This is a genomic window from Streptomyces sp. NPDC058758 (assembly GCF_042746075.1).
Taxonomy (GTDB): domain Bacteria; phylum Actinomycetota; class Actinomycetes; order Streptomycetales; family Streptomycetaceae; genus Streptomyces.
Genome location: NZ_JBHYPS010000040.1, coordinates 1 through 56,209 on the forward strand (window position 1 = coordinate 1; position 56,209 = coordinate 56,209).

The following is a 56,209-nucleotide window of genomic DNA, read 5'->3' on the forward strand; positions in this document are numbered from 1 at the left end:
ACGCCATCCCCGCAACTACCTGGCCTTTCTCGGACTCGCCGCCGCCCTCTGCTGCTACAAGCGGCTCATCCGCCTCACCACATAGGACACGGTCTAAGAGGTCCTAACAGAAGCTGTTGATCATGTGACTGTCGGCTTGGTTGCTCGTTGGTCTGTTCGTGGCGAAGAGGAACTCCCGGCCGGGGATCGTCTCGGACGAACTATGGTCGCTGGTCGAGCCGTTGTTGCCCCTCCCGGCGCCGAAGCTGGTTGCGGGGCGGCCGCGGGTGCCTGACCGGCAGGCTCTGTGCGGGATCCTGTTCGTGCTCCACACCGGCATCCAGTGGGAGTACCTGCCCCAGGAGCTCGGCTTCGGATCCGGCATGACGTGCTGGCGACGCCTGGCGACCTGGAACGAGGCCGGCGTGTGGGACCAGCTGCACCTGGTCCTGCTCAAGAAGTTGCGCTCGGCCAAGCAGCTCGACTGGTCCAGGGCGGTGATCGACGCCAGCCACGTCCGGGCCGCTCGACGCGGCCCAAAAGCGGACCCAGCCCGGTCGACCGCGCACGGCCGGGCAGCAAGCACCACGTCCTCGTAGACGGACAGGGCATCCCACTCGCCGTGTCACTGACCGGCGGAAACCGCAACGACGTCACCCAGCTGATGCCCCTGCTCGCCAAGGCCCCCTCCGTCGCCGACCTGGTCGGCCGGCCCAGGCGACGACCGGACACGCTGCTGGCCGACCGCGGCTACGACCATGACAAATACCGCCGTCTCGTCTGGGCGCAGGGCATCAAACCGGTGATCGCCCGCCGCGGCGTCCCGCACGGCTCCGGCCTCGGCGTCCACCGCTGGGTCGTCGAGCAGACCATCGCCTGGCTGCACGGCTTCCGCCGTCTACGCGTCCGCTGGGAACGACGCGACGACATCCACGAAGCCTTCCTCGGCCTCGCCACCTGCCTCATCACCCACCGACACGTCCAACGCCTTTGTTAGGACCTCTAAGGACGCGGCGACCGCAGCCGGCCCGCTACCCGAGTTCAGCGGCCGGAACTACGGGGCGGGGGTGTAGTGGACGACCTGGAGGTCACAGGGCCCGCCGGCGTAGACCTTGATGGTGTCGCTCTCGGCCTGGTCCGCGCTCAGGCCCCAGCGGAGCTTGGTGGCGACCCACTCGCCGAGGTAGCGACAGGTGGCGCTCGGAGCGGGCGGCATCCACGTCGCCGGATCCTGGTCGGCCTTCTGACGGTTCGACCGCGCCGTCACCGCCACCAGCGACGCCGCCGCCCCCTGGTCGTTCGCGTACGCCTCACGACGCTTCGCGTCCCACGCCGACGCGCCTGAGTCCCAGGCCTCGGCGAGCGGGACCATGTGGTCGATGTCGAGCTTGCCGGGGTCGGTGACCTCCTGCTCGTCGTAGTAGCTCAGCCACTCCCCCTCCGACAGCTTGCAGCCCGGCGCGACGCTCGGGGCTTCGGCCGCCTCGGCGAGGAGAACCTCGTTGCGGGTGTTACAGCCGTCGGCCGGGTCCAGGCCGCTGTTCCAGTGCCGGAACTTGTCCCGGGTGTAGCCGGTGCGGCTCTCGTCCGCCACGGGGATCTGGTCGACGGCGTAGCTCAGCGGGAACGCCTGCGCGCCGCCCGGCACCGCGGGAGCTGCGTGGGCGGATGCGGAGGCGGGAAGAGCGAGCGGGGTCAGGGCGAGGGTGAGCGCGGCGAGGCCGCGAGCCATGTTCTTGATCACGAAGCAAGCAATAGCGGCCGGGCGACGCCGACACGCGGGAACCGGTCCGCAGGTCAGCTGTCCGGGCGATCGACTTCACCGGAGAAACGCTCCTGCCCGCCACCAGCAGCGCGGTAGCCGTACGAGGGTCCGGCCGCGCTTGAACGGAGCAAGTTTACGTGCCTGGGCCATGGGGCTGGCGGGGTACACAGATCCGCCGGGTCGTACGGGGGCGATCGGTACTCTGCTCGCGCAACGGCTTCGTCAATCGGCGGGAGCGCGGCCGGAAACCTCCTGGACCGCGTGGTCGCCCGTGGCGAACATCGGACGATGGGCTTACGCATCCACTTCACGGTCGAGGATCTGGCGCGTACGCGTGTCGACTCCTCCCCCCGGCCCTTGCTGGAGTTGAGCATGGCTCTGCGGCTCCTGCAGAGCCGCGGCCATCCGGCGCGGTATGGAGCATGGCGTCGCCACGTAACCGGGCGGCTTCCCCGCGAAGCGCGAAAAGTGGTCGACCTGGTGCCCGTGACCGGCTGGACTCCCGATCTGGTCTCCCTCACCGACACCGGTGACGCGGACGTTCTGGTCGACCGGCTCCGTTCGTGGTCCCGGCGGCAGGTGCGTACCGAGCTCGCGGACATTGCCGAACGGCAGGCCTTGCCGGCCTGGACCCGCCGGCTGGTCGACGACCGGCGTGAGCTGCACCTGTTCCTCGACACTCTGCTGCGTGTGCACGAGACGGCGCTGGCTCCGTGGTGGCCCCAGCTGCATGCCCGCGTGGTCGCCGATCAGGCGGTACGCGTCCGAGCGGCCGCCGCCGGCATGGAAGCCGTTCTCGCCGGCCTCAGTCCTCAACTGCGCTGGGAGGCGCCGGTACTCGAAGTGCTGTCCCCTTGCGACGACGACGTGCACCTGCAGGGACGCGGTCTGCTCTTGGTACCGACCGCGATGGCGGGTCCCGACCCCGTCATCCATCCCACCGCCAGCCCGCAGCCGCTTCTTACCTACCCGGCTCTGATCCCCGAGCACGCAGACGGCTTGCTCACCCTCGTGCCGAAGGCGCCAGGGGCCGCGCGCTCTGCCGTCGCCGCGCTTCTCGGCCGTACTCGGGCCGCCGTACTGCACGTGATCGCAGAACGGCCCGGATGTACCACCAAGGAGCTGGCCGGTCACGTCGGTATCGCGTCTGCCAGCGCGAGCGAGCACGCCGCCACCCTGCGGGCGGCGGGGCTCGTCGTCACTTCGCGCCACCGCAACGCCGTCCTTCACACCCCCACGGCACTTGCTCTCGATCTCCTAGACGCTCCCCCACGAGCGGCCGGTCTTCCCGCCCCGCAGGCGCGTCCGGTGCCCCGACGCTGACGCCGAGGACCCGTCGTGCCATGCCGTCCCGCTGCCGGGAGCGGGACGAGAGCGCTCGGTCCCGACGAGCATGCCGTCGCTGTACTGGGCGGCGGCATGCTGCGCACATCGGGCTGGCAGGACATCAGCTGCAGACGTCGAAGTTCGCGTAGCCGTAGCCGAGCTGGTGGTGGTCGTTGCCCACGTACATGCCCCAGATCCCCTCGGACGAGCGGGTGAAGGTCACGTAGCGGTCGTTCGTGCCGTAGTAGATGTACTTGCCGTTCGACGCCCCCAGGTAGGTGGCCGCCTTCTTGAGGGTCTCCGGGCCGACCTTGCCGTCGATGCCCACACCGTAGTCGTCCTGCCACTCCCGGGTGGCGGTGTAGGTGTCGCCGCCGAACCAGCAGTCGATCCCCGAGTACGGCAGCTTCCCGTCGGCCCACAGGATGGCCTGCCACATGGCGACGACGTTGCTGTGCGAGTTGGAGGACGTCGTCAGGGGTCCCTCGTCGTACCAGTCGTCGGTCCAGGTCTCGACACCCGACACGTAACCGCTGCTGACACTCGCGGAAGCGGGTCCCGCAGTGACCACGATGCCCAGCGTGGCAACTGTCGAGAGCACGAGCGCGCCGACGCGCAGACGCAATGACATACCGATCTCCCTGTCTGGTCGTACGGGGCACGGACCTCAAGCAGGAACCCCGCCCTCGGCCGGCGCCCCGGGTGAAGCGAACACGACCAGCCTGCGCCGTGCTGCTTCCCCGCTTCGACATGATTCGGTCTCAGCCGAATAGCTGCCGCCGAGCCGAGCCCCCTCCACCCCGACCCTCAGCACGGCCCGGATGAGGCATGGAGAACCCAGCCGCCGCCTCCCGTTCGGAGGAGCGGCCTCGGCGATCTGTGCTCTCCTGGAGTACGGCGCGGGGCCTGGATTCTCCTGAGGGAGCAAACGTATGCATCGTCGTGTCGCCGAGGCTGGTGAAGGCACGCGAAGGGTCCTGAGGCTTGCCGACATCGTGCACCTGGCTGCGCGGGACCTGAATTCCATGAGCCTGGAGGAGTTCTGCGCCCATCCCCTGATCTCCCCGCTGGGCTGGCCTGTCGACGTCCTCGACCAGTTCCTCTACGAACACGGCGCTCACGAGCCCTTCCACCAGGACTACGGCCACATCGACCTCAGCCGGATCTCCTGGACAGAGCAGGTCATCACGGCCGACGAGTTCTGCCTGATGCCTACCGGCGCCTCCGAGGACGACCTCATCGACTACATCGCCGAGAACCCTGACCACCACATCGGCACCCGCACCTCAGGCGTCCATGAGGGCGTTGGTGAGTGGTGGGCCGAGCGCGGCACGTGGAAGCGCCGGCCCCTCCTCCTCGACCGCGCTCTCGTCACGCCCGGAAGCACCGGCCTGCAGGTCCTGGAGGGCCGCACCCGAGTCGGCGTGCTCAAGGGCCGCCGCCGACAGGGGGCCTACGTCGCTGCCCAGCATCTGGCCTGGGCCGGCCACCCGTCCCCCGCCCCCGAAGACCGACGGCCCGGCGAACCCTTCACGGCCGCCTGACCGCAGGCCGGCACGGGACGTGGAGCCAGAGGCGGGGCGCTGCGGGCGTGCCGGCGCGATCGGCCGTGCAGGCTGGTGGCCTCACCTTCGGGATCAGGGGTGTGGGCGGGCGCCGGGTCTCCGGCGCGCCCGTCAGGGGAGGCCAGGTTTCCCGGGGCGAGGTTGTTCTGGCGCGGCTTGTGGTGGCGGGCGTCGGGTCTCCGGTGCGCCTGCGGGCCGACGGCGCCGGTGTTGCCCTTGTCGGCCGGCCCGCCTTGGGGGGCGGTCGTGTCACCCGATGGGAGGAAGTCGGGGACGTTTTGCGGTCTCGTGGCATGTGCCTCCGTAGCGTGCCTGTTCCGGCATGGGGTAGCCGGAGGGGAAACGGCGTGTGGAGGGGCGGGGATTCGGTGAGCGGAAGCTGGATGTCGGCCGGGTTGTGCCGGGCGGCCGACGCGGACGATCTGTTCGTCGAGGGCGCGGCGCAGAACCGGGCCAAGGCGTTGTGCGGGGGGTGCCCGGTGCGGGCCGAGTGCCTGGCCTATGCGCTCGATGGGCGTATCGAGCACGGGGTGTGGGGTGGGATGACGGAGCGGGAGCGGCGGGCGTTGCTGAAGCGCCGGCCTACCGTGAGGTCGTGGGCCGGGCTGTTCGAAGCGGCTCGGCTGGAGCACGACGCGGTTGCGAGGTCGTCCGTCCGTCGTAGCGCTTGAGAGTTCGCGTCCTCGTTTCGCCTCTCGGAGTCGACGCCCTTGTTGGGGAAGGTGAGTTTCGGGGCGTCAGGGGCGGAGCCTGCGGGTTCGTGGTGAGGGGCTGGCTCGTCTGCGGGTGATGGAGCAGATCTGTCCCAGGGAGCGTCCGGTGAGGGCGGCGATGTGGTCTGGGCTGTAGCAGAGGGTGTGCAGGACGCCCAGTTCCTCTCGCAGTGCTCCGGTGGGACAGCAGGGTTCGTCATCGTCCGCGTGGACATGTTCGCTGAGCAGCTCCCACGCCGTGTGTGCCGGGCTGCAGGTCTGCTCGATTTCGAGGCTGCTGGCGCCGATCCAGCGCTGGTCGTACTGGTGGAGTTTCCGGCCTGACAGGAAAGATCGTCTGCGTTCACGGACGGAGCGTAAAAGCAGCCATCCACATGTCCACGGGCGCTGGATGACAGCCGCGCCAGCCGCGCCGCGCGCCGCCCGTTCTCCTTGCCGGGCAGGTCATACGCCGTCCCGCTCGGCCGGTGAGGGTCGTCAGTACCTCATGCCAGGATCCCGACGAGCACACGCAAGGAGACCGGCGTGGATACCGGGGAAATCTGTCCTTTCGGCCACGGCGCGGCCGCGGACTTCGCTACCCCGATCCAGAAAGCCACTGTCCAACGCCCCAGTCCGCCTCCTGTCCCGTCACCTCCGACGCCGGGCTGCTGTCGCCCGTCGACTGGGTCGACCACGTCGACACAGACCCCATCCGCGCGGAGGAACAACGTACGCCAGAAATACGGCTCCGCGGTCGTACCCCGCCCTGCGGGAAGCCCGGCACTGCCACGGACTGGGGACCCAGCTGATCTACTCCCCACGCACGCCCCGTTGCTGTGATCATCGACTGCGGAAGCCACCAGAGTGGCCGGCCACCGCACGTCATGTCTGGTCTGCTGTCGTAGGTGGCGCCCAGGGAACCTCCGGACCTGACGGACTACGGAATTCTTCGGCCGGCCCTACAACCCCCGGGGCGCCTCGTGAGTCATGCGGGCGTGGCATGTCGCATTCCGTCACGCCCGCAACTCCAGGGGAGGCACGATCCGTTGAACCGCACGCTCGCCGCCACCGTCGCCCTCGCCGTCGCCGTGACCGCCGGCGGCCTGACGGCCCCAGCGCTCGCAGCACCGCCGCAGGCGACCGCGCCCTCGGCGGCCGAGGCTCTCCCGCCGCTGACCGTCCCCGCCGGCTCTGAGCTCCTCAGCGTTGGCAGGACCGGCATGCTCACCCGCACGGGGACGGGCAGCGCCACCGTCCACCGCTGGACACGTCACGCCGACGGCGTGACAACGACGCTCCCTGCCGGGCCCTACTGGGGCAGCCCTGGCACCGACGTCGTCGTCACGCGGGCGGGGACTGCGTACACGCTTACCGACATGAGCGGGACTACCGATCCGGTCGTGATCGACACCGCTGAGCTCGGCCCGCAGGCTCCCCGCTACACGCTCCGGCAGGTGGTCGGCACCACGCTGGTGATGTCGAGCCACGTGGGCGGTGTGGTCCGGCATCACCTGTTCTTCCTAGAGGACAACAAGGTGGTCTCCCGGGCGGTGCCCCTGCAGCAGGGCTGGGAAGCATGGCGGGATTACGTCACCGGCCCCGGTACCTTCGCGGTGATCCTGCGGTCGCCGGGCACCGCTTCGCAGCGGCTCGGAGTGGTGAACGTGGCCACTGGTGAGGTCGTCGAGTCGTATGCCCTCAAGTACTCGGCCTACGTCGAGTCCGTCGCTCTGACGGCGGCCCACGCGGTCTGGCTGGAGAACGCCTATGCGGTGGACAAGAGGCTGGTCGTCGCGTCCCGGGGCACGGATCAGGCCCAGCCGGTGCCGCTGGACACCCTGGGTACCGCGGACCGCACCGTGCTGCGCCCCCTCGGCGACTGGGTCGCGTACGCCAAGACGGGCGGCGGCACCGCAGGCTCCCCGAACGGCCTCTACCCGCTCACCGTCCGCTCGGCGAAGACCGGTGAGTCGTTCCCGCTCCTGGACCACGCGACATCGCTCGTGCCCGACGGCGACGGCGGGCTGCTCGCCGTCGGCGGCACCCTCGCCCAGGACGAGGGCCTGTACCGGATCGCCCTGGATGCCGCGACCGGCAAGCCCGCCGCGACCCTCGTCCGCACCCTCGGGCAGCCGACCGCCCTCACCGTGGTGAAGGAGACGCTGCCGCCGACCGGCACCTTCGACTTCGACCGCGCGGGCGGCAGGATGCCGGCCGGCTGGACGCTCAGCCGGTACAACGCGAAGGCCTCACTGACCCTCACGCACACGGCCTCCGGCCGGACCGTGAAGATCGCCGACACGACACCCACCGAGGGCGTGACCGACTTCCCCCTCACCTGGAACGGCCTGTACAAGGACGGCCTCCCGGCCTACAACGGCGCCTACACCTGGACGATGCGCGCTGAACCCGCCAACGGCATCGGCCCGGCCATCGAACGCACCGGCACCTTCACCCTGACCCGCGCGCCCCGCCCGCGCGACTTCGACGGCAACGGCTCGCCGGACCTGCTCAGCCGCTTCGAGAACGGCACCCTCTCCTCCTACGACCTCCGGCAGCTGCGCAACCGCACGCCCGACCAGGCCGAATACCGGGTCACGGTGGGGGGCGGCTGGCAGGTGTACGACCGGATCGTCCCCACCGGGAACATCGGCGGTACTCGCGACGCCGACCTCGTCGCCCGCGACCGCTCCGGCGTCTTGTGGTTCTACCAGGGCAAGGGCACCCACAAGGCGTCGTTCGCGCCGCGCACCCAGGTCGGCGGCGGCTGGCAGGTGTACGACAAGTTCACCGGCGGCTCCGACCTGACCGGCGACGGCCGCGCCGACCTCCTGGCCACCGACAGGTCCGGTGCCCTGTGGCTCTACCGGAGCACCGGCAACACCAGGGCCCCCTTCGCCGCCCGGAAGAAGATCGGCACCGGCTGGCAGGTCTACAACCAGCTCACCGCCACCGGAAATCTCGCCGGTGCCGGGGCCGGCGACCTCGTCGCCCGCGACAAGGACGGCGTCCTGTGGCTCTACCTCGGCAAAGGCGACGGCACCTTCACCGCCCGCACTCGCGTCGGCGGCGGCTGGCAGCACTACCAGCGGATCCTCGGCGTCGGCGACCTGGACGGCGACGGCTTGAACGACCTCCTCGGGGAGGCCGTGGCCCCGGACCCGGCCGCCGGCTCGTCGCAGACCTCCCTTCTCCTGCACCGGGGCACGGGCCAGCGGACAGCCCCGTTCGCTCCCCGGCAGCACACCGGCTCGCTGTGGAGCGACCACGACCTCCACTGACCCCTCTCCCCGCACCGCATGCTTGAAAGGCACCAGTCCATGCCCCACCACAGACCCGTCGCACCCCGCCTCCTGACCGCCGCCGTGGCCGTCGCCCTCACGGTGACCGGCGGCTCCCTGGCCGCCCCGGCGGTCGCGGCCGGCCCATCAGCGGTGACGGCCGCCCCCGCCGACGCCCAGCATGCTGCGATCTCCGTGCCGCCGGACACGGTCGCCCTCTCCGGCGGACCGTCGGGCTTCCTGACCCGCCACAAGGAAGGCGAGAGAGACGTCTTCACCTGGACGCGGTACGCGGACGGGCTGCGAACCCGGCTGCCGGGCGGGCCGTACACGGCGGAGCCCGGAACGGACACGGTCGTACGGACCGACGGCACGACCCGCACTCTCCTCGACATGGCAACCGGCCGTGAACTGGTCTCCTACGACCTGGCCGCGCTTGACGGGAGCAGCGTCTTCACTGCTCTCGGCTACCACGGCACCACGCTCGTCGCCCTGCGGCGCGTGGACGGCCGAGCGGAGGTGCGCCTGTTCGGCAAGGACGACCAGGGCAGGCTCACGGACCGGCCGGTGACCGGTCTGCCGGAAACCATGACCTGGCGGTTCGCTTCCGATACGGACCCGGAGACGATGCTGCTCCACGGCTTCCGGAAGGAGGCGGACGGGACCTGGCGGCAGTACCTGAGCGTCGTGGACCCTGTCACGGCTACGGCGACGGCACCGTACGAGGTACGGAGCAACCAGAACTACATCAAGCCCGTCGCCGGGTCACAGACCCATGTGGCCTGGCAGGAGCAGGACGGCCCGAACGAGATCCTGGCCGTGGCCCGACGAGGGTCCCAGGAGGTCACCCGTAGCCCGTGGGTCGCGCGGGCGGGCTGGACAACGCTGACCCTCGGCCTGGCGGGAGACTGGGCCGTGTACGGCGACCCCGACGCCCGCGTCTATCTCGACTACCGAGACCCCGACGCCCTGCCCGGCGCGATCGCCCAGTCGCTGACCACAGGCGAGACCACCCGGCTACTCGCCCACGTGAAGTCCCTCGTCCCGGCCGCAGACGGCGGCCTGCTCGCGACCGGAGGCACGATCGAACACGGCGAAGGCCTGTACCGGATCACGCCCGGCGTGAACGGCGGCCCGCCGACCGTCTCCGTCCTGGCGACAACCGGCGTCCCCACCATCCTCACCTCGCTGTCCGAACCGCAGGCGCCGACCGGTGCCGTCGACCTCGACACGCTGGACGGGAAGGTGCCGTTCAGCTGGAAGCTCAGCAGGCCCCGCGTGCACGTCGCGCTGAAACTCACCCACACCGCCTCCGGTACGTCCGGCACGGTCATGGCCTACTCCCCCGTGCCCGGCACGACAGAATTCCGTCCGGACTGGGATGGCCTTCTCGACAAGTTCCCCGCGCCCCGCGGCGCGTACACGTGGACCATGACGGCCACACCCCTCGACGGCATCGGCCCCGCCCTCCAGCGCACCGGCTCCTTCACCGTCACCCGCGCCCCCCGTGCACACGACTTCGACGGCAACGGATCCCCGGACGTCTTCACCCGTTCGCTGGACGGCGTCCTGTCCCTGTACGACACCGGGCAGCTGAAGCGCATGGAGTCCGGCGAGACGCCGCGGCGAGGCCGGATCGGCGGTGGCTGGAACACCTACGACCTGATCGTTCCCGCCAACCGGACTCTCGTCGCCCGCGACCGGACCGGCGTCCTGTGGTCCTATCAAGCCAGAGGTGACGGCACCCTGACCCCCCGCGCGCGCGTCGGAGGCGGGTGGCAGGTGTACTCCAAGCTCACCAGCGGCTCCGACTTCACCGGTGATGGCCGCGACGACCTCCTGGCCACCGACGCGTCCGGCGTCCTGTGGCTCTACGCGGCCAGGCCCGAAGGCAACTTCGCCGCCCGCCGGAAGATCGGCGGAGGCTGGCAGACGTACGACCGGATCACCGCGACCGGGAACATCGCCGGCGCCACCAGCGGCGACCTCGTCGCCCGAGACAAGGACGGCGTCTTCTGGCTGTACCTCGGCAAGGGGGACGGCACCTTCACCGCCCGGAGCCGGATCGATGGTCTGGGCCCGTACCGGGTCACGAGCGCGGGCGACATCGACGGCGACGGCTGGAACGACCTGATCTCCATTCCCCCCACCGGCAACACCTACATGAGGTTCTACTACGCCACCGGCCTGTGGCGGGCACCCTTCCCCGCCACCGAGCCGCCCGGAACCCACATGAGAGGCCTGGACCAGATCCTCTGACCGACCGCGCCCGCCGTCCGCACGGTTGCCCAGACCGTCCTGCTGGGAGCCGGCGGGCGGGGCCGCCGGCGGCAGCCGGGGAGAGTGTCTGTGCGGGCGTGGCACCGGTGGGTCGGGACCGCTGTTCCAAGCAGCGGCCTTCGATTCGCGGAAGACCATTCCGGCCCTGGCCGGCCAGGCGGTGAAGCGGATGTCGCTCACGGACACCCCGGTGCGCGAGTAGGGCTGCTTGGCATCCCAGGCACATGGCATGGGCACGGCCCTTGCGCGAACGCTGTCGTCCTCAGGGAAGCTGCAAGCCGCCTTGGAGGCCTGAGCCCCTTTCGGGCCGGCCGCTCCGGGCCCCTGCGGTGCTCCGCCTCGCCCTATCCACGCGAGGCGGAGCACCGTGTCCTCCTGAGAGAGCCAGGCTCGGAAAACTACTGATTGCAGCCCGCGGAGTAACTCGTCAGGCGACGCTGTTGTAGTACGAGCCCTGGTACTTGAACAGGTCTGTGGTCCGGCGGGTGAGCGGGGCGGTGAGGTCGCCCGTCGCGCGGTAGACGTAGGCGCCGTAGGTGCTGCCGGGCCCGTAGGCGATCAGGTCGGCGCGTCCGTCGTTGTCGAGGTCACCGGCACCGACGAGCTGCTTGAAGCCGCCCCAGCCGCCGCCGATCTGGACGCGTCCGGCGAAGCCGCCGCGGCCGTTTCCCTGGTAGAGCCACAGGACACCGGCAGTGTCGCGGGCGACGAGGTCGCCGGCGGCCGTGCCGGCGATGTTCCCGACGGCGGTGAGGTGGTTGTAGGTCTGCCAGCCGCCGCCGACCTTCACGCGCGCCGCGAACGGGGCCGTACTGCTGCCCGTGCCCCTGTAGAACCAGAGCGTGCCGGTGCTGTCGGTGGCGATCAGGTCGGGGCGGCCGTCGCCGTTGAGGTCCGAACCGCCGGCGAGCTTGTTGTAGGCGCCCCAGCCGCCGCCGACCTTCACCCGGGAGGTGAAGCCGCCGTCGCCCTTGCCCAGGTAGTGCCACAGCACGCCCGAGCCGTCGACGGCGATCAGGTCGCCGTGCTTGCCGCCGGCGATGTTTCCGACCGCTTCGATCTGCTTGTAGGTGTTCCAGCCCGAGCCGATCCGGGTGACCTTGGCCAGCCGGATCTCGTCGTAGTACGCGCGGTCCTGCAGGTCGTTGCGCCACAGCACGCCCTGGGAGTCCCGGGACAGGACGTCGGTGGAGCCGTTGTCGTTGAAATCGTGCGGGTTGAACGCGCGGACGATGTTCATCGGCGAGCTCGCGGAGACGGGCGCACCCACACCGTCGTCCGGGGTGGCCTTCACCGCAACGCTGTACGCGCCGTTCGGGGCGTCCACCTCCCATTCCGATTCCGTGTCCGCTTCCACGAACTTCGGCTTCCAGGTGAAGGAGAACACGGTGCCGCTCGTCGGAGCGGTCAGACGCTGTGTGGCCTTCTTCCCGGTGGCGACGTGGGTGAGCGTGACGTCGAGGTCGGCGTCGCCGCGGGACAGCGTCCATGCCAGTTTCACCTGGCCGTTGGTCTTGTCGAGCTCCGCCACGGCGGGAACGCTGGCCTGGTCGATTGTGAGCGGGACCGCCGCGGTGGCCGCGAACGCGGTAGGAGCGGTGGCCAGAGTCCCAGCGCCGAGAGCCGTGGCGGAAAGGGCGGCAGTGACGGCCAGGCCGAGACGTCTGCCGGTGGTGCGGTGCTGCAAGGTGAAACCCCCACGAGGAAGAACGGGCACGGGTGTGCCGCGACGGATGAGACTCACCAGCACATCGAATGGTTGTACCAAGCACCCCCGGCAAGCGTGACGCCTACGTCGCCGTCCCCAGCCGGCCGACACCGGCCGGACCTTCCGGCACCTTCGACAGGGCGGCGGTTTCGACTGCGGGAGCGGTGCGGATAGAGGCCCCCGGGGAGGACAGGCGCTCTCCGATGCGGTCGAGCCGTGAAACGGGTGTCCCATCGGTCCTGGCGCCGACCGCCGGGCGGCAGGGAGAGGGGCTCGTGACACGAGCTGGGGACAGGGATGATCACCTCATGATGCGAGGTGTCTTCTCCGACGTTCCGTTGATCGAGCTCTTCCCTCTCCTGACGCCCGCGGAGGTGGACTCCTTGAACCAGACGGCCAGCATGGTCGATGCGGCGCGTACGGGCAGAACCACGGTGGAGTGGGAGTGGGAGTGGGCCTTGGGGCGCGCCGCCTCGGCGGGCACGCAGCTGGGGACGCCAATCGTCCTTGGGCTCGATGTCATCGAGCACGCCACGGGCGGCGACCAGCTGGAGTTTCTGCTGCAGGTGGTGCGGACCGAGCGGGGCCAGCTGGCGGTCGACACGGCGGTGAACGTGGCCTGCTGGTGCGCGACCAATCACGCAACTCATGACGTTGACGCCCTCAGGCTCACCATCGGGAAGGAGATGCCGTTGCCCGCTGCATTCCGTGCCGGTGCTGAACATCTGACCGGATGGCTGGCCGATCCGCGCGACGCCGACCACTGGCGGGCCCGAGCAGGACTGCCTCTCAAGCGGGCCAGCTGACGGTCCCTGCTGTGCACGTCCGGTCCGTACCCGGCGGGAGGTTCACGGGTACGCCGACAGCGGGTTGCTGCAGCCGCCCGCACACCCGGCAAGAGGCAGCGCCGTAAGGGTGTAGCGGACGCGGTCGGGGCCGATGACGGACACGACTTGCACGAGGTAGGCGCCGGCGGTGAGACGAACGGTGGCGGCACCTCGTTCTTGCCCGCCGCCTTCAAGACCGCCGCCGACTATGTCGGCTACAAGGAGGCCGAGACCGGCGTCTCCGACGTACGCATCGAGCCCGTCCGCTGACTGCCCGGCTCGCCAGGACCGCCTTCCGCGAGCGTGGCGGTGATCAGGAGGGTGCCGAGGGCGGCAGGGTCGGGGTGGGGAAGGACTCGCCCGTCGATGCCGGTGAAGCCGTGGCGCTTGAGGATGTCCGCCCACTGCTCGGGGCCGTACTGCCACCGGTAGACGGTCAGCTCGCTCTCCCGGCCTTCCAGCCATTTACCGCCCATCTGCTGGGCACCGTAGTGCCCGTCGGACGGCTCGCGGTGGGAGAAGCCGAAGACCCCGCCGGGCGTGAGGCGGGAGGCGACTCGCGGGAGGAGTTCGTCGGGGTCGGTGAACCAGACCGCGCCCCAGGTTGAGTAGACCGCGTCGAACCGGCGGGGGGTCTGGTCGAGGAAGGCGCAGGCCTCGGCGTGGACGAAGGTGAGGCGGGGTTCGCCGTCCCAGAGGCTGCGGGCGCGCGCGACCTGGACGAGCGAGAAGTCCACGGCGGTCACCTCGACTCCTGCGCGGGCGAGGAAGGCGGCGTTCTCTCCCTCGGCCGGCCCGAGATCGAGGGCGGTCTTCGGGGTGCCGAGGAGTTCGGCGCCTGGGCCGTCGTCGGCCACGCCGGTCCAGTCGAACGCCGTCGCGGCGGGGCGGGGCTGGGGGCCTTCGCCACGGTAGGGCTTGTACTTGTCCCAGTACTCGGCAGGCGTGGTCGGGGCGGCGGCGCTGCTCATCAGGTCCTCCGGGAAGCCGGGCGGTGAAGACCGCCAAGCTACCGGCGAGCTCCCGCCTCGCGCGGCCGGATCCGGCCGTACGTCGCCCGAAGGTGGCACGCTCACGCCCGGGGACACCTCGTGTGCCCGGGCGTGAGCGGGTCGGTGGAGCTAGTGGCAGCTGGTGCCGGGGGCGCAGGGGCCGCACTTGCCGTAGTCGGCCTCCCAGAGCTTCCAGTCGACCTCGAAGCCGGCGTCGTGGATGATCCAGGCGGTGCGCTCGACGGAGCCGTCATACTTGAAGGCGATCTCCGGGATGTGCTCCAGGAAGCGGCCGTCGAAGTGCTCGGCGCAGAACTCGCGGTAGTTGCGGGTGTCGAGGATGAAGGTGTGGACGGCGATGTCGACGATCCGGCCGCAGCACATCTCCAGGCCCTGGCCCCACTTCTCCATGGCGGTGACCAGGTAGGAGACGGCGGCGTGGAACAGGCGGTTGGCCATCACCTCGTCGAAGGGGTGGTCGCGCATGAGGAGCGCGATCTCGCGGTCCCAGACCTCGGGCTTCACGTAGTGGCGCGGGTCGCGGTAGGCGGGGGTCTGCTCGGTCGGTTCGGGGGCCGTCATGGTCATGGTCGTGCTCCTCTCGCCGGGCTGGTTCGAGCGGCGCCGGAAGGCTCCAGGAGCGCGTTTGCCCTCGGGGGCTGCGGCGGCGGGCCTGGCGGCGTTCGACCATTGAAGGGGGCGGGCACATCACGGGAGAGGGGCCGCGCGGGGGTGCGTTCGCCCGGCGGGGTGCCACTGCGGGGGGCCGCTGCTCCTCGTGCAGCGACGTCACAGCGAGGGGGCGGTCAGGATGTTCCCGTACGGGATCGGCGCGTTACTCCGCACCATCCGCGAGGCCGGCGGGCGGACTCGTGAGGAACAGGCCCTGCACATTCAGGCGGTGCAGGGCGGACGGTACTTCGACCCCGAGAACCTCAAGCGGTGGGAGACGGAGCGGCGGCTGCCCGCGAGTTTCTGGCACGAGACGATCGCGGATGCCTACGGCGTCCCGCTCGCGGACGTGCGCCGGGCGGTGGCCGCGTCCCGGCAGTACCGGCGCAAGCAGAGCGAGGAGGAGACGGACGTGGAGAGGCGGCGGTTCATCGGCGTGGTGGCGACGGCCGCGGGGTTGTCGGCTCTGCCCGGCATCGCGCGGGCCCGGGACGGCATCGAGGGCGGTCTGGCCGGCGGCGGGGACGGGGATCTGGCGTATCTGGCGGCGGCGTTCGAGCGGCACCGCGGCGGGTACCGGGGCCGCGCGCCGGAGGCGGTGCTCGCCGAGATGCACCAGGACCTGGAGCTGCTGGGCGAAGTCCTGAACCGCCCTCATCCGGCGCGGGACCGGGCGGAGCTGGCCCGTACGGCCGCCGGGATCGCGGGGCTGGTGGCCATCGTGCAGCACGACCGGGGTGACCAGGTCGACGCGCACCGCTGGTTCACCACCGCCGCCCGGGCGGCCCGGGAGGCGGGCGACCGCCGGATGACGGCCTGGGTCCTGGCCCGGCACGCGATGGTCCCGCTCAACTACGGCGCCGCCCCGCAGGCGGCTCGCCTCGCCGCGCTCGCCCGCCGTGAGGCCGGCAGCGTGCCCAGCGCGGCGGGCGCGCTGGCCACCGCCGTCTCGGCCCGCGCGCTCGCCGCCCTCGGCGACACCGGCCGCGCGCGGCAGGCCGTGGACGACGTCCGCGGCCTGGTCGAGCAGCTGGACGGGCAGGAGAGCGCGGACACCTGGTTCGGCTACCCCGGGCAGAAGCACCTGGTGCACCTGTCGCAGGCGCACCTTCTTCTCGGCGAGACACGGACGGCGTACGAGGCGCAGGACGCCGCGCTCGCGCTGACGACGTCTCCGTCCGTGATGACGCGGGCCCTGCTCGCCCTGGACGCCGCCGCCTGCCTGCATGCCGACAAGGACCCGTCCGGGGCTGCGGAGATGGCGGTCTCCGTCCTCGAACGGCTCCCGGCGGGCTACCGGCAGGGCCTGGTCCGTACGCGGGCGCAGGCCCTGCATCACCGGCTTGTCGGACGGCCCCGGGATCTCCTCGGCCAAGCCCTCGCATAAAGCAGAGAGGCCCCTCCTCTCGCGGCCGGGGCAAAGAGAGGCACTGGGGGTCGGGCCGCTATCGGGGTACGGACCGGCCCTGCTCAAGGGGGGTTCAGGCGCCGAGGCGGGCAACGGCCTCCTTGAGGGCGAGGGCGTTGGCGGCGGCGTACTCGACAGTGTCCGGAGTGCGCTGCTCGACGACTCCGGCGTAACCGCGCAGTTCGTCCTCAGCGCGGTCGGCTGAGACGGTCCGGCCGTAGATCTCGGCGGTCCACCGGCTGCCGAGGTAGCGCTCAGTGCAGTCGGGGATGGTGTCGGTCGTGCTGGTGACGACGACGGACTGGCCGTCGGCGGTGGTGATGCGTACGGGGCTACGCGTCAGATCTCCTCGGTGAGTCGGGCGTATGCGGTGTGGGGTCGTCTTCGGATCTTGCCTGACTTGTACACGAGGGACCGGTACTGTCCCCCGGATGACTTCGATACGTTCCGACGTGTTGTCCCGCGCCCTTGATGCTCCGGCAGAGCCGCCTTTGAGGCCGCTGCCACCCGAGGCGGCGGAACTGCTGCGCTCCCTTGGAGCTCCGCCCCGTCTGGCGGCTCACCTGCGCGCGGTCCACGATGTCGCGGTCGACCTGGCCGACTGGGTGAAAGACCGGTACCCGGACCTGGCCGTGGACCGCGACGCCGTTCTCTTCGGCGCGGCAACCCATGACCTGGGCAAGACGCTGCACCCCGAGGAACTTTCCGGCCCCGGGTCAGCGCACGAGGCAGCCGGCCGGGATCTGCTTCTGGAGCACGGCTTCCCACCCGGCCTGGCCAAGTTCGCCGCCACTCACGCGAGCTGGGGCGGAGCCGACGTGACGATCGAAGACCTCCTCGTCAGCACGGCCGACAAGGTCTGGAAGGACAAACGCGTCCCCGACCTGGAAGACAGGCTCGTACAGGCGCTGGCCGCGGCGACGGGGCGCGAGCCCTGGGAGGAGTACCTCGCACTCGACGACCTCCTCACCAGGCTCGGAGCCGACGCCGCCCATCGGCTGGCCTTCCAGGCGGCGTTCCCCGTCAACCAGTGACTCGTCCAGCGTGTCTCCTCTCTCCCTGCCTCCCGGCGGCGGCTGAGAGCTGCCCTCAGGCCAGCGGCATAGGGAGGTGGCCTACGTCGCCGGGGCCAAGGCGGGGAAGGGCACCGGGGGGGGGACGGTCAACCGGGAGTCGGTTATCCGATCGCGGCGTTGATGGCGCGGGGGTGGACGAGGCCGGTGCGGACGAGGCGGGTGTCGGGGCTGGTGCAGTCGACGATGGTGAGGTGGTGGGCGGCCGGGCAGATGCTTCCGCCCATGACGAGGGCGTCGAGACCGGTGTCGGTGAGGAATTCACCGACTTCGGTGGGGGTGATGGCGGGGCCGCGGTCGTCGGGGCCGCCGTCGCCGGAGACGTTGACGATGGTGGCGGCGAGGAACCTCCCGCGCCCCTGATCCCCCTCAACCTCACCGCCTTCGTGCTGCTCGCTCTGTGGCGCTTCCGCGACCGGGCCGCGCTCCGCGCCACCGCGGCGGGCTTCCGCGAAGGCCTGCGCGGCGGCCACGGCCGCCGCACGCCCATGAGCTGACGCACCGTCGCCCGCCTCACCCGCGTCGGACGCCCCCCGATCCTCTGACCCACCCGCGCGTCCGCCCTGTCTCGCGGCCGTGCGGGCGCAGCAGGAGGAGAAGGGGCAGCGCTGTGTAACGGCAGCATGCGAAGGCGCCCCGCGGCAGCGGGGCGCCTTCGTCGTTCCGGTGCGGGGGGATGTCAGCGGAACTCGAAGTGGGCGACGTGGTCGGTGCCGTCGCTCAGGCCGAGGTGGAAGGTGCGGCACGTGCCGGCCCACGCGCGGTCGGTCTTCCACACGTAGGTGTAGGTGTCGGTGGCCGCGTCGTAGGTGAGGCCGGAGGTGCTGACGGCGCCGGTCTCGACCGGGTCCGCGGCGGTGCCGTCGCACGCGGTCCGCTGGGAGGACGGGGAGCCGGCGGCCAGGATGTCCAGGCCCTTGTCGCCGTCGAGGGAGAACTTGATGGGGACGGCGCGGCCGGCGTTCATCGAGTTCACGGCCGGCGCGTTGTGCACGGGCGCGAAGAAGCCGGTGAAGGGGAAGGCGGGGGTCGGGTTCTCGACCTGGGTGTCGGCGGTGGCGGTGCCGATCACGGTATTCAAGGGGTTCACGGCGTCGGCCTTCGCGGTGACGGTCCCGCCCGCGGTGGGCACCACGGTCAGGGTGATCGACGCCGGGGTGCCCATGCCGGCCAGGTTCCAGCAGCTGCCGGACGATCCGGCGGCGAAGTCGCACGACCACTCCCAGTCCGAGGTCTGCGCAGAGGTCACGGTGGCGGCGGCGCCGGTCAGCGCGATGTTGACCATGGGCGCCTTGCCCGCGTAGTCGGGGCTGGTGTTGGGGAGGTCGACCGTGACCGTGTACGGGGCGTCCACCGGGACGGGGCCGGCCGGAGCGCCGAGCTGGACGACGGAATCGGCCTGCGCGGGGGTGGTCAGGGTGAGCAGGCCGGCGGCGGTGGTCGCCGCGGCGAGAAGGGCCACGAGGCCGCGTCGGCGGGACGACGCCGGGGTGAGGGAAGAACGAAGCATGGAAGGCCCTCCGTAAGGGTGCGGGGCCGTGCTGCGACGGGCCCGAGGGAGCCGGGCGCAGCATGGCGGGGGTGGTGACACAGGGGGCGCACGTGGATGCGCTGTGTCACCGGTGGTGATCCTTCCATGGCGATTTCGCGCAGACTGAGGGTTTCTCACTACCTGTCTGGAACGCGTAATATTGGCGTGAAATAGGCACCTCTGTGGGTGTTTCATGGCACGGGGAGGCATGGCGGGCGGCGGTGGCGGCGGCCCGCCATGGCGTGAACCGGCCCGGCCGTCTCCCCTGACAGGCAGTGATCTAAATACGTAGGATCACCGGCATGAGCAGCGAGATTCGTGCAGTCGTGTTCGACGTCGGCGAGTGCCTGGTGGACGAGACCCGGGAGTACAGCACGTGGGCCGACTGGCTTGGCGTGCCTAGGCACACTTTCGCGGCCACGTTCGGCGCCGTGATCGCCCAGGGGCTCGACTATCGCGAGACCTTCCAGAGGTTCCGGCCCGGCTTCGACCTCTACGAGCAGCGTGAGGCCCGTGCCGCTGCCGGCCAGCCGGAGCACTTCAGCGAGGAAGACCTCTACCCGGACGTCCGCCCGGCGCTCGCGCAGCTCCGCGCCGACGGCCTGTGGCTCGGCATCGCCGGCAATCAGACCGTGCGGGCGGGGAAGATCCTCCGTGAGCTGTTCACCGAGGACGTCGACTTCATCGGCACCTCCGACGACTGGGGCGCGTCCAAGCCCGACGTCGAGTTCTTCCGGCGGGTCGCCGAGGTCGTGCCCTTCGAGAACTCGGAGATCCTGTACGTCGGCGACCGTGTCGACAACGACTTGAGGCCGGCCGTGAAGGTCGGGATGGAGTCGGCCCTCGTCCGTCGCGGCCCCTGGGCGACGATCCAGTGGGACGACGAGGAAGCGCAGAAGCTCCCGACCTTCCGGGTCGAGAGCCTCGCGGAACTGTCCGGCAACATCATCCAGTTCAACGCGCAAGCGCGCTGACGGTCGTCTCCCATCGATAAAGCCGATCGTCCAGGCCACGGACGCACTGCTCGTGCTGCCAGGGGGTGAGCGCTCGCCGCACGTCGCGGACCCGGTCCATGCCCGTGGAGTACCAGGTGCGGCGGAGCTGGTCGAGGGCGGCGACGGCGTACTCGCACGCTTTCTCCGGGTGGCGGTCGGCGGCCTCGACGGCGGCGAGGTCTCCGAGGATGACGGTGCGCTGCTTGTCCTCGCTGGGCTCCAGGCCGTCGAGGACCCCGAGCAGCGTCTCGCGCGCCTGCGGCAAGTGCCCGGCGGTGAGCTGGGTGTGTCCCTTGAAGGCGGCGAGCCGGACCGGGCTGAACCAGTCCAGCCACTCGGGCGAAGGGTGCTCGCTACCGGCGGCGAGGATGTCCTCGGCGTGCCCGAGGAGGGAGAGCGCGGTCTGGGTGTGGCCGCACCGGGTTTCGCACTCGGCTTCGACGGCATCGAGCCAGGCGAGGAGCGCCGCGGAGGCGGGGCCGCGCCGGGCGTACGTCCGCGCGGCCCTCATCCGCTCCACCGCGGCCTGCCGGTCGCCCACCCACCCGGGGATGAACGCCGCGTGCGCGAGGATTGCGGCACCGAGGAGCTGGTCGTTAGCCTGGCCGGCCGCCTGTAGCGCGCGGGTCCACGTCTCTTTGGCTGCTTCCGGCTGCTGGCTGTCGAAGAACTCGATCCTCCCCGCGAGGAGGAAGGACTCCGCGAGCGCGGCCGCGACCGTCCGCCTGGTTACCCCGGCCGTCTCGGGGAGCAGAGCGCAGCCGAGGGTGGTGTGGGCGACGATCGCCGGGTGGAGGGTGGCGGGGGCCACCGTCCAGTAGAGGCGGCGGTGCCGTCGGGTGACCTCGGCGAAGTCCTCGCCGGCGGTGGCCGGCTGGAGAGTGACGCCGGGCACAGGCACGGCCACCATGCCCCTGGTCCGCGGCAGCTCCCGCGGCTGGCCGTCCCGCTGGGCGGGGATGCCGTCCGGCGGGGTGAAGCCGAGGTCTTCCATGCTCTGGCCGAAGAGGCTGGTCAATGCGCGCTGGACCGCGTCCCGGGGCCATGGCGGGTTCGCCGATTCCCAGCGCCGGACCTGTCGGACGGCCACGCCGACGGCGTCGGCGAGGGCTTCCTGGGTGCCGTAGCCTGCCGCGATCCGGGCGGCCTTGAGTAGCACGTTGCCGTCGTTCTCCACGTCTCTCACCTCCGTATGCGATGTGCAGCACCAGTGTGGAGAAGAGTCCTGCGGATTGCCAGAAATCCGCTCAACGGATGAAGGAAAGTCCGGTATTTGGTACACAGGGACCTCTTAAAGTCCTCGTAGGTCCGGGAGTTGAGGGCCAGGGTTGTGCCATCGACCTACCGGAGCGAGGGAACGTGATGGCTGATCCGGACCTGCTGACGACAAATCCGACCATGTGTGAGCCGAGAGCTGTCGGCGCGGAGTGGCACGCCGTCAGGGTCCCGCGTGGTGTCGGTCTGCTCGTCCTGGACATCCTCGGCGCGCGCAGCGGCGCCGTCATCGAGGACGGGACGGCGCTCTACTGGCTGCTCCCGGCCGGTTCGACAGAGGGCTGGACCGCCCCCGGCACGAAAGCGCTCACGGCCGGGACGGTACTGTCCGTGCCCGTCGCCCGCTGCACGACCGCGCCCGGATCGCACTGGCGGATCTGCCCCGGCGAGGATCGGCTCCTGACCTCCGCGGATGCCCTTCGGGCGGCCATGGCGGACGCGGCCGGTCTGGCCGGCGAGCAGACGACCCCGAGCGGGAGCGCCCAGTGACCGGCTTCCAGGGGCCGGTGGAGACGGAGCCCGGCGTACTCGTCCACTCGCGCCGCAGCCGCGAGGCCGGCGCCGAGACGTGGCTGATCCTGGCGGCGCGCGACGCCGGCGAGGCACGGCGGGACTGGGCGGAGTACGGCCTCGCGCTGCTGCGCTGCGGTACGAACTTCACCGCCATCAGGATCCCGGCGGACATCGTCCTCGCCGCGGCCGGGACCACCGACCGGGCCACCGTCGCGGCCTACCTCGCGACGGCGCTCGATGGCGGCCCGTGCTTCTTCGACGGCAGCAGCCGGTCCTTCTACGCTCTCGCCCCGCGCAGCACCGCGGGCGGCTGGGACGTTCCCGACACGGAGTGCCTGAGCGGTGCTGACCGTTTCCTCGGCGTCCCGGCGACCACCATCACCGAGCCCGACCCGAGGTGCGCCGCCTACTGGGTGGTGCCCATGGACGGCCCGGCCGCGCTGTGCGACCCGGAGATCCTGCGCTGGTTCGTGACCAAGGGCAGGATCCTGCGTTCGGAGGCGGCGGCGCTGGAGGCGGGCGAGGATGCTTGACGCCCCCGTGCGCAGGCCGGAGTTCTACCTCGTTGCCGGCGAGCGGTCCCAGTCCCGCACGCTGCCGTGCGACCCGGACGCGGTCGCCGTGGCGCGCCGCCTGGTCGTCGCCGTCCTCGCCTGCTGGGAGATGTCCGAGGACGCGGCTGAGCGGGCCGAGCTGGTCGTCTCCGAGCTGGCTACCAACGCGATCCGGCACGCCGGCCTGCGCGGGACTGCGATCCGGGTCACCGTGACCCGCGCCGGGGACGACCGCGTGCAGGTCGCCGTGACCGACCTCGACCCCCGCCCGCTGGTCCGCCGCCAGGCCGGCCCGGAAGACGAGGGCGGCCGCGGCCTCGACCTCGTCGCCGCCCTCTCCGCCCGCTGGGGCTGCGACTACCGGCGCTGGGGGAAGCGGGTGTGGGCCGAGCTGGCCGTGTAAATGTCCTGGCCGCGTCTCGACGGCGGGGCCGGTCAGGAAAGGGGACCCCTCCCGTGCGGGCCCGGAGGGGATGGTGCGCGATCCGTCGCCGATCGGCGTGCACCCCGGCCACCGAACGATCCCGTCCACGACAGGCCGGTGGCCGGCCCCGCCCCCATACCGCCCTCCGCCAGGGACGACCCGGCGCAGCCACCCCCGCTGCGCCGTGGCCCCCTGGCGGAGGGCTCCCTCCACTCCTCCGACTCCCAGGAACCTGCCATGAGCCTTGAGAGCCTTCCTGTCCACCGCGGCCTACCCGTGCCGTACGTCGCTACCTGGACCGGAGAGGAGGACATCAGCCACGCGGTCATCGCCGCGGACGGGGTGATGCGGTACGTAGACCCGCTGGTCGACGCGGCGTGCCGCTGGCAAGACGCCCTGTGGCGGCGGCTGATGCGGGCGCCGGGCGTGGGAGAGCCGATCTTCGAGGCGCTGCACCCGGTCCGGCAGCGGACGGCGATGTGGGAGCAGTTGTGCCAGGTGTGCGGGGTGTCCGTCGCCGACGAGGCGGCGCAGATGGGCGGCGCGCTGTACCTCGGCGGCGCCGACGGCGCAGCAGGTACGGACGACCCGATCGCCGACGGCGAGCGGACGGAGAACCCCCCGCTGCACATCGCGTGCGCGTGGAAGTCCGTGAGCCATTGCCGTCACCTGCTGGAGGGATACACCGCCGCCCGGGTCGCCGAGCCCCGGCAGTGGGGCGTGGAGGGGATCCTGCACGCCGCCGTCGGCGGGACGGTGGTGCCGGTGAAGACGAAGGCGCGGGCGGCGTACGGGTCGCCGCTGCTGCCCTGGATGCTCGCCGAGCGGGCGATCGTGGAGCTGGTCGGGGTGCGGTCGGTCGATCTGGCCGCCGAGGCGGAGCGCGCTGGCCTCCTCGCCGCCAGGGCCCGGCGGTGAGCGGCCTCGTCCGGCCGTACCTGCCGGAGGCGCCGTGCGCCGACCTGACCGTGGACGAGACGTGGTGCGCGATGACGGTCCCGCTCGACTGGGGCACTCGTCTGGTCGGCGATCTCGCCGACCAGGCCGGTCCCGCCTTCGCCGACCTCGGGCTGCGCCGCACGACGGTCCTCCTGCCACACAGCGCGGGTGAGGACTGGCCGGACCTGAGCGGCGCCGCCGTCCAGTGGCACCGCGCCGGAACACCACTGCTCGTCCCGGGGCCGCACGGCCACGCCTCCATGCCGTGGATCCGCTTCCCCCCTGGACGACGTCCCCGTCTTCACCCACCCCGGCGACCTCTGGCCGGCCCTGGAACGGTTACTCGGCCCGCTGGAGACCGCGGGCGACCTCGGGCCGGTCGCGCTGTGTGCTTTCTGCACCGCGCCGTCCCGCGACGCCACGGAGGTCTCCTGGGAACCGCAGATGAGCGGGGCCGGGTGGGCGCGGTACGCCTGCCGCCCCTGCTACAGGGTCGTGGAACTCCGGGACGCGCTGGAGGGCTGGTGAGCGAGCGCGCGCGCAGGGCGGCGGTCTACCTCGCGTGCCTGGTCTCCCTCGCCGTCCTCATCGCCTGGGGGATGGCCCGGTGACCGCCGGCCGCGAGTGGACGATTGGCCTGTGCTGGCGGTGCGAGGCCGAGGACGTCCCCGTGCTCTGGCTCGGGCCGGCGCACAGCGATGACCACGGGCATGCCCCCTTCCACGCCTGCGAGCCGTGCACCCGGCGGATCGAGGAGTTGATCGCCGACCACGTCGCCCGGCGGTACGCCGCCACCTGACCCCCTACAACCGGAGGAGCAACAGCATGGACATCTTCGAACCGAAGCAGCCGGACGCAGAGACGGACCTCTGGCCGGAGACCGGGCGGCCCGTACAGCTGGTGTCGGTGAGCATCAGCGCGTTCGGGTTCCGCGCCCGAGCGGACGGCGACACCGGGTGGGCGGCGCTGCGCCGGATCCGGCACACGAACCCGTAGCTCGCCTGGGGGACCGCGGCCTACCCCGTCGTCCTGGTCGGCCTCGTGGTCGGGGCCCTCGTGATCGCGGCGGCCCGGTAGTGGAGCACGAGTACGTCGGTGACGAAGTGGACGCGTTCCTGAGGACCTGCGCGGAGGCGGACGGCCCGCTGGACCCGGTGAACCACCTCGACCCCTGCCTTTCGTGCGCCCGGCCATCGGGCCGTTGGGGGCGCGCAGTTCCCGCAGGCAGGGGTCGAGGTGGTCGCGGTGCCAGACGCTGGGGCCGGTGTAGCCACAGGTGGCGGGGCGGTGAGTTCCTGCCAGGCGAGCCATGCCGTGCGGAGGCGTGCGACGGCGACGGGGAGGATCGAACCAGGTAGGGCACCAACGGGCGCCGCTGCTCGGTTCGCCGAGGTAACCGGGGCCGAGGGCACCCTCTACCCACCCGATCAGGGCGCGCAGCTCGTCGTCGTGCCCGGCTCGTTCCTCTCGGCGGAGCACGAGCTGTTCTTCTGGGGCGGGGCGACTTCCACGATGCGCGCTCCGAAGAGCTCGATCGCTTCTACGGCGGCCGCGGGCAGGCCGTAGGCGTCGATAAAGCCGCAGCACATGGCGGCCAGGGTGCCCGGTGGCGCGCCCGGGGGCGGCCCTTGCGTGAACGCTGTCGTCCTCAGGGAAGCTGTGAGCCGCCTTGGGGGCCTGAGCCTCTTTCGGGACGGCCGCTCCGGTCCCCTGCGGTGCCCCCTCCGGCCTGCCCGAAGCGGACTTTCTGCAACACCCTTTAGCTGTCCGGGCGATCATATCGCTTCCCGGCTGGGCCGGGTGGTGTCAGACGGCGCTGATGCCGGCGAGAGCGCTCTGGAGCCGGCGGATCGCGTCTGTCCACGCCCATCCCCCTATGGCAAGCTGCGGATCGATCGCTAAGTGGTCATGCTCGGGTTGGAAAGCGTGCCATCAGCAGGGCGCCGGGGCCCGGGGGTTCCTCGGCGGTGAGGGTGCCGCCGTGGGAGGCGGCCAGGTCACGGGCGATGGGAAGGCCGAGGCCGGCTCCGCCGGTGCTGCGGGCGCGGGCTTCGTCGAGGCGGGTGAACCGGTCGAAGACGCGGGCCCGGTCAGCGGGTGGAATGCCGGGGCCGTCGTCTTGGACGGTGAGGACGAGCTCGGGTCCGGCGCGGCCGACGGTGACGGTGACCTCGGTCCGTGCGTAGCGGCAGGCGTTCGCGAGGAGGTTGCGGAGCAGTCGGTCCAGGTGGACGGGGTTGCCCGGGAGGACCGCGTGGTCCGGTGCCTCGCACCGGAGGCGTAGCGCGGTTGCTTCGGGGAGGTGCTGGTGTTCGCGGACCAGGTCCTGCGCGAGGGCGGCGAGGTCGACCGGTTCGCGGACCGGAGTGACGGAGCCGTGCGAGGCGAGCAGCAGCAGGTCGTCGGCCAGGTGCTGGAGGCGGACGACCTCGGACGTCGCTTCCGCGACCACCTCGTGCCAGTCCGTGACCGAGCGTGGGTGTCTCAAGGCTGATTCGAGTTGGGTGCGGAGGGCGGCGAGGGGGCTGCGGAGTTCGTGTGCCGCGTCGGCGGTGAATTCGCGTTGTCGGGTGGCGGCGGTTTCCACGCGGTCGAGCGTCGCGTTCGTGGTGCGGGCGAGTTCGGCGATGGCGTCGGATCCGGGTGGGACGGGAACTCTGCGGTCGAGGGACTGTCCGGTGATGTCGGCGAGTTCGCGGCGGATGGCCTCGACGGGTCCCAGGGCGCGGGCCACTGTGGCGTACACCAGGGCGCCGGTGAGGAGCATGACGAGCGGGACGCCGGTGGTGCGGGCGATACCGAAGACGCTTTCGGCGCTGAGTCCGTTGTCACGGGTGGTGTCGAGGAGCGAGACCATGCCGAAGGTGAGTGCTCCTGAGGCGGCAGCGGCTGCCCCCATCAGTCGTGCGCCGAGGGAGAGCCCGCTGAGGCGGACAGCCGTGGCTGCCCACACCGCCCCGGCCGTGAGCACCCCGGCTGCCGGGGCGAGGAAAGCGAGTCCGTAGCGCAGCGCTTCGTCGGCGACGAGAGTGGGGTCGATCTCGTTGGCCCGCCGCACCCATTCGCAGCCCGCGTCGTAGACGAAGTACGTGACCGCCGCCGCGAGCGCGGTGGCCGAAAGCCGTGCCCGTGGTGCCGTGCCTCTGCCGGTCCACAAGCAGACTGCTGCGACGATCGCCGCGCCGGTTTCCGCTCCCCAGGCAGAGACCAGTTCGATGTGAGGGGTGATCCGGTCAGGCGGGCGGCCGTCGAGGGGGTTGAGCCTGATGGGTCCGGCCAGGGTGTCCGCGTACGCGAGCCAGAGTACGACCGCCACGACGATCAGAGTTCCTGTGAGCCCGGCCGCCCTGGCCTGGCGGGGCACGATAGGCCTAGGCACGGGCGTTCACCCGGTAGCCGGCTCCTCGTACGGTCTCGATGGTGTTCTGGCCGAAAGGAATGTCGATCTTCTTGCGGACAGCGCTGATGTAGACGTGGACGATGTTCGGGTCGCCGGTGTAGTCGGCGGACCAGACCTCGTCGATGACGTCGAGCGTGGGCACGACTTCGTCGGGCCGGCTGAGCAGGCAGTGCAGGACGGCGAACTCCTTGGGGGTGAGCGCGATGCGGTCGGCACCTCGTCCGCAGGCGCGGCGGGCCGGGTCGAGCCACAGGTCACCGGCCTGCAGGACCGTGGAGAGGCGGGCGCCGCCGCGGCGGACGAGGGCACGCAGCCGGGCTTCCAGGACGACGTACGAGAAGGGTTTGGCGAGGTAGTCGTCGGCGCCGGTGTCGAGGCCCTCGGCCTCGTCGTACTCGCCGTTCTTCGCGGTGAGCATCAGGACGGGGACGTCGTTTCCCTCGGCGCGCAACCGTGCGCAGACCTGGTAGCCGCTGAGGCCGGGGAGCATGAGGTCCAGCAGGACGGCGGCGTAGCGGTGCTCACGGGCCAGGTGGAGGCCGTCGATACCGTTGTGGGCCACGTCGACGGTGTAGCCGACGGCGGTGAGGCCGCGTCGCAGGGAGGCGGCTATCCGTTCCTCGTCCTCGATCACCAGAATGCGCATGAGCCGAGTATCGCCGCAGGCTGCCCGCAGCCTCTGAGGAAATCCTCAGGGTTCTTCAGGGCCTCTTCATGTGGTGCTTCCGATGCTGCAGCCCATGATCGAAATCACCGCTCCAAAGACTCCGGCGTGCCGGGGCGGCACGGTGCCGTCCCGGACTGGGCCGGCGCTCGTCGCCGCTGTGCTTCTCGTCCTGCACACGGCGTTCGCGCTGCGCAACCATGCCCGGTTCCGGACGACCGGTTATGACTTGGGGATATTCGGTCAGGCGGTGCGGGAGTGGGCGGCGGGACGGTTGCCGGCGTCGGCGATCCGGACGGCGTCGGCGCCGCCCGGGTTCAAAAGCGAGGCGCTGCCGCTGCTGGGAGACCATTTCCATCCGGTGGTGGCGTTGCTGGGGCCCGTGTACCGGCTGGTGCCGCGGGTCGAGGTGCTGCTGGTGGCGCAGGCGGTGCTGGTGTCGGTGGCGGTGTACGTGACGGGGCGGACCGCGCAGCGGCACCTGCCGGGGCTGTGGGGGGCGGGGCCGGTGGTGGCGGCGGTGTGCGGGCTGGCGTGGGGTACGCAGGCGCTGGTCGGCTTCGACTTCCACGAGGTGGCGTTCGCTTTGCCGCTGCTGGCGCTGGCGTGCCGGGCGTATCTGGACGGGCGGTTGCGAGCGGCAGCGGGGTGGGCGGCGGGGCTGCTGCTGGTGAAGGAGGACCTGGGGGCGACAGCGGCGGTGTTCGGGCTGCTGATTGCGTACAAGGCGCGGGACGGACGGGAGCGGCGGGCGGGGTGGCTGCTGGCTGGTGGGGCGTCGCTGGCGGCGGTGCTGGTGCTGAAGGTGGTGGTGCCTGCGTTCGCTCCGGACGGACGGTACCTGTATGCCGGGCAGGTGGGGGGTGGGTACGGGTTCCTCGATGGGTGGCCGGTGAAGGCGTTGACGGTGCTGGCGCTGCTGGCGGTGACTGGCGGGTTGGTGGTGCGCAGTCCGCTGGCGTGGCTGCTTGTGCCGACGCTGGGGTGGCGGTTCGCATCGTCCGTGCCGGCGCACTGGGGGCCGGGGCTGCACTACTCAGCGGTGCTGGTGCCGGTGGCGTGCGCGGCTCTGGTGGACGCGGTAGGGCGAGAAGCGCGGCTGCCGGTGATGCGGGGGCGAGGAGTGCTGTGGGTACCGCTCGGGGCGGTCCTGGTGCTGCTGCCGTTCCAGCCGACCGCGGTGGTCGCGGCGCCGGGCTTCTGGAAATCGGAACCGCGGGAAGTAGCAGCACGGGAGACAGTCCGTCAGGTGCCGGACGGGGTGCGGGTGGCGGCGAGCAACTCGCTCGCCCCGCACCTGACGGACCGCACCGTGGTACGGCTCGCGGCACCGGGACTGCTGGAGCGCCAGCCAGCGGTGGACTGGCTGGTGGTCGACCGGACAGACGGCTTTCCTGCAGGTGCGGCGGAAGGAGCGCTGCGCGAAGCGGCCGAAAACCCGGCCTGGAAGGTGGTCCGGGAGAAAGCCGGGATCGTCCTCCTGGCCCGCGTCCGGTAAGTGGGGCCCCGGCCCACCCGAACCTGCCCGTCCAGCAAGGTCAGGTTCTGCACCCGCTGCGTTGCTGCCCGCCGCAGCGTCACAGCAGGTCGGATACGGCCTTCAGCGCGGCGGGCCAAGGGTAAACGGACCGGTCGCCCTGACCGGGCTCGTTCGGCACGAACCCGCCTTCGCCGTAGACCACGGTCACGCCGACGCCGCGCAGGGTCTCGATCGACCGCTCCCATTGCGGGTGTGCGGTGTAAGCGGAGTTCACGCACGGCATCATCACCATGGGGATGCCCTTGCCGATGCCCTCGGCCACCACACCGACCAGCCATTTGTCCGTGAGCCCGAGCGCCCACGCGTTCACCGTGTTGAAGGTGGCGGGGGCGACGAGGATGGCGTCCGGCTTCGGCCACACGTCCGGATCCCCCGGGAGACGGTAGTCCCAGCGCACGGGCCGGCCCGTGAGGGCGGCCAGGCCGTCCAGGGACACGTGGAGCCAGCGGGCCGCCGTCGGGGTCAGTCCCAGGCAGACGTCCCAGCCGTCGGCCTGTGCCTCCTCGATGACCCGGGCGATGTCGAAGACCGGAGGCGCCGCGCTGCTGAACAGGTACAAGGTCCGCGTCATGGGGTCCATCCGATCACACGGACTCGCCGCCGGTTCAGGGGAGTCGGGGGCGAAGCCGTCCCGCGCCGGACCGGGCGCGAGTAGCGTTCGGGATGAGGAGTCAGGAACGGAGCACCGGTATGCCGGCACCGGAACACGATCACGCCGGAAAGCGCATCGCGGAGCAGTGCAAGCTCGCGCGGCTGACGCAGCGCGAGCTCGCTGGCCGGATCCCGTATTCGTACAGCTGGCTGCCCCAGGTCGAGGGCGGGGCGAGACCGGCGTCCGTCGACTTCACCGCCGCCGTCGCCCGGGCTCTGCGGATCGACGTCACCGTGCTGGCCGGGCAGCCGTGCGTGACCCAGCTCCAGGAGGACCGGCTCGCGGAACTCATCCGCCCGATCCGGGAGTCCCTCGACCTGTACGACCTCGGCGACGACCCGGAGGTCACCACCCGTCCCGCCGCCGAGCTGACCGACGACGACGAGCTGTGCGCGCAGGTCCGGGCCACGCACCTGCAGGCCGCCGCGGCCGCGCTGCCGGACGTCATCACCGAGCTGACCGTGCTGTGCTGGCGGGCGCCGGCGACGGAGCTGTGGCGGGCGCTCGCCTCGGCCTACCGCAGTGCGCACGGCGTCATGGTCAAGCTCGGCTTCTTCGACCTCGCGAGCGTCGCCCTGGACCGGCTGGGGAAGGTGCCGGACAGCGAGGGCCTGGGAGCGGACTTCTTCCTCGGAGTCCCGGCCACCAGCGTGACCGCCCCCGACCCGCGCTTTCGGGCGTGGTGGGTCGTACCTATGGACGGCCCGGCCACGCTCTGCTTCCCGGCCGCCGTCGCGGGCCTGGTGCAGCACGGACGCAGCCGCCTCACCGCCGCTCAGGCGTAACGGTTCGTCTCATTTGGCCCAGCAGGCTGCCGCTGAGCGGGGATCGTCGGCGGCTGGCGCCGGAGGCACCGTCGCAGCCGGCAGGGTGGTGCCGCAGCGGAAAAACGCTTACACCCACCCCACATACCCCTGTTTGACCACCTGCGCATCGTGTATGAAGGCCCAGGAGGTCGGCAGGTAGGCGTCGTCGCGGCCGCGGATGACGCGGGCTTCCGCACGACGGGCCGGCGGGTCGGCGAGGTAGGCGTCGATGACAGGGACCGGGAAGCCGGCACCGCGTCGTCGCTTGCGCTCGTAGGGCGCCAGCTCGTGCAGGTTGCATGGGAGGCAGAGGATCCCGCGAACGCAGCAGCGGTTGCTGGAGCCCTTCCTCCCGCAGCAGTGATGGTCGTGATCGATCTGCCAGGGGCGTGGTTCGGTGTGGGGGATGCCGCCGTCGCAAGGTTCGTCGTTGTCCCCGCAGAGGGCGCACCGAAAACCTTGCGCGCGCCAGATGGCGTTGTACTGGGGGATGGTGAGCCCGTATCGCTCGATACCCCGGCGCATCCGGTAGCACCCTTGGCACTCACGGCCCCGCACCAGGCGGGCCGCCCACGCCCCGCAGCCGCAGAATTCGCCGTCCCCCTCATGTTCGATCTGCGTCATGATCTGCTCGATATCTTCCGGGGAAAACATGCCGGGATCTTAGAACTCGCCGCTGACAACACCTGCCGTCGCCGGTGTCCCGCGTCCGGCACAACACGACCGGCCCTTGCCCGGAGCGAGGCCCGCCGCAGCGGAGGACGCAGGTGCCGCACTTGCGCGGCAGGCCGGATTTGCCCCGCCCTGGGGCCGACAACCGAGTACGCCCCTTCCCCTGGTCCTCCGGGTCCTGCCGGATGGGCGCTTACTGTCCGCTGCGGGCGGCGTCGGGCAGGGCGTTCCAGGCCGCTCGTGCGTAGTCGTCCAGGGAGGTGTTCGGGCCGTGGACGGCGGTGAGCGCGTCGAGGATCGCGGTGTAGAGCGGTTCGGTGGCCAGGTCCTCGTCCATGTCGAGCAGGAGCTCGTACTGGGCGGAGGCGAGAGCGGACGCCTTGATCTTCGTGACGCGTCCTTCGGTGCCGTCGCGGTCGCGCACGACGCGGCATTCGGCGCGGCCGTCGTCGCCGAGGGCGAGCACCTGGAGCCGGCGGTCCCGCGCGATCATGTCGCGGGCGAGGTCCCGGTAGACCTGGCCGGGGCGGACGGTGCTCCTGCGCTTGGTCACGATGCTCCTTCGGGCTGCTGGGGGTCGGTGTGGGGGCGGTGGGCGAGCCAGGCGGCGAGGTCGTCGGCGTGCCGCTGCAGGAAGTCCCGAGCGGCCTGGTGGGCGGCTTCGCGTGTGCAGGATTCCAGATTCTCGAACACCTCGGCGAGGCGGTCGATGGCGGTTTGCGGGTCACCGGCCGGGCCCTTGTCGTCCTGCTGGATGGCGGTGACGAAGGCGGCAAGCTGGAGGCCTCCAGCCCTGCTGAGTTCCGGGCCCGCGCCGCCGAGCTGGAGAACCGGGCGCTCCACCCCCGGCCCCCGCATCGGCGACGAGCAGCTGCTGGAGAAAGCAGCCGCGCTACGCGGTGCCGCCGAGCGTGCCGAGACCCTCCGCGCCCCGGCGCGATCGGGACGTCAGAGCAAGGTTCGGCTGCTCAAGGTGTACGGGCTGCGGCCGGTTGCGGGCCCAGCGGTGGAGGTCATCGCGGCGGTAGAGGTACTCCTGTCCGTCCCGGCCGGCCACGTCGGGGAACTCGGGGTTGTTGATCCGCGCCCAGCGCAGACCGGCGAGGCTGACGCCCTCCAGCTCCCGCTGGGCGGCCCGCAGCCCGAGCAGCTCCTCCTCCCCCGTTTCCTGCACGACGGGCTCCGGCTTCCCCTCCGCCGTCAGGCCGGCCGGAACCGGAGCGGGAGCGGCCGGTGCCGGGGCGGCGTCAGCCGGAGCGGGAGCGGGAGCCGCTGGTGGCGCAGCGGCGTCGTGGGGCTTGCGGAGGGTGAGCGGCTGGCGTTGTCCGGGGACGCCGGCCATGGCCCAGGCACGGGCTTCGGCTTCGGCTTCGGCTTCGGCTTCGGCTTCGGAGAGGTTGAGGACCTGGGTCTCGCGGGCGGTGCCGCCGAGGACGACCTGGACGCGGCCTGGGTGGCGGGTCGGCTTGGGGGCGGGGGCGACCTCGGGGACGAGCATCTTCCAGGCGTTCATCGTGTAGCGCACCAGGATGCGGGTGGAGAAGTTCTCGCGCATCTCGGGTCCGCCGAGCGCGCGGGCGGTGGCGGACTGGGCGACGAGCAGGATGTGGAGGCGTACCTGGCGGCCCATGAACAGGATCTCGGCGAGCGCGTCGATCGCGGGTGAGGTCTTGGGGTCGTCGCTGGAGCGGATCTTCTCCCAGTAGCGGCGCAGCTGGGCCATGGTGGCGTTGATCTCTTCGAGGAGGATCACGTTGCGGGGGCCGACGAGGTCGGGGTCGTTCGCGAGGACGTCGTCGCCGAGTTCTTCGGCGAGGCGGATACGGCGGTGGCCTTCGGCGCCGAGGGCGATGAGGGCGTCGTGGATGTCGCAGATGTCGCGGCAGTAGTTGACGCCGGGGATGCCGCGGGCCCAGGTGTGGGAGATCCGCTTGAAGTCGAGGATGTGGGCCTGGGCGCCGTGGTGGAGGAACTGGCAGGCGATGGTGCGCAGGATGGTGGACTTGCCGCCGCCGGTGCCGGCGGAGATCAGGACGTGGGGGGGAGTGGTGGTCGAGGTCGACCGACACCTTCTTCTTCCCCGCTCCCAGTCCGATCAGGGGCGCGGATTCGGGGGCGGAGGCGAGCAGCTCGCGTACTCCGGGGGCGTCCATGCCGAGGGAGGCCGGGGGGCGGTCCTTCTTCTTCACGATCAGGTGCGGGTCGCGGCCGGCCAGGCGCCAGGAGAAGGAGGCGTTGGGGAGGGCGAGTTCCTGCATGACGAGCTCGGCGACCTGGTCCCGGTTGAACTTCAGGTGCGGCGGGAGGTCGATACGGATCTCGGCGTCGTCGGAGAAGTCGACCGGCACGTGGAGATAGGAGGCCGGGTCGGTGTGCTCGGAGATCCCGAGCGGGTCGGCGAGTGCCTGGTGCAGGGGCTCTGCCCACTCCCCCAGCAGCTCGCGCCGCTCCCGGCCCTTGACCAGACCGCCCCGCCCGCAGCCGGGGCGAGGACAGCGGCCGGGGCGCCGTAGATGAGGGCCTGGGTGACCGTGCCGGGGTGGGTGAGGTAGGCGTACGCGCTGCCGGCGGCCGCGGCGAGGGCGGCGGTGCGGACGGTGAGCCGGTGCCAGCCGGCCCGGTAGGAGGAGCGGCGCACCGGGGCGTCGAGGTTCTTCGCCACAATCCGGCGGCCGTGGCGCAGGAAGGTGGCGTCGGTGCCCTGGATCCCGTCGAGGTCCTGGCCAGCGAAGAAGCGGGCGGCGACGGCGGCGAGGTTGTCGCGAGCCTCATCGAGGCCTCGGGGCGGGGAATACATGAACGGCTCCTGCGAAAAGAGGACGGCATGCGTGCGCCTCACCCTTCGGAACCGGCCTTACCGCCGCGCTTACCACGAGCCTTCTGGTGCCGTCTCGGTTCGGCAACGGCCTCCCGCCTGCCATGGTGAGTTCCCCCTTACGCAGAGAGGAAAGCGGGAACTGGACATCTGGTACGAGGCCGGCTCTTCTCGCGCGCAGAGCCGGTCCGTAGGGGGGTGGCCTCCCGCGCCTGCCGCGGGGCGGTCCCACGAATTTCCCGGCCGGCCAGCGGCGCGGGGGCGTTTTGGCCAGGGTGGGTACCCCGCCTGCTGAAGTTCGATGGTGATCTTCCGGGCTGAAGGCCTGCTCGTTCATTCCCTCCGTCGAAGGGCTCGATCTCTCCCCGGATCTACTTCTACGACGACAGCCGCGGTATCACCGGCAAGATCGTCGTCGGATACATCGGCCCCCACCTGACCAACCGCAAGACCAGCTGACCTCCTGCGGCCGGTCATCCGCTCCCCCGCTGGGTGACTCCAGCGCCTTTCCCGGAACGGGGGTCAGAGCCGCCCGAGCAGTCGCGGCACAGCAGGGTTTTTCTTCTCCCGGAACTCCGGGAGAAGAAAAACCCTGCTGTGTCAGACCTCGAAGTAGGCGACCACGACCACGGTTCCCAGGACCGTCGTGTGGTAGATGATGCGGGCGCGGCCCTCGGTGTACTCGCGCAGCGGGACTTGGCCGGGTTCGGTCGGACGCTCGGTGCCGATCATGGGGTCCAGGGAGATGGCGACCAGCGCCCTGTCGAGCCGGACGATCTCGGCGGGTGACAACTTCTCCAGGTATGGATCGCACTCGGGGGTGAAGACCACGCGTGCGCGCCGGCTGCCCGGCTTAGGCGACACGGGAGTCCTTGCCGTCTTCGGTCACGTCGATGCCGTGCCGGGCGTACAGCTCGACCCGCAGGGTCTCCCAGTCCCGAGACAGGTCCACCCCATGCTCGGCGATGCCCCGCAGCGAGTCGGCCAGCAGCTGCTCTCCCGCCTGTTCGGCCTGCTCGGCCTGCTCCCGGACCGGAGGCTTCTCGTGCTCGTCGTAGATCAGCCGCATGGTCTTCCCCTCCCGCGCTTCGGTGCTGCCTGTACGGTACGCCCCGCCGGACAGGGATGTCCTGTCCTTGCCCGCTCCGGCAGGTACCGCCCGCGGTGCTCGGCGCGCGGCCCGGCGTCGGTACCGGGGCCCGGGTGGACTGCGACGGCGCGGGCCAGGCGGTGAGCGGCGCCCCGGAGGGCAGGGGACATCGGCGCCCTCGGTGGAGGGTGCCGATGGCCGGATGGCTCATCTGTTCAGGCGGTGCGGCGGACGATGCTCTCGTAGACGGCTTCGGTCTCGGACTCGGTGCTGACGTCGAGGCAGCGGTTGATGGTCAGCAGGGTGGTGTAGGCGGTGCGGACGGCCGCGTGGTTGCCGGCCTGGTCTTCGATGCGCATCCAGTCCTGGTAGAGGAGTTCGGCGCTGTCGTCGATGTCGAGGCCCTGGCGGATGACGCGGCGGGCGGCGTCGAGGTCGGGGCGGGGTCCGGTGCGGCGCCTGTCGACGAGGGTGTGGGCGGTGTCGATGATGCGGACGAGCATCTCCTGGTGGTGGACGGCGGCCCAGGTCGGCGATGTCCCGCCGAAGGGAACGCCGCGCACGAGGGCGAGGGCGGCTTCAAGGTCGGTGATGCCCGCGGAGGGGCCTTTCCTCAGGCCGCGCTCGGCGAGGTGGAGGAAGCGGTCCCAGTCGCAGCAGACCTTCGGGGAGAGCTTGTAGATGCCGGTGCGGTCGCGCGGGAGGTAGAGGGCGCCGTCAGCGTCGGCGCCCAGGCCGCTGCGGAGCTGGGAGATGCGGACCTGGAGGGTGTTGGCGCCCCAGGGCTTGTGGGGGTCCATCGCCTCGCGGACGGTTTCGGGCCGGCCTGGCTTGAAGTACAGGTAGGCGGCGAGCTGGGCGAGCTTGGGGCCGTGGCCGGAGGCCTGGATGCCGGTGACCGTCACCGGGCCGAGAACCTGGACCCCGGGGGCGCAGGTCGACCGCGCTGTCCAGCTCCCTCTCGTCCGGCTCCTGGCCCTCTTCCTCGGCAGCCGGTGCCGGTACGGGTACCGGGTGGAGCGGCGGGCGGTACTGCGCGAGGTGCCTGGGGCAGGGTTGTTGCCTCGCAGTCCGCTCCCACTGTCCCAGCAACGCGGGGCACGGTATCGGTGTCGCCAGCGGCGGGCAGAAGGGCTGTGTCGGCCTTTCCTTCTCGCGTCTGCTGCTGCTTGGGCTCTTTGTCGTCGTCCTGCTCAGTGGAGAGCACAGGGCCGGGGGGCGAGGGGTCATGTGGCGGTGAACGCTGCGAAGGGGGTGAGAGGAACGTCGGTGGAGGCACGGGCGCTGGCGGAGGGGACAAGAAAGGGGAAGGGGAAGGAACCGGCGGGCGCGAGACCGCGAAGGAAGGCGAAGCCCTCCGCCAGTTCGAGCCCCCTCGCTGCGGACCGCCGCACCCAAAAGGAACAACTCCCTCTTCCTCCAGCAGGCGGAGAAAGAGGTGTCGGCGGCGAGAAGGACTGACCCGCTGGTCCTGACCTGCGGCAATGGACGGTCAGGTGATACAGGCCCGCAACTGGTGGTGCAATCGGTGGTGCAACCCTCCACGCAACCGATGGTGCGACCGGTGGTGCAACCGGTGACGCAACCTGCCGCCGACGGCCGCCAGGCGGCCGGTCATCCAATGTGCCGTCCGGGTTTCACGCCGCTGGCCGAGGAACACCCCAGCCTCCTCGGCCCTGCCGCGCCCGCCGGACCGCCGGAGACGTTCCGACGGACGCAACGCACCGGACGGTGAACACGTGCCCTGCGCCAGCCCTTGCGCGGTCCGCGCCTCTGGAGCACCCGGCGGGCGATGCCGGGCCAAGGGGTCGCGGCCCAGGAGCGCCGCCTCCTGCCGGCAGGGTGTGGGCCGGCGCTGCGGGCGGGACTTCGCCGCGGGCGCCGGGGTGCGTTCGCTGGGGACCGTGTCCATGAGGTGCGGCGGGCAGGGACGGCGACGGTCGTTCCTCGGTCTCGCGGGCTGACCCGAAGGGTGACCCAGGGGACGAGCGGAGTGACCCAGGCCGGAGGCCGGGGACGGGTTGCTCTTTGGGCAATCGTTTGACCTGCGGGTTTGTGGTTCTGGGTCAGTTTCTGGGTCAGGGGTGCTGAGGACAGTCGACGACACGTGATCGAGAAAGGGCTGTGTCGTGGACATCCGAGTCTTCAAGGGGCTGAACGCCGAGTGGGCGCTGGTGTGTGCCGAGCCGGGCGCCGGGGCGCGGGTGCGTGGCTGGCTGGAGGAGGCCGGTGTCCTGACGCCGGGTGAGGGGCCGGTAGAGCTGGAGGAGCTGCTCGGCTGGCTCGGTGTGCGGGACCGGCGGGTGGGGCGGGAGCACAGCGATCGGTGGATGGGGGCGCTGCTGGCGGTGGCGGCCGGTGAGGGGGCGGGGGCGCGGCTGGCGGCTCGGGTGGTGGTGCAGGCGATGGTGGACGGGGCGGTGCGCACCACGCTGTCGCTGCTGCGGCCGGGCCGGGATTTCGACGAGGTGGGGCAGGTCGTGGTGTCGGCCCTGTACGGGGTGGTGCGCGCCTATCCGCTGCACCGGACTCGGAAGGTGGGGGCGAACCTGCTGCTGGAGACGCTGCACCGGGCGAGCCGGGAGCTGCGGGCCGACGACCCGCAGGCGATCGAGTGGAACGCCGAGTGGGCGGAGCGGGCGAGCGGCGAGGACGTCGCGGAGGCCGTATGCCGGGCCGGTGCGGTGGAACAGGCCGTGGCCGACGGCCTGGTGGAGGGCGCGCGGGAGTGGGAGCCGGCGCGGGCGGAGCTGGCCGAGTTGCTGCTGTGGGGGGTGCAGGCGGGTCTGCTGAACGCGAGGCGGGCGCGGCAGATCGCCGACGAGGTGCGGGCGGAGTCGCGGGAGCAGCCCGGGGTGTCGGCGGCGGCCCGGCGTCAGCGGCGTAGCCGGACCGTGGCGCGGCTGCGGCCGGTCGCACGGCAGTGGGTGCGGGCGGCGTGAAGTTCTCGGATTTTCCCGGACCTGGGCTGTCACGTTCGGGCACGGCCGGGTCCTTGCGGGGGTGGACCGGCGGAACGGCCGCCGGCAAGTGGGGATGCGAGGTGTCGGCCGTGGCGGAACAGCCGTCGGACGAAACGGTGCTCATCCGGGCCCGTCGCCGGCTCGGGGAACTGGCCGTGCTGCTGGAGGTGGCGCCGTTCTCCGCCGAGACGGAGGAGGCGATGCGGACGTACCTGCGTGAGGAGGCCCTGGTGGCCCGGCAGGCGTTCGGCCGCTGGTGCGAGGTCCCCGCGCAGACCCGGCTGACGCGGGCCGCCCTGCTGCGCGAGACCCGGTCATGAGGCGCCGCAGCACGGGGCCGGCGCCCGAGCGGGCCGGGGCCGCACGGGAGCACGCCCAGGTCGAGGAGGCCGGTCTGCCCGCAGAGGCGGGCGGGTGGGAGGTCGGTTCGCTGGGGGCCTCGGCGAACGCGGTGACGGTACTGCGCCGCTCCGCGTGGGTGCTGCTGCTGGCTGGCCCGGTGCTGGGGGCGTGGGCACTGCTCACGGGCCCCGAGGTCGTACACGCGACGGCCGCCGAGGAGCGGCCTGCGGCGGTGGCGGTGGACTCGTCCGGGCCGGGCGGGTTCGCCGAGCTGTTCGTGACGGCGTACCTGGAGGCCGAAGAAGGACGGGCGGGTGACGTTCTCGCGGCGTTCATGCCGGGGGCGGGTCCGGCCGCGGTCTCGGGCCGCGGAGGCGGCCAGGTGGTGGAGCAGGCCGCGGCGGTGCGGGTGCGGGCCGTCTCGGCCGGCTACTGGGCCGTCACGGTCGCCGCCCGGGTCCGCCCCGCCGAACTCCCGGCAGCGAAGCCGGACCGGGCCGAGGCCGGGCCGGCGTTGGGGCTGCGGTACTTCCGGGTGCCGGTGCGCTCCGGGGTCTCGGGGGAACTCGCCGCGGTGGCTCTGCCCGCGGAGGTCGGTGCGCTGCCGGCCGGGCAGGCCCCTGAACTCGGCTACGGGCAGGCGGCGGAGCCCAGCGCGGCGGACCCGGGGGTGCGCACCCTCCAGGGGTTCTTCACCTCCTACCTGGCGGGCGGCGGCGAGGTCGACCGGTACATGCCTCCGAACAGCAAGCTCACACCGATCACGCCGGCTCCGTACGCGTCGGCGAGCTTGCAGCGGATCGCGGAGTACGCGACGAACGCGCCGGGCGCGGCCTTCCCCGAAGGGGCGCAGATCCCGGACGGGACGCGGCGGCGGCTGCTGGTGGACGTGACGGCGGCCGACCGGGCCGGTGTGGAGCGGCCTTTGACGTATGCGGTCGCGCTGAAGGCGCGCGACGGGCGGTGGGAGGTGGAGGCCGTCGAGGCGGCCCCGCTCCTGGCCGCTGGTCCTGGCACCACAGACAACAACGGGAGCAAATGATGCAGAACATGATGTTGCTGGCCGACGCGATCAGCGACACCGAGGCGCTCGGTGGACGGGTCGAGGCGCTTCTCACCGGCACGGTGATGTCGATCATGGTGATCGTCTCGGTGATCGTCACCTGGCAGAAGACGAAGTCGCTCTTGGCGTCGGGGGCGGCGCTGCTCGGGGCGGTGGCCCTGTGGTACGCGGTGATGAACGCGACCACGTTCCGCGACAGTGTCGGGGAGACCATCAAGCCGGGCGGGGCCCCGCCGGTGACCGAGGGGCGCGGGCCTGCGGTCGTGCGCGTCGTGGAACCGGCCCCCGGGCCTGCGATGGGGCGTGGCGGTGAGGCCCTGTGAGCACGCCCGCGGACGCGTCTTCCGACGACGGAGTGCTGGTGGGCCGGTGCTACACCAGGGCCCGGCGGCACCCGCTGATGATCGGGAAGTGGCCCGGCGGGCGGAAGGCGATCCCGGGCGGCCCGTACACGGTGCCGCAGGTGGCCGTGATCGCGGTGACCTTCGCGGTGCTGATGCTGACCCGCGCGGTGTGGGCGCACTTCGGGCTGGTGAATTTCGCGATCGCCCTCGGGGTGCCGTACGGGCTGTCCCTGGTGGTGCGGCACGTCCACGTGGACGGCCGGAACCCGCTGCTGGCCGCGGTAAGTGCGGGCGGAGCGGTGGCGGCGCCTTCCGCAGGACGTATGGGAGGCCGGCCGGTCAAGCCGGTGGGCCGGTACCGGCCGCTGGTGGGGGTGTGCAGCGTGACCTGGATGGAAGAGCCCGAGGACCCCGCCCGGCAAGCCGAGAACTTCGCCCGGGCGGTCGGGGAGCCGGTCACGACCGAGACGGCGCCCTCGGCAGGGGGCAGCGCGCCGGGTGTACCGGCGGCAGGACGGCCGGCGGCTGCGGGGGCTCGGGTGACGGCGGCCGCGGCGCTGCTGGCGCTGCGCCAGGAGCAGATGCGGGCGCGAGCGCGGGACGTGGATATCGAGCGGGGGGTGTGAGCGGTGAGGATCCCGATCCGGCACGTGGCCGGGAACGTGGTGTGGACGACGCAGGGAACGGTGTGGGCCGTCTTCCGGGTGCAGGGCGCCCAGACCGCGCACGCCTCGCGGCGGTCCCGGCAGCAGCGGCTGGGGCACCTGGAGGCGTTGGTGAAGCAGCTGCGGGGGGAGTCGATGCTGCTGAGCCTGTGCCCGGCGGTCGACCCGGAGGCCGTGGTGGCCCGGATGTGCGCGGACATCAACATGCCGGCCTCGCCCCGGTACGCGGCGAGCGTGGAGATGCTGCACGGCCATCTGGAGCAGCTGGAGCTGACGGGCCGCTCGGACTGGCTCGCGCTGCCGCTGCCGATGCCGCGCAAGGAGGCGGTGCGCGAGGTGATTGCGGCCGCGCGGGCCGAGGTGTCCCTGGCGCTGGGCCTGCTGCCCCGCCCGGTCTCCGGGCGGGAGGAGGAGCTGCGCCTGGTGCAGGCGCAGCGGCTGGCGTCGATGTGGCCGTCCGGGATCGGGCTGCGGCCGGCGTCTACGGCCGAAGTCCTGTGGATCTACGGGCACAGCGCGCGGCGCGGTCTGGTCGAGCCGGCTCTCCCGGGTGCGGACGGCGGGCGGCGGGTGCGGGGGCGGGGCCGGGGGGCGGCTTCGCTGGGTCAGGTGGTGCTCGCCGAGGGCGGGTTGCTCGGTGCGGGCCTGGAGCAGGACGGCCAGGAGGCGGCCGGCCGCAAGGGCCGGGGGAATCCGTTCGCGCGGCGGTGGGTCGAGGCGACGACGGAGTGGGGCTCGTCGTACCAGGCGATGCTCGCGCTGGCGGAGATGCCGGAGGCGTTCGTTTTCCCCGGGTCGGAGTACCTGGGGCAGCTGGACGAGTTCTCGTTCCCGGTGGACTGGGTGGTGCGGCTGCACGTGGAGAGCGGCGCCGCGGCGGAGGCGAAGAGCCGGCGTCAGGCGCGGGAGCTGGCCCACCAGTACGAGCAGTACGACGGGGAGACGGCCGGAGTGCCCGCCAGCGTCGACAAGGCCGCGAGCGGGTTGGACGAGTTCCGCGAGCGGCTGACGTCGTCGAAGACGGAGGTCGAGGTGCGGGCGATGACCGCGCTGTGCGTGTGGGGCGGCACCCCGGAGGAGGCGGAGCGTCGGGCGGGCGAGCTGGCCGGCTACTTCGCCGGCGGGGAGTACACCTTTGTGCGGCCGCGCGGTGAGCAGGAGGCGCTCTGGTACGGGATGCTGCCCGGGACGCGGACGCCGTCGGTGATGGCGCAGTACTCCCAGTACCTCCTGGCCCGCGACTTCGCGATGGCCGCGCCGTTCACGGGCAGCGCGCTGGGGGACGAGACGGGCCCGCTGTACGGACTGCAGCTGGCCAACGGCGGGGTGCGGCCGGTGCTGTGCGACTGGTCGCGCGGCCCGCGGGAGAACACCTCGGCCGCGGCGGCCTGGGTGGGTGAGCTGGGCAGCGGCAAGAGCGTGGGGATGAAGTCGGCCATGTACTCGGTGCTGGCGGCCGGACGGCGCCGGCACGGGGTGCGCCGGGGCCGGGCGGTGGTCGTGGACCGGACCGAGCAGCAGGAATGGGTCCGCTTCGCCGAAGCCTGCCCCGGCGAGACGGAGATCATCACGATCGACGACCAGGCCCGGATCTCCCTGGACCCGCTGCGGATCTTCACCGAGGCGGCGGAGGCGCAGCGGTTCACCGAGTCGTACCTGACGCTGCTGCTGGGGCTGTCGCCGATGAGCGAGGAGGGAATCGCGCTGTCCGAGGCGATCGAGGCCGTCCTGAAGGATCCGCACCCCTCGATGCGGGTGCTGGTGGAGGAGCTGACCAACCGGGGCGCGGGCGGGGACACGTTCGCGGCGCTGGCCGCACGCCGGCTGGCCGCGGCCCGCCGCAAGGACCTCGCGCGCGCGGTGTTCGACGAGACGCTGCCGGTCGTGCGGAACTCCACCGCGGACAGCGTCGTGTTCGCGGTCCATTCGCTGGCGCTGCCGACGAAGAACGAGCTGGAGGCGGGGCGGCTGGAGAAGCTGCCGTTCGAGAAGACGTTCGGGCGGGCGGTGATGTATCTGATCGCCGCCCTGTGCCGGAAGATCGCCTACGCCGCTCCGGACGAGTTCGCGGTCGCGATCTGGGACGAGTGCTGGTGGCTGACGTCCTCGCCCGAAGGGCTGGAGCTGGCGATCGAGCTGGTCAAGGACGGCCGCAAGCACAACGCCGGAGCGTGGTTCGGCGGACACGACGAGGACGACATCGGCCCCGCCGACAGCGAGAAGGGGCAGATCCTGCGCGGCCTGATCCCGCGCAAGTGCCTCTTCCGGCACACCAACCGCAACCTCGCCGCCCGCGGGCTCGCGTTCCTGGGGTGCAGCGACCAGGACGAGAACCTCCTGACGCTGGTCACCTCCGGCTTGTCGCCCAACCGGCCGGACATGAACGACGAGGAGCGGGCCGCACGGGCCGGCGAGTGCCTCCACCGTGATCTGACCGGCCGGATCGGCGCCATGCAGATCATCATCCCCGCCGACGAGGACATCGCGGCCGCCATCCACTCCCAGCCCGTCCGGCAGGCCGTCTGATGGCCCGCCGGCGCCTCGCGCGCAGCACACCGTCCCCCGCGACGGCCGGATTCGGGGGCCGGGCCGCCGCGCTGGTGCGGTGGGCGCGGCCGGGCCGGGCGCTGCTGCTCGCGGTGGTGCTGCTGATGCTCGCCGGCCTCTCCTCGCTGCTGCTGGCCGCGGCAGCGACCGCCGCCCCCGAGCCGACCCCGTCGCCGACCGTGCCGAACCGGCTGCTCCCGCCGGTCGACCCGAACAATCCGCTCGCCCCCGCGCCCGTGCTCACCCCGCCCGCGGACGGCACCACGCTCGACGAGATCGGGCAGGAGGCCGAACGCAAGGCGGCCGCGCAGAAACGCGAGCAGGAGCGCCGCGCGAAGGAAGCCTGGGACAAGAAGGTGCAGGACTACCTCAAGAACGAGGCCTCCCGGGGCGGGGTCCTGTCGGCGTTCGAGGTGACCGACCGCAACAACATCCCCGTCTCCGCCTACCGGGTCTACGCCGACACCGGCGACTGGAACGACTGGGACCTGAAGATCGAGCACTTCCTGGTCGAGATGATGTTCCTCGGCAACAAGTGGCTCGTATCCTTCGCGTGCTTCCTGATCTCCTGGGCGCTGTCGTTCTCCCTGGCCGGGCTGCTCCTTAAGCCGGCGCTGACGGTGTCGACGTCGCTGTACGGCGGGGTGATCGTGCAACTGGGACTGCCCACCTTGTTCCTCACCTTCGCGATGGTGGTGGCGTCCTGGCACCTGCTGTTCGGCAACCGGGCCCGCGGGTGGGGCGAGATGGCGGCGGCGCTGGTCATCTCCGCGCTCGCGCTCGGCGCGCTCGCCTCGCCGCCGCAGATGCTGCTGTCCAAGGACGCCGGCGTCGTCGCCTCCGTGCGGGACCTCGCGGTGGAGACCGCCGCACTCGTCCTCGACAAGGAAGCCATCGACGCCGGCAGCCCCGACCGGACGACGGCTACAGGCGCGTGGGAGAAGACGGGGCAGGGCGCGACGGTCGGGCAGCGGGTGCGCAGCTCCGCCTCGTCGATCTCTCGGCCCATCACCGACGCCCTGGTGGACGCCTTCGTCGCCCGCCCGGCCATGATGCTCTCCTACGGCCGGACCTTCTCCGACCCCAAGAACGGCGACGGCCCCAGGTGCGGCACGCTGTTTCGCGAGTCCCGGATCTCCCAGGCGGTCTTCGACAAGGAGCTCGACGAGTTCCTGGCCTCCGGCGAGAAAGCAGTCGGGGAGGTCCCGTACATCGGCGGCACCCTCCAGAGCATCGGGGAAGCCCTGACGGCGTCACCCGACGCGGTCCTGCGGGAGAAGCTCGCCGCCAAGGGGCCGCTGAAGACGTTCGAGGCCCAGTGCGTGAAGGACGGCGCCGCGTCGGCGAAGAAGGCCAGCATGGAGAAGGTCGGCGGCGCGTTCTTCATGGTCCTCGCCGCGTTCCTGACCTGCATCTTCATGATCACGCTGACCGCCGGGTTCCTCTTCGCCCAGCTCCAGATCGCCATCGAGGCGATGATCGCCAAGGTCGCGCTCGCCGCCGGAGTCCTGCCCGGACCCGGACGCGGCTGGCTGTGGGACCGGGCCACCGCCATCGCCCGCGCCCTGGCCCTCATGCTCGTCTCCGTCGCGTCGGTCGCCGTGTTCATCGTCGTCGTCAACGCCGTCCTCAACGCCTCCGACAGCGATCTGCCCGGCGGGATCACCATCCGGTTCGTCGTCCTGGACTGCGTCGTCGTCGGCGCCTTCGTCTACCGCAAGCGTCTGGCCCGGGCGACCCGCGGCCTCGCGGTCCGCGCTCGTGCCCGGGTCGGCACCAGCGTGGTGGGCGGCAGCGCCGCGCCTGCGCTCTCCTCCCCCGATCGGGCGGGGGCGGGCCGCAAGCTGGTGCTGGGCGGCCTCGCTCTCGGCACCATGGCCTTGACCGGCGGCGCCGGCATGGCCGTCGGCCTCGGCCGGGCCGGCGCGGCCCGAACCGCCACCAGCCTCGGCGGGATGGCGCTGCGCGGCACCGGCCGAGCCGTCGCCGGTACCGCCCGGCTCGCCGGCCGCACCGCCGTGGGCAGTGCCCGGATCGCGGCGAAGACCACACGGTTCGGCCTCCAGGCCACCATCGGGCTGCCGGTGTACGGGCCGCGGGCGGCCCGCCGTGTCGGCGCCGCGGCCGCGACGGTGCCCGGCCGGGTCGCCGCTGCCCGCGCGAACGCGGCCCAGGGGGTACGGCAGGCGATCCAGGCGGTGCACCAGAACGGGGTCGCACCGGCGGCGGACTTCGTGGGCGAGGGGGTCCACAACCTGCGCTCGCTCGGCCGGATCGTGACCGGCCGCGGCGGACTGGGCCTCTACAACGCACCGAACCGTCCCGGGCCCTTCCCGCCGCCCCCGCCGCCGCGCCGGCGGCGGCGCCGTCCGGTGCCGCCGCCCCGCCCGGCCCACCCGCCGACGCCCGCTCCCGCCCCTGCCCCTGCCCCGGCGCCAGCCCCGGTTCGGCGAGGGCGCCCCGCCCCGCCGATCGCACAGCCGCCGGCCGGCCCGAACCAGGCCCGGCTCCGGCAGCGCCTGCACCGCATCCAGGCCCAGCAGGCCCCGGCCGCCGCTCCCCCACAGGCAGCCCCGGCGCAACCGCCCGCTGCCGCGGCGCAGCCAGCTCCGGCAGCTGCACAACAGGCGCCCGCCCCGCCGCCCTCGCCCGCCCCGCAGCCCTCGCCCGCCCCGCCGCAGCGGGCGCGCCGTGCCCCCCGCCCGGCACAGCCGCTCAACCCGGCGCCGCCGCGGCGCCGGGGGCGGCCGTGAAGGCCCCCTCGAAGGCGGTGCTGGCCGGCGCGGTGCTGCTCTCGCCGCTGGCGCTCGTCCTGGGGCTCGTGGTCCTGTTCGTCGCGGCCGTCGCCAACGGCGCCGCCGGTCACGAGGAAGAGACCCGCGGCGCAGCCCCCGGCCCTCCCGCCGCGGTACCGGCCGGCGTCTCCGGGATCGGGCCGGTGGTCCTCGACGCCTACGTCCGGGCCGCGGCCGCCATGACCAGCCTGCGCCCGAAGTGCAAGGGGATGCGCTGGTCGGTCGTCGCCGGCATCGGCCGGGTCGAGTCGAACCACGCCGCCGGACGCGACGTCGCCGCGAGCGGTGCGGTCACCCCCCGGATCTACGGGGTCCGGCTCAACGGCTCGGGTGCCGGAGGGAACACAAGCGTCCACAGCGACACCGACCGCGGTGTCCTGGACGGCGACACCGTCTATGACCGGGCGGTCGGACCGATGCAGCTCATCCCCTCCACCTGGAACGGGCCTTCCGGGCAGGACGGCAACGGCGACGGGGCCAAGGACCCCCACAACATCTACGACGCCGCGCAGGCCACCGCTGCCTACCTCTGCGGCACCGGCAGCAGCGACCTCGGCGACGACGCCCAGCTGCGCCGGGCGGTGCTGCGTTACAACCGGTCGGGGGCGTACGCGGACGAGGTCCTCGGGCACGTCCACGCCTACGACCGGCTCGGCAGCGTTGGCACCGGGGCCCTCCAGTTCTCCGGGACCGGCCGCGGGGCCGACGCCCTGCGCCGCGCGGCCGTTCACCTCGGCGTCCCCTACTCCTGGGGAGGCGGTACCCCCAGCGGCCCCTCGACCGGGTTCTGCGACGGCACGAACGGCTACCTCAACGGCCGCTGCTCCGCGTCGGTCACCGCCGGTTTCGACTGCTCCAGCCTTGTCCAGAACGCCTATTGGCCCTCGCTGCGTCTCCCCCGCGTCGCGTCCGCCCAGTACAGCGCCACCGCACAGCGCTCTGTCCCCCGAGACAGCCTCCAGCCCGGAGACCTGCTCTTCTGGTCCCACGGCGGGACAGGTGGCATCTACCACGTTGCCCTCTACGCCGGCGACGGCAACGTCCTGCACGCCCCCCGCACCGGAAAAACGGTCGAGATCGTCCCGCTGACCACCGCAATGCCCGAGCGCGACTACTACGGTGCCGCCCGCCCCTGACCGGGTGTAGGTTCCCAAACGGCGCGAGGTCGGAAAACCCTCATCGCTCGGGCGCATTCTCGCCAAGAGAGGCGGAACCCCCGGAATGCCAGAAGCAAAAAATATTCGTATGGATGGTGACGCATATTGAGGGGTTTACCGCTTCTCACTGCCACGCTTGAGGTCGTAACGCGAATTCAGTCCGATGCGTCCCTCGCCGGGGCGAAATCAAAAATCAGACGACCCGACAATGATGACCTCCTGAACAAATCCGCCGCCTGGACCGTGGAAGCGGAAGATCTGGGCGGCGAGATCACCGTCTGGGAGGATGGCAGTTCGGAGCTTGACCTGGTCGATTTCGCGACAGGCGATGTACATTCCGAGCACCGGCAGCTAGACGACCTGGGGAGCGTTCAAGTCGCGGTAGAGGCCGTTCGCGACTGGGTGGCGGGGCGTCGGCTGCCCGTAGCGGAATGACTAAGCCGACCTAGAGTTTGACAGTCGACCATTGATGGAATGACCTCCGGGCCATTCCATGAGCTTTCCGAATCTCCCATTGAAAACTGATACCTGACAGGTTGGCACATCTAGATGTCTTCTCCCTGAAAGAAGCGCATCAGGAGATACAGGATCAGCATCGTGATCGGGAGTCCGAGGACCCAACTGATCGTCCAGGCTCCCCAGGCGATCACGCCCAGGATGACGATCATCACGAGGAGCACCGTCCCGCCGAGAAGGAGCCCTGACAGCAGGACGAGCGCGCCTGCCAGGACCCTGGCCATCGTTCCTGCGGCCTTCACCACGTCTCCGGCGGTCGGCGGCGGTTCGGCTTCGTTCATCGTGCCCCTCCCCTAGATGCAGGACCGCAAGGTATCCGGTCCGCCCGAAGATTTTTCGGGCGGACCTGTCACGTTCCAGGTCCTGGTGCTCCTTGCGGGGGTGAACGGCGGCGCAAGGGCCGTCTCGGACCTTCGGGGAGGGGCTTGTGGCAGAGGAGAACCCGGCCGGGTGCCGGAAGGCCGCGGTGGGAGCGCCGGGTGGCGGGCCGGGGGTGCCGGCGTGATGGCAGATGTCCTGAACGGCACGCTCCCGCCTCTGGTGGCGGGGGTGGTGGAGGGCGTGCGGCCGTATGCGGGGTGGCTCGTCCTGCTGGGGGCGGTCGGCGGCGTGGGGTGGATGGCCGGGTGGGTGTGGTGGCTGCGCCGGGCCCGGACCGCGCTCGAGTCCCGGGCGGTCGTCGACCTGGTGCCGTCGCGGGACTTCGACCCGTCGGCCGAGGAGATCGGGCGGCACGCGGCGAGGCTGGCGCGGATCCCGGCGGCGGCCGGGTGGATTCCGCGCCGGGCGTCGGGGGTGCGGATGCGGCACTGGAGCGACGGCGGGCGGCTGGCGACCCGGCTGGAGGGCCCGGCGCAGTCGGCGGGCCTGCTGAGGTTGCCGTCGTTTCCGGACGTGGAGGTGCTGGAGGCCGGCCGGGCGGGCGGCGCCGTGCGGCCGGTCCGGTTCGCGGGTGTCGCTCCGCTCGCGAAGGACCGTGAGGAGAAGCCCTGATGCCGAAGAAGCAGCCGAAGGACGCCCCCGGCAGCGGGACGTATGTGGCGCGGGCGGAGCTGGTGCTGGCGCGGGCGGATCACCGCCGTCTCGCCGCCGCCAGTCTGACTCCCGACCCGTTGCAGATGATGGCGGCGGCCTGCGCCCACGTGAACGGCGAGCGGGGGGAGCGGGCCGACCTGGTCGTGGATCTGGTGCCGGTGTCGGGGCGGAGGGTGGCGAGGTGGCGGCGGCGGCTGATGCGGCGTGCGGCGCGGCGCGGCCCGTCGGCGTACGGGGAGCAGATCGCCCCCGCCGCCGGCGGCGGGGGCGGCGGTGGGGGTGGGGCGTGGTTCGGGCAGGTGGCGGCGGGGCTGACCGGCGGCACGGACGGTGCGAAGGCGTCCGGGGCTCGGAGGGCTTCCTCGCCGCGGCAGACGGACCTCGTGGACGGGGTGGGCAAGTTCCTGCCGTCGGCGGACACGCAGGTCTTCGCGGTGCAGGTCCTGGTCCGGGTCGAGGCACGGCATCCGGCGCGGGCCCGGACGCTGCTGCACCAGGTAATGGCCGTGATGGACGCCTGGCGCGGAGAGAACTGGTGGCGGCCGGTGGGGCCGCGGCGGACGGGGTGGCGCCCGTACAGCAGCGTGTGGTGGCGCCGGGGATCGTTCGACCGGCGGTATCGGACGGGCGAGTTCATGCCGGCGAAGCGGCAGTGGGTGACTGCCCGGGAGATCGCCGCGCTGCTGAAGCCGGCGTCCGTGCACTGCGTGGCGGCGAACGTGGTGCGGACCGGTGGGGTGGTGCCGCCGGCGCCGTCGCAGCTGCCGGAGTGGACCGGGCAGCCGGGCGTCGTGCCGCTGGGCCGGGTCCTGGGCACCGACGGCCGCATCCGGCTGGCCGCCGCCCCGCAGGCGGACGTCCTGTTCGGCGCCTCGTTCGGGAAGTCCGGGTTCGGCAAGAGCGAGCTGGCGCTGGTGCAGGCCGTGGCGCTCGCGTACGGCGGGACCGGGATCTGGTTCCTCGACCCGCACGGCGCAGCGGTGAAGCGGGCGCTGCCGTATCTGACGCATCCGGCGCTGCGCGATCGGGTGTGGCTGATCGACCTGAGCGCGAAGGACCCGTCCGCGCGGGTCGGGTCCTGGAACCCGCTGTCGATGGAGGGCCGCACCGTAGCCGAGGTCCAGGACGTGATCGGCGCGGTGGTCGGCGGGCTGGCCTCCGCGCAGGGCTGGGGCGACGGGGCTCCGCGCGCGCGGGCGATCCTGTCGCACGCCGTGCAGGTGCTGGCCTACCTGGCGCTGGAGATGTGCCGGCGCGGCCGCCCCGACCTCCAGCCCACCCTGTTCTCGATCACCCGGCTGCTCACCGACGAGGAGTGGCGGGCGGAAGTCCTGCAGTACCTGCCGGCCCGGCTGCGGCGGTTCTGGCAGACGACGTTCCCCCGGTACGAGAGCAGCGCGGTGCCGGTGGTCACCCAAACCCTGGAGCAACTGGAGACGTCGGACTCCCTGAAGGCGTTCCTGGGACAGCCGCGGTCGACGTACGACATGCGTCACGCCATGGACACCTCGCGGATCGTGCTGCTGCGCTGCTCGGGCACCGGCTCGGCAGACCAGATCATCACCTCTCTGCTGCTGTTCGACCTGTTCAGGGCCGGCTGCTCGCGCGAAGGCATCGACCAGGACCAGCTCGCGTCGATGTTCGCGTTCTGCGACGAGCTGACCGCGATCGACGGCGCCTCGCGCGGCTACGTCGCCGCGATCCTGGAGCAGCTGCGCAAGTACGAGCTCAGGTTGATGGGCATGACGCAGATGGCGATGCGGCTGAGCGCCGAGACCCGGCTGGCCCTCATGCAGAACCAGTCCCTGCTGTCGGCGTCGGCGGCCGACAGCGACGAAGCCACCTTCGTCACCAAGCGGATGGAACCGGTGGCCCCGCAGACGCTGATGTCGCTGCCGAAGTGGAACTACGTGATGTCCACGATGCTCCACGGGGAGCGGACCACGCCTTTCCGGGTCGCCGGCGTACCGCTGCACCAGATCTTCGCCGACTACCACCACCCCGAGCTGCTGCCCGAGCTGGAGAAGGCCGTAGACGCGAACCTGCGACGGCGCACGGTCCGCTCGATCCTGCGCGACCTCGACGGCAACGACACCGGCCGCCTGCCCGGCCTGGACGACCGGATCCTCGCCGAACTGTCCGTCCTGCGCCCTGCCCCTGCGGCCCCGGCACCAGTCCCGGTGCCGCAGCACGCCATCCCGACCCCGACCAGCGGAAGTGAGATCGGCTGATGACCTCCCCCGTCCTGTCCCCCGCCAGTGCCGGCCTGCCCCGGCTCGGGCAGCGGCTGTTGCCCGTGCTCTACCAGCACCGCCTGGTCGCCACCGACCAGCTCCGGCGGATGATGACCCCGCACACCCGCCAGTCCGTCTACCTGCGGCGCATCCTGCAGCAGCTTCGCGCCCTGGGCCTGGTGGAGCGCACCGTCCGGCGCGCGGGCACGCTCGGCGGCCCGGAGATGCTCTGGTACGTCACCGCGCGGGGCGCGGAGATCGTCGAGACCAGCCGCGAAGTCACCTCCCGCGCCTACCGCATCAGCCCCGAGACGGCCGCCTCCCAGCTCCAGGAGCACACCCTGGCCGTCGTGGAGTCCGGACTCGCTCTGTCCACCTGGGCCCAGGCGCTCGGTGACGAGTGCGGGCCCCTGGACTGGGAGCCGGAGCTGGTCCACCGCGTCCGCGACGGGGAGAACCGGGTCGGGGACGACGCGCTGCTGATCCCCGACGCCGTCCTGCGCTACACCCGCACCACGCCCACCGGACGCCGGCTGCTGACGTACTTCCTGGAGATCGACCGGGCCACCATGCAGGTCGGCCGCCTCGGCCGGAAACTCACCTCCTACGCCCGCTACGCCACCTACGTGCCCGCGCCCCCGCCCGGCTTCCGCTCCACCACCACGGTCACCGGGCGCGAGGCGTGGCGCGACCGCTACCCGGCCGTCCCCCGGCTCCTCATCGTCCTGACCGGCGCCGGCCTCGGGATCCTGCGGCGCCGGACGGAAGACCTGCGGGCCCTGGCCGAAGCCGACCCCCGCGTCCGGCGCACCCCCCAGCTCGCCGCCGGGATCACCACCCTCGACGAACTCCGCGACCGTGGCCCGTTCGCGCCGATCGTCACCCCGCTGCTCGGCGACCCCGCCCCCACCGACATCCTGTTCACCGCCCCGGCCGCCCCGTGAGCACCGACGCCCCGCGCAAGGGGACTTCGGCGGCGGACAGCACATACCCGGACCGTCCCGGCGACCTGACACAGCAGCCGCCCCAGGACCTGACACACTCTGGTCTTTTCCCGGCCCCAAAATGGCTGATTACATCGCATCCTGACACTCCAACCGCCGTTACTCCCAGTGCGGTTGATGTGGTCTTGCGTAATCTTGACCTTCGCGCAATGGAAGTGGTCCCGCGGTACGCGGCAAGCCCCTCGTGGGACGACAAGCGCAGGTGGCACCGGGTGACCGCATATGCATCGGGAGACATCATGACGACCCATACGCACATGCGACGCGTGCGCTCCGGTACCGCTCCACGCCGGGGAAGCGCTCTTGCGCTCCTCCTCGCCGGCCTCACGGCGGTCAGCGGCTGCTCGTCCGCCGAACCGGCCTCGCCGAAGCCGTCCACGCCCGCCTCCCCGACGTCTTCGGCCCCGGCCTCGGTGACCCCGTTGCCGGATTCCCCCGAGGAGGCCGCGAAGAAGCAGGCCGTCGCGGCCTACCAGGCGTACTGGACGGAGCTGCCCAAGGCGTACGCGGTACCGGCGATCGAGGGCACCGACCTGAAGCGGTACACCGCCGCGGAAGCGCTCGCGAAGGCGACAGCCGGTGTCGCCAACCTGAAGACGCTCGGTCAGGTCATGACCGGTGCGCCGGTGCTCGCCAATCCCACCGTCACGGCCGCCGAACTCGACAAGAAGACCCCTAACGTGACCATCTCCGCCTGCCTGGACGTGCTGCCGTGGAAGGTCATCAAGAAGAGCACGGGCAAGCCAGCACCTCTACCGTCCGGCCGGGTAACCAAGTACGTGGTTACTGCCCTGGTGGAGCGCTGGTCCGACGGGTGGAAGGTACTCAAGAGCACTCCTCACGGAGATCAGCCGTGCTGAGGCGGAAGCGACTGATCGCCGCCAGCGGGGTTGCCCTCGCGTTCTCGGCCTCGCCCGCCCTGGCCGACCCGGGAGACCCGCCCTGCGCCGACGATTACATCTGCGCCGGCGTGGAGGTGCCCGGGGATCCGGGCGGAAGCCACTCCGGCGGAGGCAGCGGTGGAGGGAGCGGAACGGCCGGGGGCGGCAGCGGTGGGGATGAGAGCGGTAGTGACGAAAACAGCCGCTACACCTGCACCTACACCTTGGCCGACCCTCAGCCCTCGGACGACAGCCTCGTATGGGGACCGGACGGCCGTAAGCCCGGCGTCTCGATGTACATCGAGGACTGCCTGGACAACGAGACTGGTATCCACGACGTCAAGAACATCTTCACCAACGCGCCGCCCGGCGGTGGCGGTGGTGGCGCTCCCGTGATCGATCCTGCGGACGTCGCCCGGCGAGCGGTGGACAAGATGTTGCTGCGCGGGCCGCAGATCGGCCTCACGCCGAAGCCCGGCGGGCGGGGCGTCGTCGGTCTGCCCGTCTACATGTGGACCGCGACCGGTCCCGAGACCTACGGACCCAACGTCGCGTCCGCCTCGATCGGGCCGGTCAGCGTCACGGCCACCGCCCGGGTCAGCAAGATCGTGTGGAACATGGGTGACGGCACGACGGTGACGTGCACGACGCCCGGCACCCCGTACCGGGCGGAGTACGGCAAGCGGCCGTCGCCGGACTGCGGGCACCGCTACACCGCGCCGTCCTCGACCACCCCGACGGGCAAGTACCACGTGACGGCGACCTCGACCTGGTCGATCGACTGGCAGGTCACCGGCGGAGCGCAGGCCGGGCAGATGACCGAGGTCCGCGAAAGCGCCGCGGACATCACCGTCGTCGAGGTCCAGGTCCTCAACTAGCCCTTCCTCCCCCTCTTCTTTCTCTTCTGCTTCCTGTTGCTGAGAGGCACCACCATGGAAACGCCCACTTCGGCGCCGGTCCCCCGCCCCTCGAACCCCAGTGGCCCCTCCGGTCCCTCGCGTCCGGAGATCCCGATCACCACGAGCGTGCCGGTGAAGAAGGAGCGCCGCTGGTCGGTGGCGGCGCTGTGCGTGGTTCTGGCGGCTGTCGCGGGTCTGGGTGCGGCGGCGGCGGTGACGTCGTCGAGCGACCGCACCAAGGTGCTGGCCATCGCCCGGGACGTCCCGGCCGGCCAGCCGCTGACCGCGGCGGACCTGACGGTGGCCGAGGTGTCCGCGGACGCGGCGCTCACCCCGGTGCCCGCGGCGCAGAAGGCGTCCGTGGTGGGCAAGCGGACCGCGGTGGAGCTGCGCAAGGGCGGTCTGCTGACCGCTTCGCAGCTCGCGGCCGGTACCGGTCTGGGGGACGACAAGCAGCAGGTGGGCGTGCAAGTGAAGCGGGGTCAGGCCCCGGCCGGGACGCTCGCCCCGGGCGACAAGGTGCTCGCGGTCACGACGCCGGCGCAGGGGGAGCAGACCGGGGGCAAGGCGGAGGCGCCACCGTCGACCGTGAGCGCGGTCGTGGTGAGCGTGTCGCGGCCGGACGCGTCGGGGAGCATCGTCGTCAACCTGGCGGTGGGGCCGTCCGACGGTCCGCTGCTCGCCACGCGTGCCTCGCAGGGCCGGGTCGCGATCGTCCGTCAGCCGCGGAGCAGCTGATGCCGGTCACCGCTCTCGTGTCCGCGAAGTCCTGCGGCGTCACCACCAGCGCGCTCGCGCTGACGCTCGCCTCGAAGCGTCCGTCCCTGCTGGCCGAGTGCGATCCGGCAGGCGGGACGCTGCGGGCCGGTTTCCTTCAGGGTGAGGTCGGCGCGGGCCAGGGGCTCTACCATCTGGCGGCCGCCGAGCGGACCGGGCCTGAGACCCTGGCGGCCGCGTTCGCGTCGCACCTGTGGCCGCTGGACGAGGCCGGGCACCGCAAGCTGCTGCCGGGTCTGACCGATCCGGGGCAGGCCGGTGCGCTGAGTAGGACCTGGCCGATGCTGTCCGAGGTGCTGCACGTGATGGCCGAGGAGGCTGGGCACGACGTCTTCATCGACGCCGGGCGGATGGCGCTGGAGTCGGGGCGGCTGCACACCTCGCTCACGCCGGCTCCGCTGCTACACCAGGCCGACCTGGTGCTCCTTGTCGTGCGGGGCACCGAGCGGTCCCTGACCCTGGCCCGGCACATCATCGAGCCGCTGCGGACCGAGCTCGCCGAGCGCGGCAGCGGGATGGACGCGCTCGGGCTGCTGCTGATCGAGGAGGGCCCTGCGCGGGCCCACCAGGTCGCCGACGCGTTGAAGACGCCGGTGCTGGGGGCGTTGCCGTTCGAGCCGGCGGTGGGCTCCTTCTTCACCAACGGAGGCCGGCCGCCGCGGGGGTACGCGCGCAGCGGTCTGCTGCGACATGCGCGGACGGCGACCGAGCAGCTGGAGGCGGCGGCGGCGCGGCGCCGGATCCAGCAGCAGTACCCGGCCCGCACGGGCAGCGCGCAGATCAGCGGCATGCTGCAGCGGCTCGCGGAGCGAGGGGGACGTCGTGGCTGACACCCAGCAGCGTCCCGGCGCGGAGGGTTCTCCCGCGCCGATGGGGCCGGCGGACATCGCCGGCCTGCTCGCCGGGCGGATCGGACAGCGCCGCCCCACCGCCGCCGGCGCCCCGCACCCCGCCGTTCCGTCGGCCGTCTCGCCGGACGCGCCCGTCGCCGCCGTGCCGGCGGCTGCGGACGGCGGGGTGGGGGCGGTGCCGTCGCTCGCGGGCCTGCCCGGCGCGCTGCCGGTGGAGTGGGAGGTGATCGAGCACCTCCAGTCCCTGGTATCGACGAAGCTGAGCGCGGAGGACCCCGACAAGCTGCTGGAGGAGGCCGACCGGCGCGCTTTGGCCCGCCGGCTGGTGCGCAACGCGGTCGCGGACTGGGCAACCGCCTACGCACAGGGCAACGTCCCGCTGACGGCGGAGCAGGAGACGGCGGTCGGGACGGCGGTCTTCGATTCGATGTACCGGGGCGGGCGGCTTCAGTCGCTGCTCGACCAGGACGGCGTCGAGGACGTGATGGTCGACGGCCTGCGGGCGCACGTGGAGTACCACGACCGGCCGCGGCAGACGATCGAGAAGGTCGCCGACAGCCACGAGGAACTCATCACGTGGGTGAACCGGATGGCGCGGCTGTCCGGGCACGGCGAACGCGCGCTGACGCAGGCGACCCCGATGGTCGGGTTCCGGATGCCGGACGGTTCGCGGGTGACGGCGAGTCTGCTGACCA

At 71.8% G+C, this 56,209-nt stretch carries 55 protein-coding genes and 1 pseudogene (1 of these 56 cut by a window edge); 34 read left to right on the forward strand and 22 right to left on the reverse strand.

Annotation, left to right across the window (positions count from 1 at the left end; genetic code table 11):
* Positions 1-158: 158 nt before the first annotated feature.
* Positions 159-976, forward strand: a protein-coding gene (locus ACFW6A_RS32470; RefSeq protein WP_386645020.1) for an IS5 family transposase whose coding sequence is annotated in 2 segments (ribosomal slippage) — positions 159-522 and positions 522-976 — 819 coding nt in all. Because the reading frame shifts where the segments join, the coding sequence is not laid out codon by codon here.
* Between the two features lie 57 nt (positions 977-1,033).
* On the opposite strand, the gene ACFW6A_RS32475 is transcribed toward ACFW6A_RS32470, so the two are convergent.
* Positions 1,034-1,723: an HNH endonuclease family protein gene (locus tag ACFW6A_RS32475; RefSeq protein WP_386645023.1), complete on the reverse strand. Its 690-nt coding sequence runs from the start codon at positions 1,721-1,723 to the stop codon at positions 1,034-1,036.
* 489 nt (positions 1,724-2,212) lie between these two features.
* On the opposite strand from ACFW6A_RS32475, the gene ACFW6A_RS32480 reads away from it, so the two are divergent.
* Positions 2,213-3,067, forward strand: a complete 855-nt coding sequence (locus tag ACFW6A_RS32480; RefSeq protein ID WP_386645026.1) for a MarR family transcriptional regulator — start codon at positions 2,213-2,215, stop codon at positions 3,065-3,067.
* Positions 3,068-3,191: 124 nt separating this feature from the next.
* Here ACFW6A_RS32480 and ACFW6A_RS32485 read toward each other — a convergent pair whose 3' ends face one another.
* Positions 3,192-3,701: a peptidoglycan-binding domain-containing protein gene (locus ACFW6A_RS32485; protein WP_351847581.1), complete on the reverse strand. Its 510-nt coding sequence runs from the start codon at positions 3,699-3,701 to the stop codon at positions 3,192-3,194.
* Positions 3,702-4,095: 394 nt separating this feature from the next.
* Between ACFW6A_RS32485 and ACFW6A_RS32490 the strand changes: the two genes are divergently transcribed.
* From ACFW6A_RS32490 to ACFW6A_RS32505, 4 genes are all read left to right on the forward strand, one after another.
* Positions 4,096-4,614, forward strand: a complete 519-nt coding sequence (locus tag ACFW6A_RS32490; protein WP_386645029.1) for a hypothetical protein — start codon at positions 4,096-4,098, stop codon at positions 4,612-4,614.
* A 329-nt stretch (positions 4,615-4,943) separates the two neighbouring features.
* On the forward strand, positions 4,944-5,306 hold the full coding sequence (locus tag ACFW6A_RS32495; RefSeq protein WP_386645032.1) for a WhiB family transcriptional regulator: 363 nt from the start codon (positions 4,944-4,946) through the stop codon (positions 5,304-5,306).
* A 1,070-nt stretch (positions 5,307-6,376) separates the two neighbouring features.
* Positions 6,377-8,611 carry an FG-GAP repeat domain-containing protein gene (locus ACFW6A_RS32500; protein WP_386645035.1) on the forward strand — a complete coding sequence of 745 codons (2,235 nt, stop codon included), beginning with the start codon at positions 6,377-6,379 and terminating at the stop codon, positions 8,609-8,611.
* A 39-nt stretch (positions 8,612-8,650) separates the two neighbouring features.
* Positions 8,651-10,870, forward strand: coding sequence for an FG-GAP repeat domain-containing protein (locus ACFW6A_RS32505; RefSeq protein ID WP_386645038.1), 2,220 nt, complete (start codon positions 8,651-8,653; stop codon positions 10,868-10,870).
* 448 nt (positions 10,871-11,318) lie between these two features.
* On the opposite strand, the gene ACFW6A_RS32510 is transcribed toward ACFW6A_RS32505, so the two are convergent.
* On the reverse strand, positions 11,319-12,422 hold the full coding sequence (locus ACFW6A_RS32510; RefSeq protein ID WP_386645041.1) for an FG-GAP repeat domain-containing protein: 1,104 nt from the start codon (positions 12,420-12,422) through the stop codon (positions 11,319-11,321).
* Between the two features lie 485 nt (positions 12,423-12,907).
* Between ACFW6A_RS32510 and ACFW6A_RS32515 the strand changes: the two genes are divergently transcribed.
* Positions 12,908-13,405: a hypothetical protein gene (locus ACFW6A_RS32515; RefSeq protein WP_386645044.1), complete on the forward strand. Its 498-nt coding sequence runs from the start codon at positions 12,908-12,910 to the stop codon at positions 13,403-13,405.
* A gap of 236 nt (positions 13,406-13,641) precedes the next feature.
* On the opposite strand, the gene ACFW6A_RS32520 is transcribed toward ACFW6A_RS32515, so the two are convergent.
* Both ACFW6A_RS32520 and ACFW6A_RS32525 read right to left on the reverse strand, forming a co-directional pair.
* Positions 13,642-14,397 carry a class I SAM-dependent methyltransferase gene (locus ACFW6A_RS32520; RefSeq protein ID WP_386645047.1) on the reverse strand — a complete coding sequence of 252 codons (756 nt, stop codon included), beginning with the start codon at positions 14,395-14,397 and terminating at the stop codon, positions 13,642-13,644.
* A 150-nt stretch (positions 14,398-14,547) separates the two neighbouring features.
* A complete protein-coding gene (locus ACFW6A_RS32525; protein ID WP_386645050.1) occupies positions 14,548-15,006 on the reverse strand; it encodes a glycine-rich domain-containing protein in 459 nt (152 codons plus the stop codon).
* Positions 15,007-15,196: 190 nt separating this feature from the next.
* On the opposite strand from ACFW6A_RS32525, the gene ACFW6A_RS32530 reads away from it, so the two are divergent.
* Both ACFW6A_RS32530 and ACFW6A_RS32535 read left to right on the forward strand, forming a co-directional pair.
* Entirely contained in the window at positions 15,197-16,477 is a 1,281-nt protein-coding gene (locus ACFW6A_RS32530) for a transcriptional regulator (RefSeq protein WP_386645053.1), read from the forward strand.
* A gap of 452 nt (positions 16,478-16,929) precedes the next feature.
* A complete protein-coding gene (locus tag ACFW6A_RS32535; protein ID WP_386645056.1) occupies positions 16,930-17,532 on the forward strand; it encodes an HD domain-containing protein in 603 nt (200 codons plus the stop codon).
* 143 nt (positions 17,533-17,675) lie between these two features.
* Here the strand turns inward: ACFW6A_RS32535 and ACFW6A_RS32540 are convergent, their stop codons facing one another.
* Both ACFW6A_RS32540 and ACFW6A_RS32545 read right to left on the reverse strand, forming a co-directional pair.
* A complete protein-coding gene (locus ACFW6A_RS32540) occupies positions 17,676-18,044 on the reverse strand; it encodes a hypothetical protein (protein ID WP_386645059.1) in 369 nt (122 codons plus the stop codon).
* A 206-nt stretch (positions 18,045-18,250) separates the two neighbouring features.
* Positions 18,251-19,081: a PxKF domain-containing protein gene (locus tag ACFW6A_RS32545; protein ID WP_386645062.1), complete on the reverse strand. Its 831-nt coding sequence runs from the start codon at positions 19,079-19,081 to the stop codon at positions 18,251-18,253.
* A 323-nt stretch (positions 19,082-19,404) separates the two neighbouring features.
* On the opposite strand from ACFW6A_RS32545, the gene ACFW6A_RS32550 reads away from it, so the two are divergent.
* Positions 19,405-20,076: an HAD family hydrolase gene (locus ACFW6A_RS32550; RefSeq protein WP_386645065.1), complete on the forward strand. Its 672-nt coding sequence runs from the start codon at positions 19,405-19,407 to the stop codon at positions 20,074-20,076.
* Here ACFW6A_RS32550 and ACFW6A_RS32555 read toward each other — a convergent pair.
* Positions 20,057-21,283 carry a helix-turn-helix transcriptional regulator gene (locus ACFW6A_RS32555; protein WP_386645068.1) on the reverse strand — a complete coding sequence of 409 codons (1,227 nt, stop codon included), beginning with the start codon at positions 21,281-21,283 and terminating at the stop codon, positions 20,057-20,059. The genes ACFW6A_RS32550 and ACFW6A_RS32555 overlap by 20 nt on opposite strands.
* 212 nt (positions 21,284-21,495) lie before the next feature.
* Here ACFW6A_RS32555 and ACFW6A_RS32560 point away from each other — a divergent pair, with 212 nt between their 5' ends.
* The 6 genes from ACFW6A_RS32560 to ACFW6A_RS32585 all read left to right on the forward strand — a co-directional run bounded on the left by ACFW6A_RS32560 (position 21,496) and on the right by ACFW6A_RS32585 (position 24,798).
* On the forward strand, positions 21,496-21,861 hold the full coding sequence (locus tag ACFW6A_RS32560) for a hypothetical protein (protein WP_386645071.1): 366 nt from the start codon (positions 21,496-21,498) through the stop codon (positions 21,859-21,861).
* Positions 21,858-22,418: a hypothetical protein gene (locus ACFW6A_RS32565; protein WP_386645074.1), complete on the forward strand. Its 561-nt coding sequence runs from the start codon at positions 21,858-21,860 to the stop codon at positions 22,416-22,418. Before ACFW6A_RS32560 ends, ACFW6A_RS32565 begins: the two co-directional genes overlap by 4 nt.
* Positions 22,411-22,842 carry an ATP-binding protein gene (locus ACFW6A_RS32570; RefSeq protein WP_386645077.1) on the forward strand — a complete coding sequence of 144 codons (432 nt, stop codon included), beginning with the start codon at positions 22,411-22,413 and terminating at the stop codon, positions 22,840-22,842. Before ACFW6A_RS32565 ends, ACFW6A_RS32570 begins: the two co-directional genes overlap by 8 nt.
* 258 nt (positions 22,843-23,100) lie before the next feature.
* Positions 23,101-23,781, forward strand: coding sequence for a hypothetical protein (locus ACFW6A_RS32575; RefSeq protein WP_386645080.1), 681 nt, complete (start codon positions 23,101-23,103; stop codon positions 23,779-23,781).
* A 628-nt stretch (positions 23,782-24,409) separates the two neighbouring features.
* Complete coding sequence (locus ACFW6A_RS32580) at positions 24,410-24,601, forward strand: hypothetical protein (protein WP_386645083.1); 192 nt, start codon at positions 24,410-24,412, stop codon at positions 24,599-24,601.
* Positions 24,602-24,627: 26 nt separating this feature from the next.
* Positions 24,628-24,798: a hypothetical protein gene (locus ACFW6A_RS32585; protein ID WP_386645086.1), complete on the forward strand. Its 171-nt coding sequence runs from the start codon at positions 24,628-24,630 to the stop codon at positions 24,796-24,798.
* Between the two features lie 183 nt (positions 24,799-24,981).
* Here the strand turns inward: ACFW6A_RS32585 and ACFW6A_RS32590 are convergent.
* From ACFW6A_RS32590 to ACFW6A_RS32605, 4 genes and pseudogenes are all read right to left on the reverse strand, one after another.
* Positions 24,982-25,281: pseudogene (locus tag ACFW6A_RS32590) on the reverse strand (DUF4913 domain-containing protein); the annotation flags it as partial.
* Positions 25,230-25,391, reverse strand: a complete 162-nt coding sequence (locus ACFW6A_RS32595) for a hypothetical protein (RefSeq protein ID WP_386645089.1) — start codon at positions 25,389-25,391, stop codon at positions 25,230-25,232. The gene ACFW6A_RS32595 and the pseudogene ACFW6A_RS32590, both read right to left, overlap by 52 nt.
* Before the next feature lie 317 nt (positions 25,392-25,708).
* Positions 25,709-27,118 (reverse strand): sensor histidine kinase, encoded by a 1,410-nt coding sequence (locus ACFW6A_RS32600; RefSeq protein WP_386645092.1) that lies wholly within the window; start codon positions 27,116-27,118, stop codon positions 25,709-25,711.
* A gap of 55 nt (positions 27,119-27,173) precedes the next feature.
* Positions 27,174-27,848, reverse strand: a complete 675-nt coding sequence (locus ACFW6A_RS32605; RefSeq protein WP_386645095.1) for a response regulator transcription factor — start codon at positions 27,846-27,848, stop codon at positions 27,174-27,176.
* Between the two features lie 94 nt (positions 27,849-27,942).
* Between ACFW6A_RS32605 and ACFW6A_RS32610 the strand changes: the two genes are divergently transcribed.
* Positions 27,943-29,364, forward strand: coding sequence for a DUF2079 domain-containing protein (locus ACFW6A_RS32610; RefSeq protein ID WP_386645098.1), 1,422 nt, complete (start codon positions 27,943-27,945; stop codon positions 29,362-29,364).
* Positions 29,365-29,443: 79 nt separating this feature from the next.
* Here the strand turns inward: ACFW6A_RS32610 and ACFW6A_RS32615 are convergent, their stop codons facing one another.
* On the reverse strand, positions 29,444-29,977 hold the full coding sequence (locus tag ACFW6A_RS32615) for a flavoprotein (protein ID WP_386645101.1): 534 nt from the start codon (positions 29,975-29,977) through the stop codon (positions 29,444-29,446).
* Positions 29,978-30,096: 119 nt separating this feature from the next.
* On the opposite strand from ACFW6A_RS32615, the gene ACFW6A_RS32620 reads away from it, so the two are divergent.
* Entirely contained in the window at positions 30,097-30,843 is a 747-nt protein-coding gene (locus tag ACFW6A_RS32620) for a helix-turn-helix domain-containing protein (protein ID WP_386645104.1), read from the forward strand.
* 108 nt (positions 30,844-30,951) lie between these two features.
* On the opposite strand, the gene ACFW6A_RS32625 is transcribed toward ACFW6A_RS32620, so the two are convergent.
* The 8 genes from ACFW6A_RS32625 to ACFW6A_RS32660 all read right to left on the reverse strand — a co-directional run bounded on the left by ACFW6A_RS32625 (position 30,952) and on the right by ACFW6A_RS32660 (position 36,346).
* Complete coding sequence (locus ACFW6A_RS32625; RefSeq protein WP_386645107.1) at positions 30,952-31,518, reverse strand: endonuclease domain-containing protein; 567 nt, start codon at positions 31,516-31,518, stop codon at positions 30,952-30,954.
* Between the two features lie 211 nt (positions 31,519-31,729).
* Positions 31,730-32,089, reverse strand: coding sequence for a DUF6354 family protein (locus tag ACFW6A_RS32630; protein ID WP_386645109.1), 360 nt, complete (start codon positions 32,087-32,089; stop codon positions 31,730-31,732).
* A complete protein-coding gene (locus ACFW6A_RS32635) occupies positions 32,086-32,379 on the reverse strand; it encodes a hypothetical protein (RefSeq protein ID WP_386645112.1) in 294 nt (97 codons plus the stop codon). Before ACFW6A_RS32635 ends, ACFW6A_RS32630 begins: the two co-directional genes overlap by 4 nt.
* A gap of 49 nt (positions 32,380-32,428) precedes the next feature.
* Complete coding sequence (locus tag ACFW6A_RS32640; RefSeq protein ID WP_386645115.1) at positions 32,429-33,289, reverse strand: hypothetical protein; 861 nt, start codon at positions 33,287-33,289, stop codon at positions 32,429-32,431.
* 537 nt (positions 33,290-33,826) lie between these two features.
* Positions 33,827-34,333, reverse strand: coding sequence for a hypothetical protein (locus ACFW6A_RS32645; protein WP_386645118.1), 507 nt, complete (start codon positions 34,331-34,333; stop codon positions 33,827-33,829).
* Between the two features lie 618 nt (positions 34,334-34,951).
* Positions 34,952-35,215 carry a hypothetical protein gene (locus tag ACFW6A_RS32650; protein ID WP_386645121.1) on the reverse strand — a complete coding sequence of 88 codons (264 nt, stop codon included), beginning with the start codon at positions 35,213-35,215 and terminating at the stop codon, positions 34,952-34,954.
* A complete protein-coding gene (locus ACFW6A_RS32655) occupies positions 35,205-35,420 on the reverse strand; it encodes a hypothetical protein (protein ID WP_386481791.1) in 216 nt (71 codons plus the stop codon). The genes ACFW6A_RS32650 and ACFW6A_RS32655 overlap by 11 nt, the downstream gene beginning before the upstream one ends.
* Positions 35,421-35,656: 236 nt before the next feature.
* Complete coding sequence (locus ACFW6A_RS32660; protein WP_386481794.1) at positions 35,657-36,346, reverse strand: bacterial transcriptional activator domain-containing protein; 690 nt, start codon at positions 36,344-36,346, stop codon at positions 35,657-35,659.
* Between the two features lie 1,224 nt (positions 36,347-37,570).
* On the opposite strand from ACFW6A_RS32660, the gene ACFW6A_RS32665 reads away from it, so the two are divergent.
* From ACFW6A_RS32665 to ACFW6A_RS32700, 8 genes are all read left to right on the forward strand, one after another.
* Entirely contained in the window at positions 37,571-38,383 is an 813-nt protein-coding gene (locus ACFW6A_RS32665; RefSeq protein WP_386481797.1) for a hypothetical protein, read from the forward strand.
* Between the two features lie 110 nt (positions 38,384-38,493).
* Complete coding sequence (locus ACFW6A_RS32670) at positions 38,494-38,724, forward strand: hypothetical protein (protein WP_351853862.1); 231 nt, start codon at positions 38,494-38,496, stop codon at positions 38,722-38,724.
* Entirely contained in the window at positions 38,721-39,788 is a 1,068-nt protein-coding gene (locus ACFW6A_RS32675; RefSeq protein WP_386481800.1) for a conjugal transfer protein, read from the forward strand. Before ACFW6A_RS32670 ends, ACFW6A_RS32675 begins: the two co-directional genes overlap by 4 nt.
* Positions 39,785-40,132, forward strand: coding sequence for a hypothetical protein (locus tag ACFW6A_RS32680; protein WP_386481803.1), 348 nt, complete (start codon positions 39,785-39,787; stop codon positions 40,130-40,132). Before ACFW6A_RS32675 ends, ACFW6A_RS32680 begins: the two co-directional genes overlap by 4 nt.
* A complete protein-coding gene (locus tag ACFW6A_RS32685; protein ID WP_386481806.1) occupies positions 40,129-40,779 on the forward strand; it encodes a hypothetical protein in 651 nt (216 codons plus the stop codon). Before ACFW6A_RS32680 ends, ACFW6A_RS32685 begins: the two co-directional genes overlap by 4 nt.
* Before the next feature lie 3 nt (positions 40,780-40,782).
* Positions 40,783-43,344, forward strand: coding sequence for an ATP-binding protein (locus tag ACFW6A_RS32690; RefSeq protein WP_386645124.1), 2,562 nt, complete (start codon positions 40,783-40,785; stop codon positions 43,342-43,344).
* Positions 43,344-46,118 carry a hypothetical protein gene (locus ACFW6A_RS32695; RefSeq protein WP_386645127.1) on the forward strand — a complete coding sequence of 925 codons (2,775 nt, stop codon included), beginning with the start codon at positions 43,344-43,346 and terminating at the stop codon, positions 46,116-46,118. The genes ACFW6A_RS32690 and ACFW6A_RS32695 overlap by 1 nt, the downstream gene beginning before the upstream one ends.
* The gene (locus ACFW6A_RS32700; RefSeq protein ID WP_351853877.1) at positions 46,115-47,296 is read left to right on the forward strand and encodes a bifunctional lytic transglycosylase/C40 family peptidase; all 1,182 of its coding nucleotides are present in this window, start codon (positions 46,115-46,117) and stop codon (positions 47,294-47,296) included. The genes ACFW6A_RS32695 and ACFW6A_RS32700 overlap by 4 nt, the downstream gene beginning before the upstream one ends.
* 566 nt (positions 47,297-47,862) lie before the next feature.
* On the opposite strand, the gene ACFW6A_RS32705 is transcribed toward ACFW6A_RS32700, so the two are convergent.
* The gene (locus tag ACFW6A_RS32705) at positions 47,863-48,114 is read right to left on the reverse strand and encodes a hypothetical protein (RefSeq protein ID WP_351853881.1); all 252 of its coding nucleotides are present in this window, start codon (positions 48,112-48,114) and stop codon (positions 47,863-47,865) included.
* Between the two features lie 223 nt (positions 48,115-48,337).
* Between ACFW6A_RS32705 and ACFW6A_RS32710 the strand changes: the two genes are divergently transcribed.
* The 8 genes from ACFW6A_RS32710 to ACFW6A_RS32745 form a co-directional block, all read left to right on the forward strand.
* Positions 48,338-48,826: a hypothetical protein gene (locus ACFW6A_RS32710; protein WP_351853883.1), complete on the forward strand. Its 489-nt coding sequence runs from the start codon at positions 48,338-48,340 to the stop codon at positions 48,824-48,826.
* A complete protein-coding gene (locus ACFW6A_RS32715; protein WP_351853886.1) occupies positions 48,826-51,099 on the forward strand; it encodes a hypothetical protein in 2,274 nt (757 codons plus the stop codon). Before ACFW6A_RS32710 ends, ACFW6A_RS32715 begins: the two co-directional genes overlap by 1 nt.
* A complete protein-coding gene (locus ACFW6A_RS32720; RefSeq protein WP_386645132.1) occupies positions 51,099-52,046 on the forward strand; it encodes a replication-relaxation family protein in 948 nt (315 codons plus the stop codon). Before ACFW6A_RS32715 ends, ACFW6A_RS32720 begins: the two co-directional genes overlap by 1 nt.
* Positions 52,047-52,345: 299 nt before the next feature.
* On the forward strand, positions 52,346-52,966 hold the full coding sequence (locus ACFW6A_RS32725) for a hypothetical protein (RefSeq protein ID WP_386645135.1): 621 nt from the start codon (positions 52,346-52,348) through the stop codon (positions 52,964-52,966).
* 245 nt (positions 52,967-53,211) lie between these two features.
* Complete coding sequence (locus ACFW6A_RS32730) at positions 53,212-53,865, forward strand: ATP/GTP-binding protein (RefSeq protein ID WP_386645138.1); 654 nt, start codon at positions 53,212-53,214, stop codon at positions 53,863-53,865.
* A gap of 147 nt (positions 53,866-54,012) precedes the next feature.
* Positions 54,013-54,624: an SAF domain-containing protein gene (locus ACFW6A_RS32735; RefSeq protein ID WP_386645141.1), complete on the forward strand. Its 612-nt coding sequence runs from the start codon at positions 54,013-54,015 to the stop codon at positions 54,622-54,624.
* Positions 54,624-55,493: a hypothetical protein gene (locus tag ACFW6A_RS32740; RefSeq protein WP_386645144.1), complete on the forward strand. Its 870-nt coding sequence runs from the start codon at positions 54,624-54,626 to the stop codon at positions 55,491-55,493. Before ACFW6A_RS32735 ends, ACFW6A_RS32740 begins: the two co-directional genes overlap by 1 nt.
* Positions 55,486-56,209, forward strand: the 5' end (the start) of a protein-coding gene (locus ACFW6A_RS32745; RefSeq protein ID WP_386645147.1) for a CpaF family protein. 863 nt of this gene lie beyond the right edge of the window; only the first 724 of its 1,587 coding nucleotides appear in the window; the start codon lies at positions 55,486-55,488; its stop codon lies off the right edge, out of view. The genes ACFW6A_RS32740 and ACFW6A_RS32745 overlap by 8 nt, the downstream gene beginning before the upstream one ends.

Coding starts and splice junctions, on each gene's coding strand:
- ACFW6A_RS32605 (WP_386645095.1), bottom strand. CDS start 27,848: ATGCGCATTCTGGTGATCGAGGACGAGGAACGGATAGCCGCCTCCCTG.
- ACFW6A_RS32645 (WP_386645118.1), bottom strand. CDS start 34,333: ATGTATTCCCCGCCCCGAGGCCTCGATGAGGCTCGCGACAACCTCGCC.
- ACFW6A_RS32570 (WP_386645077.1), top strand. CDS start 22,411: ATGCTTGACGCCCCCGTGCGCAGGCCGGAGTTCTACCTCGTTGCCGGC.
- ACFW6A_RS32525 (WP_386645050.1), bottom strand. CDS start 15,006: ATGACCATGACGGCCCCCGAACCGACCGAGCAGACCCCCGCCTACCGC.
- ACFW6A_RS32710 (WP_351853883.1), top strand. CDS start 48,338: ATGGCAGATGTCCTGAACGGCACGCTCCCGCCTCTGGTGGCGGGGGTG.
- ACFW6A_RS32610 (WP_386645098.1), top strand. CDS start 27,943: ATGATCGAAATCACCGCTCCAAAGACTCCGGCGTGCCGGGGCGGCACG.
- ACFW6A_RS32535 (WP_386645056.1), top strand. CDS start 16,930: ATGACTTCGATACGTTCCGACGTGTTGTCCCGCGCCCTTGATGCTCCG.
- ACFW6A_RS32585 (WP_386645086.1), top strand. CDS start 24,628: ATGGACATCTTCGAACCGAAGCAGCCGGACGCAGAGACGGACCTCTGG.
- ACFW6A_RS32680 (WP_386481803.1), top strand. CDS start 39,785: ATGATGCAGAACATGATGTTGCTGGCCGACGCGATCAGCGACACCGAG.
- ACFW6A_RS32485 (WP_351847581.1), bottom strand. CDS start 3,701: ATGTCATTGCGTCTGCGCGTCGGCGCGCTCGTGCTCTCGACAGTTGCC.
- ACFW6A_RS32725 (WP_386645135.1), top strand. CDS start 52,346: ATGACGACCCATACGCACATGCGACGCGTGCGCTCCGGTACCGCTCCA.
- ACFW6A_RS32505 (WP_386645038.1), top strand. CDS start 8,651: ATGCCCCACCACAGACCCGTCGCACCCCGCCTCCTGACCGCCGCCGTG.
- ACFW6A_RS32615 (WP_386645101.1), bottom strand. CDS start 29,977: ATGACGCGGACCTTGTACCTGTTCAGCAGCGCGGCGCCTCCGGTCTTC.
- ACFW6A_RS32550 (WP_386645065.1), top strand. CDS start 19,405: ATGAGCAGCGAGATTCGTGCAGTCGTGTTCGACGTCGGCGAGTGCCTG.
- ACFW6A_RS32695 (WP_386645127.1), top strand. CDS start 43,344: ATGGCCCGCCGGCGCCTCGCGCGCAGCACACCGTCCCCCGCGACGGCC.
- ACFW6A_RS32595 (WP_386645089.1), bottom strand. CDS start 25,391: ATGTGCTGCGGCTTTATCGACGCCTACGGCCTGCCCGCGGCCGCCGTA.
- ACFW6A_RS32720 (WP_386645132.1), top strand. CDS start 51,099: ATGACCTCCCCCGTCCTGTCCCCCGCCAGTGCCGGCCTGCCCCGGCTC.
- ACFW6A_RS32740 (WP_386645144.1), top strand. CDS start 54,624: ATGCCGGTCACCGCTCTCGTGTCCGCGAAGTCCTGCGGCGTCACCACC.
- ACFW6A_RS32560 (WP_386645071.1), top strand. CDS start 21,496: ATGTGTGAGCCGAGAGCTGTCGGCGCGGAGTGGCACGCCGTCAGGGTC.
- ACFW6A_RS32625 (WP_386645107.1), bottom strand. CDS start 31,518: ATGTTTTCCCCGGAAGATATCGAGCAGATCATGACGCAGATCGAACAT.
- ACFW6A_RS32675 (WP_386481800.1), top strand. CDS start 38,721: ATGAGGCGCCGCAGCACGGGGCCGGCGCCCGAGCGGGCCGGGGCCGCA.
- ACFW6A_RS32655 (WP_386481791.1), bottom strand. CDS start 35,420: ATGCGGCTGATCTACGACGAGCACGAGAAGCCTCCGGTCCGGGAGCAG.
- ACFW6A_RS32620 (WP_386645104.1), top strand. CDS start 30,097: ATGCCGGCACCGGAACACGATCACGCCGGAAAGCGCATCGCGGAGCAG.
- ACFW6A_RS32520 (WP_386645047.1), bottom strand. CDS start 14,397: ATGAGCAGCGCCGCCGCCCCGACCACGCCTGCCGAGTACTGGGACAAG.
- ACFW6A_RS32575 (WP_386645080.1), top strand. CDS start 23,101: ATGAGCCTTGAGAGCCTTCCTGTCCACCGCGGCCTACCCGTGCCGTAC.
- ACFW6A_RS32490 (WP_386645029.1), top strand. CDS start 4,096: ATGAGCCTGGAGGAGTTCTGCGCCCATCCCCTGATCTCCCCGCTGGGC.
- ACFW6A_RS32715 (WP_351853886.1), top strand. CDS start 48,826: ATGCCGAAGAAGCAGCCGAAGGACGCCCCCGGCAGCGGGACGTATGTG.
- ACFW6A_RS32515 (WP_386645044.1), top strand. CDS start 12,908: ATGATGCGAGGTGTCTTCTCCGACGTTCCGTTGATCGAGCTCTTCCCT.
- ACFW6A_RS32705 (WP_351853881.1), bottom strand. CDS start 48,114: ATGAACGAAGCCGAACCGCCGCCGACCGCCGGAGACGTGGTGAAGGCC.
- ACFW6A_RS32545 (WP_386645062.1), bottom strand. CDS start 19,081: ATGCTTCGTTCTTCCCTCACCCCGGCGTCGTCCCGCCGACGCGGCCTC.